This is a genomic window from Amycolatopsis sp. La24 (genome assembly GCF_029087445.1).
In the GTDB taxonomy this organism is placed as follows: Bacteria; Actinomycetota; Actinomycetes; order Mycobacteriales; family Pseudonocardiaceae; genus Amycolatopsis; species Amycolatopsis nivea.
On the sequence record NZ_JARACH010000033.1, the window covers coordinates 1 to 55122 of the forward strand.

The window sequence follows — 55122 nt, forward strand, 5'->3', positions numbered from 1 at the left end:
GGCTGGGTGGAAGGGCGGTGGGTGCGCGAGAGGGCAGGGCGGGGTGGGGTTGGTGCGGGAGAGCGGTGGGCGTGCGACGGGGTAACGCGCGGGGACGGTGGGCGCGCGGGCAGTGCGCGGGGCGGCGATTGGTGCGCGGTCGCGAGAGTGGTGAGCGTGCGATGTGGGGGCGGCGGAGCGGGATGTTGATGGGCGCGCGATGGCAGTGCGCGAGCGGCGGTTGGGGCGGCGGAGCGCGAAGGTGATGGACCCACGACACGGCAGCGCGACGGCAGCCGGGCCCCCGGAGCGGAAGAGCGCTGGCCGTGAAGATGCGCGACCACCAGCGGAAGCAGCCCGAGAGAGCCGCGCAAGCGAAGCGTCCAGGCTCAGTCGGTGATCCGGTCCAACCACTCACCCATCAATGCCTTCTCCGCCGCACTCAACCCCGACACCTGCGGCAACACCGCCCGCAAAGCCGTAGCCGCCGCGGCGGGACCAGGTGCACGGGACACCGGCCGGTCAGTGCTGATCGCTGCGATCACCGCTTCCCGGGCCGCGGCCGAGACCGCGAGGTCGCGAGAGTCCGCAGGCGTCGAGATCAGGCTCAACGTCGCCCCCGAACCGGCGGCGTGGATCAAGGCCGCCGCAAGCGGCTCTGGCACCCGGAGTCGTCCGGCTGCAGCGATGCGGCTGACGCGCGTCGCGAGGATCTCCAGGGACTTCTCCAGCGCGGGTGAACGGCCGGGACGGGTGGTCATCAGCCGGTACAGCGCGGGGTTGGCCAGGCCGAACTCCAGGTGCTGATCCCAGCCCCGCCGCAGGTCGTCCAGTGGGTCCTCGGCGGGCGGCTCGGCGGTTTTCGCCTCCAGGTAATCCTCGTAGCCCTGGACGGTGATGGCGTCGAGCAGGCCGTCCTTGTCTCCGAACAGTCGATAAATCGTCGGAGGCTGGACGCCTGCCGCCGAGCTCACGGCACGGGTCGACACCGCGTCCGGGCCGCCGCTGGTCAGCAGGTCCAGTGCGGCCGTGATGATGCGAGCGCGCGCGTCTTCGGACATGTTATCGACGATAACAGCCCGTTGATTCCAGCGAAAAACTCAGACGCGTCCGGCGATCCGGCGACGGCGGGCGACCTCGGCCAGCAGCACCCCGGCGGCGACCGAGGCGTTCAGCGATTCCACGCCGGCCGCCATCGGGATTGAGACGGTCGCGTCGCACGTTTCGCGGACCAGTCGGGACAGGCCGCGGCCTTCCGAGCCCAGGACGACGACCAGCGGGTCCGCGGCCAGTTCGAGGGCGTCGATGTCGACCGTGCCGTCGGCGTCGAGGCCGACGATCATCAGACCCTTCGAAGCCCACGCACGCAGCTGGCGAGTGAGGTTCGTGGCGACCGCGATCGGCAGCTTCGCCGCGGTACCAGCACTCGTGCGCCACGCGACCGCGGTCATTCCGGCGCTGCGGCGTTCCGGCAGCAGCACGCCCTGCGCGCCGAACGCGGCGGCGGACCGGATCACCGCGCCGAGGTTGCGCGGGTCGGTGACGCCGTCGAGCGCGACGAACAGCGGGGTGTTGCCCGAGTCGCGCGCGGCCTGCATGAGGTCGTCCGGGTGCGCGTACTCGAACGGCGGCACCTGCAGGCCGAGGCCCTGGTGCATGGCCCGGTTGGTCTTGCGGTCCAGTTCCTCGCGCGGGATCTCCAGAATGGAGATGCCCTTGTCGCCGGCCAGCCGGACGGCCTCGTTGACCCGGTCGTCGATGTCGATGTTGAGCGCGACGTACAGCGCCGTGCCCGGCACGTCCGCGCGCAGCGCCTCGACGACCGGGTTGCGGCCGGCGATCAGCTCCGGCCGGTCGGCCTTCTTCTGCCGGGCCTGGTCGCGCTTGTTGGCGGCGTTGGCAGCGCGGTACGCCTTGTGCCCGGGCCGGTCCTCAGCCCTCGGCGTCGGGCCCTTGCCCTCGAGCGCCTTGCGCCGCTGGCCGCCCGAACCGACGACGGCGCCCTTCTTGGTGCCGGTCTTGCGGATGGCACCTTTGCGCTGTGAGTTGCCTGCCATGAATCCTCAATCTCTGCTGCCGCGAGGAGGTCAGGAGTTCCTGACCGTCCATTGCGGACCGTTCGGGGTGTCTTCCACCGCGATCCCCGCCGCCACGAGACGGTCGCGGGCGGCGTCCGCGCGGGCGAAGTCCTTCGCCGCACGGGCCTCCTGGCGTTCGGCCAGCAGGGCTTCCACGAGCGTGCCCAGCGCCTCGCGGACGGGAGTGTCCGAGCCGCCGTCCGCCCAGTCCGGCGACAGCGGGTCGATGCCGAGCACGGCGGTCATCCCGCGGGCCGTGCCGGCCAATTCGAGCGCCTTGGTGGTGTCGCCCCCGTCGAGGGCGGCGTTACCGTCGCGGACCGTGTTGTGCACCACGGCGAACGCGGCGGGCGTCGCCAGGTCGTCGTCCATCGCCGCGGCGAATTCCGGGGAGACCGGGCCGACGTCCACCGCACCGGCCGACTCCGCGCGGCGCAGGAACGCCTCGATCCGCCGGTAACCCTGCGCGGCTTCGGTCACCGCGCCTTCGGAGTACTCGACGGTGGACCGGTAGTGCGGCTGCACCAGGTAGTAGCGCAGTTCGGGCGCGCGGTAGCGCTCCAGCATCGCCGGGATCGCGACCGTGTTGCCCAGCGACTTCGACATCTTCTCGCCGGACATGGTCACCCACGCGTTGTGCAGCCAGTAGCGGGCGAACCCGTCGCCCGCCGCGTTCGACTGCGCGCGTTCGTTCTCGTGGTGCGGGAACACCAGGTCGACGCCGCCGCCGTGGATGTCGAACTCGGCGCCGAGGTAGTTGGTCGCCATCGCCGAGCACTCCAGGTGCCAGCCGGGACGCCCCTCGCCCCACGGCGTCGGCCACGACGGCTCGCCCGGCTTCGCGCTCTTCCACAGCGTGAAGTCGCGCGAATCACGCTTGCCGCGGGTCGGCGTCTCGCCCTGCTGGACCTCGTCGAGCTGCTGTCCCGACAGCGTGCCGTACTCGGGGAACGACTTCACCGAGAAGTACACGTCGCCGTCGACGGCGTACGCGTGCCCGGCTTCGATCAGCCGCTCCATCAGCTGGACCATCTGCGTGACGTGCCCGGTCGCGCGCGGCGTGACCGACGGCGGGAGGCAGCCGAGATCCTCGTACGCCTTCTCGAACGCCCGCTCGTGCGTCGCCGCCCATTCCCACCACGGCCGTCCGGCGTCGGCGGCCTTGGCGAGGATCTTGTCGTCGATGTCGGTGACGTTGCGGACCAGCAGCACGTCCAGTCCACTGTGGAGCAGCCAGCGCCGGAGCACGTCGTAGTTCAGCATGCCGCGGACGTGTCCGATATGCGGTACTCCCTGCACGGTGGCACCACACACGTAGATCGACGCCGTTCCGCTGCGGACGGGAGAGAACTCCCGGGGGGCACGGGTCGCGGTGTCGTACAGGTGCAAAGCCACGAGGTAAAGGGTACCGGGGGCACTGTGGGAGACGTCGCAGGACGTCAGAGCACGCCGTGCTCCCGCAGCACGCCCAGCAGCGCGTCCGGCCGCTGCGCCGTGGGCAGCGGGTCGACCAGGGCGAACCGGCAGCCCAGCGCACGGGCGCCGCCGTCGGCCTCCTCGCTGTCGCCGACCATCAGCGTCTCCTCGGCACGCACGCCGAGCCGCTCGATCGCCGACTGGAAGATCTCCGGCTCCGGCTTCACCGCTCCGACCTCGAAGGACAGGGTGAATTCGGCGACGTGCGCGTCCCAGCCGCGCTGGCCGAACGCGGGCCGGATGTCGAACGCGATGTTGCTCAGCACGCCCGCCTTGCGCCCGCTGCTCGCGACCGCCTTGAGCGCGGCCTCGGTGTCCGGGTAGGGCGTCCACTGGTCCGGGGCGATGAGCTGGGCGTACAGCGCCTCGGCCTGGTCGCGCCGGGGCACGCCGGACAGCCGCAGCACCTCCAGGTACACCTTCCGGTGCAGCTCCGGGTCGCGGTCGCGGTTGTGCCAGGCGTACAGGTGCTCCTCGTCGAGCTCGACGGACTGCTCGACCGGCGCGGTCATCCGCCGCATCAGCTCGGTCTGCGCTTCGACGTCGAGCGCCTCGCCGTCGTCGTCGCGCACGTCCTCGAGCCAGCCGTCCTGCTGCTCAAGCCGGAAAAGAGTGCCGGAGAAGTCGAACAACACCGCGTTGATGGCCACGCACCAACCCTATCGGGCGATCCGGGTGCGCCGCCGCCCGTTTGTGGTGCCCGGCTCACGCCGCCGGGACGTAAAGCTCCACGAACTCCGGCGTCGCGTCGAGCAGGACGCGCAGGATCGGCACCGCCTTGTTCACCGGGTCGCCGCGGTCGTCGAACGAGATCATGCCGCTCGCTCCCGGGACCGCGGACTGTCCGTGCAGCCGGTTCCTCGCCTGCAGCACGTCCTGCGCGGTGACCTGCTCCGGAGACACCCGCGGGATGCCGCGGATGGCCCAGATCACGGTCAGCACCGCGTCGTGCGCCAGGATCGCGATCCCGTCGTCCAGCCGTTCCCGCGGGAAGACCGCGGTGAAGCAACCGGAGCATCCGGGTTCCTCGAAGCTCGCGACGGCCGCCTTGTTGAACGACTCCGGATGGTCGCGCCAGGCCTGCGGATGCGCGAGCCCCGGCGCGAGCACGGTGACGTTCGCCTGGAGGCCGCGGCGCATCTCCGGGCCGGGCGGCCCGACCTGGGCGAGGTCGCCGGTCAGCACGGTGAGGTGTTTCTCGAGGCAGGGCCGCTGGGCGAGCTGCGCGACGAACGACTTCAGGTGGTCCTCGCGGCCGGCGAAGTACACGACGTCCGGGTTGTCGCCGCAGATGTTCGGCATCATCTGCAGGAAGGTGTTCTCGATCCCGGGCAGGCTGGAGTCGTAGGACTCGGTGCGCCCGACGATCCGGTGCGTGGCGTCGGCGAACGTCTTGGTGAACGCCGTGGCCAGCGTCTTCGGGTACAGGTCGCCGGGGTTCTGGTCCTGCACGACGGTCGCGGTGTGCGCGGTCGGCTTCACGTAGCCCGCCATCGAACTGCCGTAGGTCGAGCTGGTCGGGGACACCCGCAGGAAGCCCGGGATCTGCGAAAACTCATCGGCGGCCAGGTGCGAGGCGACGACCGGGACGCGGTGGTCGGACAGCTTCTGGATGGCGCTGCGCGCGGTGTCGAGGCTCAGCCCGATGCCGGTCACGCCCACGATCCGGTCGGCTCCGGTCCGGCCGATCAGGTCGTCGACCACCGGCTCCCACTGTTTGAGCTGGCTGCCGGGGTTGGCCAGCAGCAGCCGGATGAGCGGCACGCTGCCCCACGACTGCGTTTTGTTGGCTCGGTGCTGGGCGACATACGCCCCTTCGAGCTGATGGCGCACCCATTCGCGGGAAAGAATGTCGTGGTCGGTGAGCGTCATCGGCAGGAGCACCGCGATGGTCACGTACGGCTTCCCGGAACCGACGGTTTCGGTATTTTCCTGATAAATTCTGTTTTCCACATCGGCGAGGTCGGGAGAAAACACGAATTCGCCGTCAGTCGTGCCGATGCATTCGGAATTCTCACCGCGTTCCTCGACGCCGGCGCCGCACGTGCGGTTCGCCTCGCTGATCGCCGGGACGACGACGAACGCGGCGACGACGATGACCACGACCAGCAGCACCGCGCCGCCGCCCCAGAGCCACTTCGCCCACGCCGGCCGCGGCGGTTTGATCCGTTGCGTCATCGGTAGCGCTCCGCTCGCTCGTGCAACAGCATCGATCCTCGTCCCCGGCCTTGGGCCAGATGGTGGAATCCGCTCTCGATGGTGGCGTTGAGGGTGCCGCCCGGGTCGCCGAGCGGATCGCGCGCCAGCCACAGCGAAACGACCAGCCACGCCACGGTCGTCTCCAGTTCGCCTTCCCACTCGCCGACGCGCTGCTGCACCTGGGTGTAGGGATCCGCGTTCTCCACCAGCCGGTTGGGCGCGGCGGTGATCGTGTCCAGTTCGGCCAGCCACGCTTCGGCGGTCGGCACGTCGAACTCGGCGTGCGGCGCGCTGAGCGGTTTGCACAGGTGCGTCACCACCGCGTCGACGTTCTCGAGCGCCAGGTCGTGGTAGCGAGCGGCGGCGACGCGGCCGTTCTTCTCGTAGAAATCGCGGCAGCGCGTGTGCACCTTTTCCCAGCTCAACGGGTGATCGTCGGCGCGCGTCGCCAGCTTCCGCAGCAGCAACCGGCGCAGCCACGGGTGCAGGACGTAGCGCGACGGGTCGTCCGGATCCGCGCGCAGCCACAGCTGATCGGCGAGCTGCTTGAACAGCGGTCCCTCGCCCATCGGATTGCGCAGATCGAGAATTTCCTTGTGGAACAGCATTTCCACGTCGACCGCGGCGCTCGCGGTGACGAGTTCCTGGCGGCTCGCGGTGGAAAAGTCCTGCAGCAGGTAGTCGCACATCTGCGCGAGCAAAGTGGACTCGCTGCCGTCGTCCAGGGTTACCTTGGTGTACAAGGATTCCCGCAGCGTGTTCGGATTGCCCGGCTCGTAGCGCGCGGCGAGCGTCTGCAGCACCTCGCGCACCGCGCCGGGGTGTCCGTCGGTGAGCCGGGACAGGAACCGCGGCAGCCGCGACGTCGGGTGCACGTCGTGCGCGGCGGCGACATCGACGACGTCGCCGCTGGAAAGCGTGCCGAGTTCCAGCAGGTACCAGGGGGACCAGCGGTTGTCGGGCTGACCGGGGATCCAATCGGTTTCCACGTGCGCGGGCAGCCGCGGCACCGGCCAGTCGAGCCCGCTGGTCCGGTGCTCCGGGTTGCGCCGGATCTCCCGGTCGCTTCCCGGATGCGCGGTGACCATCGACCAGCTTTCGCTCCAGTCCGGATTCCACGTCCGGCTCGTCGCGATCACCACCAGCGGATCGGCCCCGTCCGGCGTGTGCCTGCGCGCCTCGGCGAGCGCGCGCAGGAAGTCCTGTCCGCCCTTCGTGTGCGCGTTGTCCAGCAATACCAGGCAATTCATCGTCCGGCGGGTGCCGGAGATGCCGGAGTAGGCGCGGCGCAGGTCGGCGAGGAACGCATCGCAGATGATCGCGTCGACCGCGGCCCGGTCCTCGTCGTCGCCGTGCGCGTGCTTGGCGATTTCGATCAGGAAGTCCTGGTGGTTGCCGTACCCGGTCGGCATGGCTTTGACCTTGCCCATCAGCCGTCGCCGGTCGTACCAGCTGAGCCCGCGCAGCAGCAGTTCGGTCGCCTCGTTCCAGCCGGGAAGACTGTTGCCCGAAGTGACGCCGCCGACGAGCTTCACGACGTCCACGATCGCGTCGCGATTGCGTTCCAGCGGCTGGTTTTGCGCGATCAGATCCCGGAGTTTGCGCAGTGCGGCCCGGCGGTCGCCGAGTTCGACCGGGGCGCTGAGCACGAGCATGCACAGCCACAACCGGGGAAACGCGATACGGCCGAATTGCCGCCATTGCCGACCGAGATCAAACGCCAAGTGGCCCAGCAGTTCCCGCGGCTGGATCTGCTCCCAGTCGCGCCGCTCGAAATCGACGAGCGCGTGCGGGATGTCCTCGCACCGGGTCCGCAATTCCTCCAGCAGCGCCGACTTCCCCGCGCCGCGCACGCCGAGCGCGACCGCGATCGGCAGCGGTCTGCTCTGCCCTCCCGGACGGGACAGCAATTCCTCGACCAGCCTCCCGGTGATCGAACGTACTCCGGACAATCGATGCGCATCGACGGGCATCGTCCCCCTTTGGCCGGGCGGCCCCGCTCCCTGCCGCCGCAAACGTCGCGGAATAACTATAATGAGCCGCGGGTACCCGCGCAGAAGTTAGCGGAGATCGGCGAAGATCGTTTTCCGATGACCGGGTGGTTAGCGCTGGTCAGGTATCGCGAAGAATGGAATATTACGATTCCGGGTGAGCGAATTTAACTCAGCCGCGGATCAGCAGCGCGGTCGCGACCGCCGCGATGCCCTCGCCGCGTCCGGTGAGCCCGAGCCCGTCCGACGTGGTCCCGGAAACGCTCACCGGTCCGCCGATCGCGTCCCTCAGCACCTGCTGCGCCTCGTCGCGCCGCTTCCCGATCCGCGGGTGGTTGCCGATGACCTGCACGGTCGCGTTGGAGACCTGCCAGCCTTCCGCCTGCAGCAGGGCACGCACCTCGACGAGCATGTCGGTGCCGTGCGCGCCGTCCATGCGCGGGTCTCCGGTCCCGAAGACCGCGCCGAGATCGCCGAGGCCCGCGGCGGACAGCAGTGCGTCACACAGCGCGTGTGCCGCGACGTCGCCGTCCGAGTGGCCCGCGCAGCCGTCGACGCCCGGCCACCGCAGACCGGCCATCCAGCATTCGCGGCCCGGCTCGACCGGATGGACGTCGACGCCGTTGCCTACCCGCAGATCGGTCACAGGGGATCCTCCCGGTCCCCGCCGGCGACGAGCGCCTCGGCGAGGGTGAGTTCGAAGGCGCTCGCGACGCGCATCGCGTCCGGATCGCCGGGGACGGTGGCCGCGCCCGCGGTGTCGGCGAGACCGGGGTCAGCGGAATCGGCGAGTGCGGAACGGAAAGCGGAAAGGGAAAAACCAACCGGGGTTTGCGCACTGCGAAGACCGTCGCGATCGACAGTGGCGGTGACAATTCCGGATTCGTCGGTGGTTTTCACCGTGTCGGACATCGGCAGCACCGGAACCGCGACGGGCGCGCCGTCCCGGACCGCGGCCAGCACGCGCTGGACCGTCCGTTGTGGAGTGAACGCCCGCAGCGCGTCGTGCACCAGCACGACGGCACCGGAGGAAAGCAGCGGCTCGACGGCGGCGAACGCCTGCCGGAGCGAGGAGCCGGGAACGACCCGGCATTCGAGGCCGCGCAATGCCTCGGAAAACGACTTCGCACACCGCTCGGGGGCTGCGGCGACCACCAGATCGATTTCCGGTGTGCCGAGCAGCCCCCGCACGGTGTGCGTGAGTAGTGCTGCACCGCCGACCGCCGCGAGCGCGAGCTCAGGATCGGCCGGACGGTGCGCGACAGTCACGAACGCGACGCTGTGCACCTGTGGGTTCATCAGGTCGTGATCGTAGGGAACCGGTTGCCTCGGCGGCTAACCGGAGGACCCGGGGTCAGACCGTCGCGGTCTCTAGCACCTCGTCGAGGAGCGTTTCCGCCTTGCCCTCGTCGGTGCCCTCCGCGAGCGCGAGCTCGCTGACCAGGATTTGCCGTGCTTTCGCCAGCATGCGTTTCTCGCCGGCTGAAAGTCCGCGGTCCTTTTCTCGCCGCCAGAGGTCGCGCACCACTTCGGCCACCTTGTTCACATCGCCGGAGGCGAGCTTCTCCAGGTTGGCCTTGTACCGACGAGACCAGTTCGTGGGCTCTTCGGTGTGCGGAGCACGCAGAACATCGAAGACCTTGTCCAGTCCTTCTTGCCCGACGACATCGCGCACGCCGACGATCTCGGCGTTGTCCGCGGGCACGCGAACCGTAAGATCCCCTTGCGCGACTTTGAGGACGAGGTACTTCTTTTCCTCGCCCTTGATCACGCGGGTCTCGATCGCTTCGATGAGTGCGGCACCGTGGTGCGGGTAGACGACGGTCTCTCCGACCTTGAAAACCATGTGTCCTCTGCCCCTTTCGCTGACTCCATCCTATCACGGCCCGTCGGCGGCCACCTAGCGGCCCGGGATCGTCGTCGCAGGTCAGCGGCCTGAGCAGGGCTTGACAAACCGGTTTTCGCCGTGCTCATGCAGGTGAGCCGACAGCGCCCCGACCGGCGCTGTGGGATCCTTTGTGGACAGTCGATCGGCCGGGAACGCACACCGGTTCCGCGCGCGGAGAACCGCCCGGCTAGTCTTCGGGAAGGACGAGGCCGTGAAAGGGAAGGACTCTGACGTGAGGCTGCAGAATCGCCGCGTGCTCGGCGCAGGCGTGTCGGCGCTCGGCGCCGCACTCGTGCTCGCCGGTTGCGGAGCCGGTCAGATCACTCAGACCGACACCCAGCAGCCCGCCGTCAACGGCACCTACGCCCAGGTGAAGACGATCGTGCTGCGCAACGCCGCGGTGCAGTACCCGGCGCAGGGCCCCGGCTACGCGGCCGGTTCGCCCGCCCCGCTCACGCTCACCGTGATCAACCAGGGCCAGAAGGACGACAAGCTCGTCTCGGTGACCTCCGAGGGCGCTTCCGGCCCCGCGCAGATCTCCGGGGACACGGCGATCGTCGCCGGCCACTCGCTCGTGATCGGCCCGGCCGACGCGGTCGAGCAGGGCGCCCCGCCGCAGTCGGAGTCGGCGAACAGCACGCCCGCCTCCGAGCTGAACCAGCCGGCCAGCGGCGCGCCCAGCTCCGCCCCGAGCAGCTCGGCCCCCAACTCGGCGTCGAACGCGCCGCAGACGGGCGAGAGCGGCGGCGCGGCGAGCCAGCTCGGCTCCGGCAAGGTCGTGCTGCCGGGCCTCAAGCAGCCGCTGTGGCCGGGCGCGACGATCAAGGTCACCTTCACCTTCCAGAACGCCGGCCCGATCGTGGTCGAGCTGCCGGTCGCGGCACCCGCGCACGCGGGCTCCTGACCGCGTCGCCGCGAGTTTTGTCGGTGTCCGCCGATAGCCTCGCGGAGTGGTGAAGAAGACCAGCACCGTCCACCGGTGCGCGGAATGCGGGTACGAAACGGCGAAGTGGGTCGGTCGCTGCCCGGAATGCCAGGCGTGGGGCACGCTCGAGGAGCGCGGCTCCGCGAAACCGGCGATCGCGCGGGTGGCCGCCGGGGCGCCGAGCGCGCCCGCGAGGCCGATCGCCGAGGTCGACGTCGAGGCGGCCAGGGCGAAGGCCACCGGCGTGCCGGAGCTGGACCGGGTGCTCGGCGGCGGGCTCGTGCCCGGTGCGGTCGCGCTGCTGGCCGGCGAACCCGGGGTCGGCAAATCCACGCTGCTGCTCGAAGTCGCGTATCAATGGGCGGTCACGGCGGGGCGTTCGCTGTACGTCACCGGCGAGGAATCCGCGGGACAGGTCCGGCTGCGTGCCGAGCGCACCGGCAACGTGCACGGTGAGATGTTCCTCGCGGCGGAGAGCGACCTGTCCGCGATCCTCGGGCACGTCGACGCGGTGAAGCCGGGCGTGCTGATCGTCGATTCGGTCCAGACCATGGCATCGCCGCAGGTCGAGGGCTCGCCGGGCGGCGTGACGCAGGTCCGCGCGGTCACCTCCGGGCTCGTCGCGCTCGCCAAGGAACGCGGGCTGCCGGTCTTGCTCGTGGGACATGTCACGAAGGACGGTTCGGTCGCCGGTCCGCGCGTGCTGGAGCACCTGGTGGACGTGGTGCTGCAATTCGAGGGCGACAAGCATTCCACGCTGCGGATGGTGCGCGGCATCAAGAACCGGTTCGGCGCGGCGGACGAGATCGGCTGTTTCGAGCTCACCGAGGGCGGCATTGTCGGGGTGCCGGACCCGTCCGGCCTGTTCCTGAGCCGGACCGCGGAAGCGGTGCCGGGCACCGCGGTCACGGTCGCGGTCGAGGGGAAGCGGCCGCTGCTGGGCGAGGTGCAGGCGCTGGTGTCGAGCAGCGGCATGCCGCAGCCGCGACGTGCCGTGAGCGGCCTCGATTCGGCACGGGTCGCCATGGTGCTCGCCGTGATGGAGAAGCGCGGCCGGCTGAAGCTGGGCGACAAGGACGTCTACGTCGCGACGGTCGGCGGCATGAAGATCACCGAGCCCGCCATCGACCTGGCGCTGGTGCTCGCGCTGACCTCGTCGCTGCACGACGTGGCCCTGTCCCCCCGGCTGGTCGCGGTGGGCGAGGTCGGGCTGGCGGGCGAGATCCGGCGGGTGCCGAACGTCGGGCGCCGGCTGGCCGAGGCGGCCCGGCTCGGCTTCACGCACGCGTTGGTGCCGCCGGATTCCGGCAAGCTCCCGGACGGCATCCGGGTGCTGGAGGTGCCCGACGTGGCGAGCGCGCTCAACGCGGCGAACCACGCGAAATGATCAGTCTCCCGCCCGGTCGGTGGTCTCGGAGGAGAACTGCGCGGAGCTGACCAGAGTGCCGGGCGCGAACCTGGTGACGGAGCTCGCGGAGAGCACCTGGAGGTCGGTCAGCTGAAGCCGGGTCCGGTTGAGCGAGACGAGCACTCGGTACGGGCCGGCGAGCACCGCGTATTGCACGAAGTCCGGAGCGTCCTGCACCAACTGGAATCCGAGCACCGGGTTGTCCATCGCTTTCAGGAAGGCGCCCCGCAGCTCGCGCGACGCGTACCCGGAAGCGAGGACGTTCAGGACCATCCCGGTCGCCGACGGATAGGTGATGGGGCTGGGGTCCTTCGGAGCGCCGTAGTTCAACGGCTGCGGCAGCGGCCCGTCGCCCGCCGGCGACAACTCCGGAGGGATGCGGTCCTTCAGGAGGCGATTGGTCAGCTGGTTCGGGTCGGTCGGCAGGCCCGCGACGAAGTCCGGGGTCGGCTGGGACCAGCCCAGCTGAGTGCTGGCGGCCGCGTCTCCGGGGAAGCGGGCGTCGCGCGTGAACCGCCCGCCGGGCGCGGACTCCTCGGCCTGGGACGGCCCGGGCAGTTTCGCGCTGTCGTGGGGATCCCCGCCGAGCAGCGTCGGCGGTTCGGCCCGGGTCCAGCGTCGTTTCCAGACTCCGGACGGATCGGCCGGGATCCACAGGTCCACCTGTTCCGGGACCCTGAACACGCTGCTCCCGCTCACCAGCACAGTGCGGCTGTACTTGGTCACGACGTGGGTGAACGGCGCGCCCGCTTCGCGCCGGTCCGCCGGGGCGGCCGGGCCGGCGGGAGCCAGCGTCGTCGGCGCGGTGGCGAGTTCCCGGACCACGACCACGCCGCCGGTGACGAGCGCGACCGCCGCGGCCACGGCGATCCACCGCCACGCGCCGGAGCGCTTTTTCCGTTGCGGGGCAACCGGTTCGGCCGATTCGCTCACTGCCGCGGCGGCCCGCATCATGCTCGCGCGGGCCCGGTCGAGTTCGGTGCGGTCGGTGGCCGTCTCGTGCGGGTGCAGCGCGGCGAGGGCCTCGTCGAGTTCGGCATCGGACCACAGATGCCGCACGGTGTCGTCGTTCACTGGTCTTTCGCCTCCTCGCGGGTCGACGCGCCTGCGTTGGTGCGCAGCCATCTGCGGATCCGGTGCAGCCTCGAACGGACGGTGCCCGGCGGGATGCCGAGCGCTTCGGCGACTTCGACCGGTTCCAGCCCGGCCCACGAGACCAGCAGCAGCGTGTCGCGGTCGGCGACGCTCAGCTTCGCGAGCGCGCCCGCCAGCTGTGCCGCGCGGACCTGTGCGTCCACCTGCTCGGCGACCCTGGTGTCGTGTCCGCCGTGGCCGCGGTCGCCGGAATTCGCGAGCCGCGCGGTGGCTCGCAACGCCCGGGTTTCGCTGCGGACGTGGTGGCGCAGCAGGTTCGTCGCGATCCCGTACAGCCACGAGCGCGCGGTGCCCAGCTCCGGCTGGTACGACTCCCGGCGGCGCAGCGCGACGAGGAACGTCTCGGCGACGAGATCGTGCGCGGCATCCGGGCCGACGCGGCGCGCGAGGTAGCGGTGCATGGTCGCCGCGTGCGCGTCGAACAGCCGCCCGAAGGCCGGGGCGGGATCGGGTCCGCCCAGGTCGGGGCGGTCCTGCGGGCCGGTCGACACCGGCTCGGGACCGTCGTGGGTCACCTGCATACCCACTCTTGCCCGCGGCGCGGGCGAGCGTTCACGGCCTCACCAGATGGGATGGTCGCTGAACTTCTCCAGTGTGCTCACCGACGGCCGGACGAACCAAAGCCCGGCGCTGTAGCCGATCAGGCCGATGGCGAAATTCGCGAAGGTCGCGAGCAGTTCGGGCAGGCCGAGCTTGCCGTGGTTGCCCCAGAGATCCACCAGCGCGGACACCCCGAGCGCGATCAGGCAGCTGATCGACAGCACGGTGAAACAGGCGGTCAGCGTCGCGCGCGTGCCGCGGGCCCTGGCGGTCACCAGGTAGTCGCCCTGCAGGCAGCGGCGTGCGGACAGGACGACCACGGCGATAGCGAGCACGGACAACATCGGCAGCAGCAGCGCGGCGAGACCGAGCAGCCCGCGCGGCAGGCTGTGCCCGTGCAGCGGACGGTTCACGAGCGCGGTGATGCCGAAAACGAGCAGCGTGCCGATCGCCAGCGAAACCCCGATGACCACGGACGCGACGCGCACCCGGGCGGCGAACAACGGCGGCAGCGGGGCGTACTCCGCGGACTGCTGCCCGTAGTACTGCTTCACCGCATCACCTCCGCGCCGGCAACCCGAACGAACGTGCAAATGCTCGTGAAGACCACCTTAACGGAATGCGATTCCGGCAAGGCGGCCTTCACGGCACTTGTCACCGAGGCGTGCTAACGGGCTTGCCTGATCAAGCCTTCTCGGCAAGGAGATTCGCGCACCGGATGAGGCCGATGTGCGAGTACGCCTGCGGGTGGTTGCCGAGCGAGCGCTCCGCGACCGGGTCGAACTGCTCGGGCAGCAGCCCGGTCGGGCCCGCTGCGTCGACGATCTGCGCGAACAGCTCCTCGGCCTCGTTGCGCCGTCCGGTGCACAGGTACGCCTCGATCAGCCAGGCCGCGCAGATGTGGAAGCCGCCCTCGCCGCCGGGAAGGCCGTCGTCGCGCCGGTAGCGGTACACCGTGGAACCGCTGCGCAGTTCGGCTTCGATCGCCGTCACGGTCTTCTGGAACCGGTCGTCCGCCGGGTCGATGAGCCCGGTGAGGCCCACGAACAGGGACGCCGCGTCGAGGTCGGTGCCGTCGTAGGCGGTGGTGAAAGCCTGCACCTCTTCGTTCCAGCCGTGCTCGAGCACGTCGGCCTTGATCTGGTCGCGCAGCGTGGGCCAGGCACCGGGGACGTCGCGGCCGTACTCGTCGCCGAGCCGCACCGCGCGGTCGATGGTCACCCAGCACATCACCCGCGAGTACACCCGGTGCCGCGGCACGTGCCGCTCTTCCCAGATCCCGTGGTCCGGCTCGTTCCAGCGCCGCGTGACGGCCTCGGCCATCGCGCGCACCATCTGCCAGTCCTCGTCGCGCAGTTCGCCGCGCACCTCCGCCAGCGTCGCGACCAGTTCCACGACCGGGCCGAACACGTCGAGCTGCACCTGGTGGTTGGCGAGGTTGCCGACGCGCACCGGCCGCGAACCGGCGTACCCGGGCAGCGACTCGATGACCGCCTCCGCGCCGATGACGCTTCCGGCCAGCGTGTACAGCGGGTGCAGCCGCTCCGGGCCGGCCAGCGTGGCGAGCACGCCGTGCAGCCACTTCAGGTAGCCCTCGGCCTCCTCGTGCGAACCGAGGTGCACCAGTTCGCGGACTGTCATCGCGGCGTCGCGGATCCAGCAGTAGCGGTAGTCCCAGTTGCGGACCCCGCCGATCTCCTCCGGCAGCGACGACGTCGCGGCGGCCAGCACGCCGCCGGTGTCGGTGTTGACCAGACCGCGCAGGGTCAGCGCGGAGCGGCGCACCAGTTCGGTCTGCACAGTCGGCAGCTTGAGCTTCGCCGCCCAGTCGCTCCAGTACCGGCCCGCCCGGTCCCGGCGGTCCACTTCGGACAGTTCGTGCGCGGCGAGATCCGTGGTGCCGCAGCGCAATTCGAGCACCACCGGCTGCTCCGGCGTCGGCTGGACGAGCGCGGTCGCGGTGTCCTGCAGGCCGTCGGAGGCGATCGACCATTCGACGCCCGGCGAGCGCAGCACGAAAGGCTCCGACGTGCCCAGCACGCGCAGGCCCTCGGCCTCGGCGACCAGCCGCACCGGCACGCCGCCGAATTCCGGCCGCGGCGCGAACACGACCTGCGCCACCGCCTCGCCGGAGATCACGCGCACGAGGTCGGTGCGGTGCCCGGGGCTTTCCGGTTCGAGATAGTCCGTGACGAGCAGCCGCGACCAGCGCGTCTCGACCGTCATCGTGTTCGGCAGGTACCGCTGGCCGAGCGGGAGCCCGTTGCGGTGCGGTTTGATCGAGAAGTGCCCGGCCCCGGGACCGCCGAGCAGGTCGGCGAACACCGCGGGGGCGTCCGGGCCGGGGTGGCACAGCCAGGTCAGCTTCGCGTCCGGCGTCACCAGCGCGACCGAGCGCTCGTTGGCGAGCAGCGACAGCCGCTCGATCGGCGGCGCGGACTCTCCGTAGAGCCAGTTGCGCCGCTCTTCCAGGAGGAACGCGAGCACCATCGCGACATCGACGGTGTCGGGCACGTGGTACTCGGCGAGCGATTCGCCGTCGCCGACCTTGATGCCGAGGTCCGGACCGGCCAGCCGGGCGAACGCCTTCTCGTCGGTGACGTCGTCGCCGAGGAACACCGCCGCGGTGGCCCCGACCTGGTGGCGCAGGGTGTCCAGCGCGTTGCCCTTGTCGGTCTTCACGACCGCCAGCTCGACGACTTCCTTGCCGTCGGTGGTCGTGACGCCTTCCCACTTCGACGGGCCTTCGTGCACGGCCGAGAGGACGCGCCGGCCCGCGTTGTGCTCGGCGCGGCGCACGTGCACCGCGATGCTCGCCGGCTTGACCTCGAGCGACACCCCGGGCACGTCGAGCACCAGCTGTTCCAGCTCGTGTTCGAGCCGCCGGTGCAACGCCTTCGCGTCCTCGTCGAGCGCGTGGATGAAGCCGATGTCGAACTCGGACCCGTGGCTGCCGACCAGGTTGACCTCGGACGGCAGCCGCGACAGCGTCGCGAGATCCCGAAGAGCCCGGCCGGAGATCACGGCGGTGGTCGTTTCGTGCAGGCCGGCGAGCGATCTCAACGCGCCGACGGACTCGGGCAGCGGCCGCGCCTCGTCCGGGTTCGCGGTGATGGGGGCCAACGTGCCGTCGTAGTCGCAGGCGACCAGCAGGCGCGGGGTACGGGCGATCTGCACGATCGCGCGCCGTAGCTCCGCGGGCAACGCCTCGGCGGTCAACACTCCTCCTCAGGAGGTCCAGCGCGGTACGGGGGAGGGGGTCAGTCGGCCGGTTCGGCACCCAGCGCCTGGAGGAACGAACGCGCCCACCGGTCGACGTCGTGGGTGAGGACCTGGCGACGCATGGCGCGCATCCTGCGTCGGCCCTCGGCGGGGTCGAGCGTAATGGCAGCCTCCAACGCGTTCTTCACCCCGTCCAGATCGTGCGGGTTGACGAGGAAAGCGCTGGTCAATTCGGCCGCGGCGCCGGCGAACTCGCTGAGCACCAGCGCGCCGCCGAGATCGGGGCGGCACGCGACGTACTCCTTGCAGACGAGATTCATCCCGTCGCGCAGCGGAGTCACCACCATGACGTCGGCCGCGGAGAAGAAGGCGGCCAGCTCGGTGCGGTTCACGGATTGGTGCAAATAGTGCACGACCGGGTGGCCGACGCGGGCGAACTCGCCGTTGATCCGGCCGACCATCTGCTCGATCTCGCCGCGCATCCGCTGGTAGTGCTCGACGCGTTCGCGGCTCGGGGTGGCCAGCTGCACGAACGTGACGTCGCCGGGTTCGAGACGGCCCTCGTGCAGCAGCTCGTGCAGGGCCTGCAGCCGCAGGTCGATGCCCTTGGTGTAGTCGAGCCGGTCGACGCCGAGCAGCACCGTCTTCGGGTTGCCGAGGTCGCGGCGGATCTGCTTGGTCCGCTCGACGACGCCCTTGCTGCGGGCGAGCGAGTCGAGGCCGGCCGCGTCGATGGAGATCGGGAACGCGCCGACGCGCACCGTGCGGTCGCCGACCTGCACCATGCCCGGCCGGGACCGGACGCCGACCGCGCCGCGGGTGGGTTCGAGGCCGACCAGCTGCCGGGCCAGCCACAGGAAGTTCTGCGCGCCGCCGGGCCGGTGGAAGCCGATCAGGTCCGCGCCGATCAGGCCGCGCACGATCTCCGCGCGCCACGGCAGCTGCATGAACAGCTCGACCGGCGGGAACGGGATGTGCAGGAAGAAGCCGATGCGCAGGTCGGGCCGCAGCTCGCGGAGCATCCGGGGCACCAGTTGCAGCTGGTAGTCCTGGATCCACACGGTCGCCCCCTGCGCGGCGACGGCGGCGCTGGCCTCGGCGAAGCGGCGGTTGACCTTCACGTAGCTGTCCCACCACGACCGGTCGAAGACCGGCCGTTCGACGACGTCGTGGTACAGCGGCCAGAGCGTGGCGTTGGAGAAGCCCTCGTAGTAGTCGCGGACCTCGGCCGAGCTGAGCGACACCGGGTGCAGGACGAGCCCGTCGTCGTCGAATTCGTCCACGTCGACGTCCGGCACCCCCGGCCAGCCGACCCACGCGCCCTTGCGGGAGCGAAGGAACGGTTCGAGTGCCGAAACGAGTCCGCCCGGGCTGGCGGTCCAGCGTTGTTCCCCGTCCGCGGTCCGTTCGAGGTCGACGGGCAGCCGGTTGGCCACCACGACGAAATCCGCGGACGGTCCGCTGTTCCGGTCGGCAATCGCGTCAGTCACTCCAGCTGCTCCCTCGTCCTCGGCGGGTCGCGGCCCCAAGAGAAACCCTAGCGCGCGAGGAGTGACCGGCCGGTGACCAACTGGTTACTCCAAACGCCGTTCGGTCGGTTCCATCGGCCCGGCGAGCCGGGGTCCGGAGAGCTTCCGCTCGAGCCTGCCGAGGCCGGTGCGGACCGGCTGGGCGAGGTATTCGCCCAGTACAACGCCCGCCGCGAGGGCGAGCCCGATGGCGACCGCGGTCATCAGGGTCGAGATGTTCCCGCCTGGCGAAACCGCTAATTGGTATAGACCACGATAGGTGGAGAGACCGGGGAGCAGCGGAGTGATCCCGGACACGGCGACCACGAGCGGAGTAACTTTCAGCCGCCGCGCCATCACGCCGCCGCAAAACCCGACGAGCGTCGCCGCGACCGCCGAAGCGCTCACCGCGTCGAGCGTCGCGATGATCAACGCGCCGTACACGAGCGCACCGATCGCACCCGCCGCGGCGGCGACGAGCATCGCGCGCAGCTTCGAGTACGAGGCGAGCGCGAAGCAGGCGGCCGCGCCGGCCCCGCCGACGACGATGATCGGCAAGTGCTGCGCGGTCGAGGCGGGGACGTCGGGCAGCGGCGTGCGCGGCAGTTCGAGCATCACCGCGAGCCGCAGCGCGAGCACGACGCCCGCGATCAGCCCGGCACTCATCAACGCGGTTTCCATCGTGCGGCCGGACGCGGTGACGTAGTACCCGGTGATCCCGTCCTGCACCGCGGAAACCGTGGAGAGCCCGGACAGCAGCACGGTGACCGCCGCCGCGACCACCAGCGTCGGCCGGTCGGTGGTCAGGATGTTGCTGCTGACTATGACCATCGCCGACAGCGTCGCGAACAGCCCGCCGACCACCTGCTGGAAGAAGAAGGGCAGGTTGACCTTGTTGAGCAGCCTGCCGATCCGGTCGACCGCGGCGGAGATGACCATCGCGACGAGCGCGATGTCGAGGCCCCCGCCGAGCAGCAGCGTGATGAACCCGGCCAGCCCGCCCCAGGCGGCGGTCGCGGTCCAGCGCGCGTACGGGTGCGGCGCGGAGGTGATCCGGTCCAGTTCGGTGACCGCTTCCTCCGCCCCGGTGTTGCCGCGGACGATCTGGCGCACGAGCGCCTCGGTCTCGGTCAGCCGGGTGTAGTCGAGACTGCGCGAACGGACCACTCGCAACGCGGTCACCGGCGCGAGGTCGGTCCCCCGGTGACAGGTGACGGTGATCGACGTGAAGATGACGTCGACCTCGCAGTGCGGCAGCCCGAGCGCGGAGGTGAGCGCGAGAATGGTCGCGGTGACGTCGGAAGCCCCGGCGCCGCTGGCCATCTGCACTTCGCCGATCCGCAGCGTGAGATCCAGGACGAAGTTGACGGTCGCGTCGTCCGGCGGCTTGGGACCGATCGCCTCCTCGGACTCGACCGCGGGCTGTTCGGCGGTCGGAGCCTCGAGAATGTGCCAAGCGCGCCGGCGCAGCAGATTCGGCCGATGCCGCTGGCTGGAGCGCGGGTGCGGAGGCTCGAGAATCGGCCACCGTCTGCGCGCAGCCCCCTGGCCGGCACGCTCGTTGATCTTCATGATCGATCCCCACCTCCTCGTTCGTTCCCGGGGACCATCGGCCGTACCGCCCCAGCTGTTGCAGTGGTGTCCGACACACCTGCCACCGATCGTGCCGCATGGGGTTGGATCTTGCCGATTTCCGGTGCTGACCTGGGAGTTAGGGCGGGTTGTCCGGCTGCGGCGGAAGCGGCCCGATATACTTTTGGCGCGCCCGTCGCCGGGTGCGTGCCGGTATAGCTCAGTTGGTAGAGCATCTGTCTTGTAAACAGAAGGTCAGGGGTTCGAACCCCCTTGCCGGCTCCAGGAAAGCAGCCTTCGGGCCGCCCGAGTTGATCTTAACGCGCTGAGGCAAGCCCGAGCGGGCGCGACGAAGCGATTCGCGCCGTCCGTCTCGGGCGGGCCGGAATGGCCGCCGGTGCGGCAGTCTTGCCGACGACCGGAATCAGGCATCGCGCCTTGGTTGAGCCGGTTTCCTTCACCCGGCCCCAGGTTCGCGAAGACCCATTTGCGTCGAGGCTGCTGGTTCAGGCAGCGGACCGCGGGATGTCCGTCGCAGGCAAATCGATCGCGGCTCGACCGGCCTCGGTGAGGAGGGCCGGAACGCGCTCGCCGCGGCGGCCTGCGCGCAGGGGGACCACCAAGGCGAACCGGGCGAGGCGGTGGGCGGTGAATTGGTCGCAGCAGGGGACGCCGTCGATGTAGAGGTCGGGTTCGCAGCTGCAGGTCATTTCGGCGCGGCCGAGGCCGACGGCGGTGAGAGTGGCTCGCTCGCGGTGGTTCAGCGGGAGGATCTGGGCCGACATGACTGCCTCGCTGGGGTGGGTTCGCTTAGTGCTTCCTCCCACTGTGCGAGATCCATCTGGTGCCAGCCAGAGCCAGTTTCGAGCCCATTTCGCGGTACCAGATCCTGGATCAGGCCGGATCCGCCGAGGAGAGGGATTGTTCCAGGAGTCCCAGCAGTCTCGACAACGCAGTCCGTTCCGCGCTGCCCACTTGGCCGAGAAGTTCGTTCTCCCGCGGGAAATGCTCGCGCGCCACGCGGTCGATCAGTGCCCGGCCGGATTCGGTCAGGCGGAGGTGGACGACCCGGCGGTCCTTGCCGTCTCGTTCGCGGACTACCAGGCCTGCCTCCTCCAGCTTGTCTGCGCGCAGGGTCACGCCGCTCGGACTCACGAGCGCCGATTCCGCGATCTCACCCACGGTGCGGCGATACGGCGCGCCTGCCCGTCGCAGTGCGGTCAGGACGTCGAACGCCGCCATGGTGATCCCGTGTTCCTCCGCGATCCGGCTCACCGAAGCCCGGTACAGCGCTGAACATCGGTGCAGCCTGCCGAAAACGGCGAACGCGGACACGTCCTGTCCGGGGGTTTCGGTCCGCCATTCGTCCGGGAGGCGGTCGACGGTGTCCGCGGCCGGCGGGTGCGCGCTGTCCAGGGCCGCGGACATCGCTTCGGCGAAGTAAGGCGCGAATGTCGCGCTCGGCACCGAGTGGGCTGGCTCGTGTGCGAACAGGTATCGCTCCATGACCACGCCGAACAGCACGCTGCGGACAAGCGCGATTCGCTCTCGTGCGTCTGGCGCGTCGGCCAGCAGTTCGGCCAGCGGTTCGGTGACTTGTTCGTCGAGGATCGCGCGCAATTGCTCAGCGCTCGCTTCGTGGGTGACTGCCGAGCGGATCAGCGCGGCCCAGGGGGGTTCGGCCGGCGTGCGGTCCCAGCGTTCGAGGTAGGCGTTGGCCAGCGCGTGCGACAGCCGGGCCGGGCCGTCCGCGGCTGCCGCGACGATGTCGACGGTGATGCCCGTGCTCCCGCCGACGATTTCGCGGAACAAGCCGTCCTTCGAGCCGAAGTACGCCATCACCGAGCCCGCTGTCACCCCGGCTTCGCCCGCGACCTCTCGGATCGACGTTCCCTCGTAGCCGCGTGCGGCGAACAGCCTGCGCGCGGCGTCCAGCACCGCGCGACGGTTGCCTTCCGGATCTTGGGGGCGACCGCGGCGGCCCGCGGTCTCGCCCTGGGGCGGCGGGGCGTCGTCGGCGCTCATGCGGTCATCTTAATCGGTGGAGTTTGAACGACTGTTCATGATCACGGGGAGAGTGTTCGGGCAGCGGTAGGGGTGGATATATGGCAGGTGGGGGCGAATATTGCAGTGGTCTGCGGCGATCTGGCACGGCGGCTGCGGCAAGGAAATCTGCGGATGATCCTTGCGGTAGTAAATCTTTGGTGTAACTATCTTAGAGCTCAACGAACTGGACCGGAGAGGGTCAGCATGAAACCGAGCCCCTTCGATTACGCCGCTCCTGCCACCGTCGCGGAGGCCGTCGCGCTTCTGGCCGACGGGGACCGCGAGGCCAAGGTGCTCGCCGGGGGCCAATCGCTCGTGCCCATGCTGTCGATGCGGCTGGCCCGGCCCGAGGTGCTGGTGGACATCACCCGGATCGCCGGTCTCGCCCGGTGCGCGGTCGGCGGCGAAGGGGAGCTGCGGATCGGTGCCGCGGCCCGGCAGTCGGCGGTCGCGGCCGACCCGGTCGTCCGGCGTGGCTGGCCGTTGCTCGCAACCGCGATCGACCGCATCGGGCATCCGCAGATCCGTCAGCGCGGGACGGTGTGCGGCAGTCTGGCCCACCACGATCCGGCCGCGGAACTCCCGGCCGTCGCGATCGCGCTGGACGCGTCGTTCGTGCTCGCCGGGCCATCCGGGACCCGCACGGTGCCCGCGGCCGAGTTTTTCGTCGCCACGTTTCAGACCGCGCTCGCCGACGACGAATTGCTCACCGAGGTCGTTTTTCCCGCGCAACCTCCCGGACGAGGCTGGGCGTTCGAGGAACTGGCGCGGCGGCACGGTGATTTCGCCACCATCGGTGTGGGTGTCGTGCTCGATCGCGCCGCCGATTCTGTCGCCGGAGCACGGGTTGTGTTTTGTGGTGCGGGACCGGTGCCGGTCCGGCTGCTGCCCGCCGAAGCCGCCTTCACCGGAACTGCGCTCGACGCCGATGACCTGGCAGCGGCCGCGCGTGTCGTCCACAGCCAGCTGGAACCGGCCGGAGATGTGCACGCGAGCGCCGAGTACCGCCGTGAAGCCGCCGCCCACTTGCTGACCCGCGCCACCACCATCGCTTGGGAGCGCACCCGATGAACACACCTGCCAACCCGCCGCTGACCGAACCGTCCGCATGGCACGCCGTCCGCCTGACCGTGAACGGGGAAGTCGTTGCCGCGCAAGTGGAATCCAGGCTTCTGCTTTCCGACTTCCTGCGCGATCGGCTGGGCCTGACCGGTACCCACGCCGGCTGCGAACACGGGGTCTGCGGCTCGTGCACTGTCCTCGTCGACGGCGCACCAGTGCGCGCGTGCCTGACGTTCGCCGTGCAGTGCGAAGGTGCGGACATCCGGACTGTCGAAAGTCTCGCGCCGGGCGACGCGCCGCTCACGGCCGTGCAGCGCGCCTATCACGAATGCCACGGAATGCAGTGCGGTTACTGCACTTCCGGACTCCTCATGACCACGACCGCACTCGCGTCGGCCGAGCACCGGCCCACCGAAGCCGAGGTCGCCGACGCGCTCAGCGGGCATCTGTGCCGATGCACCGGCTACCGCAACATCCGTCGTGCCGTGGCGCAGGCGCTTGACGCGCAATTCGGAGAGGAATCCGCCTGATGACGGGAAAATCCGGCTGGATCGGCCGCCCGATGGCTCGCGTCGAGGACGACCGGCTGCTGCGCGGGCAAGGCCGATACGTCGACGATCTCGCCCTGCCGCACGCGTTGGAGGCGGCGTTCCTCCGCAGCCCCGAAGCGCACGCGCGCCTGGTTTCCGTGGATGTGTCGGCCGCGCTCGCGGCACCTGGCGTCACCGCCGTCTGGACCGGAGAAGACCTGGCGGACCTCGCCCCCTTGCTCAACCGCGAAGAATTGCGCATCCCGGCCGGTCTCGCGGAGACCGTCGATCCGACAGTGCGGATAACGCCGATGCCGCTGCTCGCCCGCGAGAAGGTCGCTTACGTAGGTCAGCCGGTCGCCGTCGTCTTCGCCGAAAACCGTTACCTGGCAGAGGACGCGCTCGAGTTGATCGACGTGCGATACGCATCGCTGCCGGTGGTAGTCGATCCGGAAGAGGCGTTGAAACCCGAGGCGCCGTTGATCCACGAAGACCTTCAGGACAACACCGCGGTCGCTGTGACGGCCCGCGTCGGCGAACCGGACGCGGCGTTTCGTGACGCTCACACCGTGATCAGCGAGGAATTCCACGCACACCGGTACGTTGCCTCTCCGATCGAGACCCGTGCCGTCGCCGCGAACGTGGACCCGTATCGCGGTGAGCTGACCGTCTGGTCCGGAACCCAGACACCGCACCGGCTTCGCGATTCGATCGCGCGCACGCTCGGGCTCGACGCCGAAGCCGTCCGAGTGCTCGCCGTCGACGTCGGCGGCGGGTTCGGGCAGAAAGGAATCCTGTATGTCGAAGAGCTGATCGTCCCGCACGCCGCGCGATGCCTCGGCAGGCCGGTGCGCTGGCGCGAGGACCGCACGGAGAACCTCGTCGCGTCGTCGCACGCCCGCGAGCAGATCCATCGCATCGAACTGGCGGCCGACGCGGACGGACGGCTCCTCGGCGTGCGCGACCGGATCACGGTCAATTTCGGCGCTTACAACATGACCGGCCTCGTGGTGCCGTACAACTCGCTGTGCCACCTGCTCGGCCCGTACCGCGTGCCGAACGTCGCGATCGACGTGACCGGGGTGCTCACGAACACGACGTTCTCGACGCCGTACCGCGGGGCCGGGAGGCCCGAAGCGGTGTTCGCGATGGAGCGCGCGATGGACCGGCTCGCCGCCGCGCTCGGACTCGAACCCGCTGAGCTGCGCGCGCGGAACCTCGTAAGGCCCGGCGAAATGCCGTACCGGACCGGGCTGGTCGACCGGTCCGGCCAGCCGCAGGTCTACGACTCCGGGGACTTCCCCGAGTTGCTTCGCCGCGCTGTGGCGAGGGTCGATCTGCCCGCGATCCGGGCCCGGCAGGAATCGGGTGCGGTGGAAGGGAAACGCGTCGGCGTCGGATTCGCGCTCTACATCGAGGCCACCGGCCTCGGCCCGTTCGAGACCGCCCGGATCGACCTCGCGCCCAGTGGCCGGGTGAAGCTGGCGATCGGCACCCCGTCGCAGGGCCAGGGCCACCGCACGGCCATGGCGCAGATCGCCGCGGACGCGCTCGGAGTCTCGCCGCGGCAGGTCGACGTCGTCGGCGGCGACACCGCCGCTACGGCGTTCGGGGTCGGCACTATCGCCAGCCGTGCGCTGGTCAACGCGGGCAACGCCACGCACCGTGCCGGACTGCTCGTGCGGGGGAAGGCAATCGCCGCCGCGGCCCGCAGGCTGGAGGTCGACGCGGCTGATCTCGACCTGGCAGACGGCGTGTTCACCGTGCGAGGGACCCCCTCCGGACCGTCGCTGACGCTCGCCGAACTGGTCTCGGGCGCCCCGCTGTCCGACGACGGCCCCGGTGCCGAGCTGTCCGAAACCGTGCACTTCCGCCCGCCGGGATTCGCCGTGTCCAGCGGGGCGCACGCGGCCGTCGTCGAGGTCGACGAGCGCACCGGCGTGGTGGAGATCCGGAAGTACGTCGTCGTGCACGACGCCGGTGTCATCGTGAACCCGCTGATCGCCGCGGGCCAGGTGACCGGCGGGATCGCGCAGGGCATCGCGGGCGCGCTCTACGAGGAGATGATCTACGGGCCGGACGGCCAGCCGCGCACCGCCACGTACCTGGACTACCTCGTCCCGACGTCGTCCGAGATCCCGGATCTCGACCTCGACGAACTGCACACCCCGAGCCCGATGAACGACCTCGGCGTCAAAGGACTGGGCGAGGGCGGTGCGATCGCGCCGCAAGCGGTTCTCGCGAACGCGATCGAGGACGCCCTGCGCCCGCACGGCGTGGTGGTCCGCCGCGGCCCGCTCTCGCCGAGCCGGGTCCGCGACCTGCTGCGGTCCGTCTGAACCCGCACTCACGAAACGGAAAGAACGCGATGCGCCTCGACCACTCTTTCACCGTTCCCGCTGCCCCGGACGCGGCGTGGGAGCTGTTCCTCGACCTCGAGCGGGTCGCGCCGTGCCTGCCCGGCGCGGTCCTCGACCGGCTGGACGGGGAGTCGTTCTCCGGACGGGTCAAGGTCAAGGTCGGTGCGGTCCAGATGAGCTATCAGGGCTCGGGCACCGTCAACCGCGACGAAGCCGCCCGGACCGTGGTGCTCGACCGCGAGGGCCGCGAAAGCCGGGGCACCGGCACCGCCGCCGCGACGGTCACGGCCGTGCTCGCCGCGGATCCGGCCGGGACCCTGGTGCGGGTGCGCACCGAACTCGCGCTCACCGGCCGTCCCGCGCAGTTCGGCCGCGGGATCCTCGCCGAAGTGAGCGACCGGATCGTCCAGCAGTTCACCGCCCGGCTCGCGGAAGCTTTGGCCGACCCGGGTTCCTCCCCGGACGAACCGGAAGCCGTCGACCTCGGGGCCGCGGTCGTGCCGGTGCTGCTGAAGAAAGCCGCCTTGCCAGCCGCGGCGCTCGTGGCTGTGGCGATTGTGGTTCGCCTGTTGCGTCGTCGATAGCTGCTGGTGCGGAGAAGGGCCCGACGAGCCCTTCTCCGCGCCGATCAGAAGCCGTCGCAGGTGGCGGTCGCGAAGTTGCCCGATGCCTTTGCCGTCTTGGCTTCCTTGCCGTCCACGACGACCTTGCAGGCCACCTCTCCGCCCTCGGCGCCGGTGGTCACCGACAGGCTGCCGCCCTTGAACAGGCCCTTCGTGGTGATGTCTTTCGACCACGGCAGGGTCTGCGGCTGGTCCTGGTTGGAGGACGCGTTGCCGTCGCCGATGGTGGTGTAGGTGATCGAGGCTTCCTTCGCGGTGCCGGTGACCTCGTAGTGGATCGTCACCACGCGGTTCGCTTCGTTGTTGACCTCGTTGACCACCTTGGCGGCCGTCACGGTCCACACGATGCAGATCGCCAGGCCGATCACCGACAGCACGAGACCGGCGATCGAGAGGCCCTTGTTCGTGGCCTTTCCGGACCGCGTCCGGACGAAGCCGAGTGCCGAGAAAATGATCCCGAGGATCACCAGCGGCCACGCCACGAGCCCGACGACCGGGACGAACGAGAAGATCAGGCCGATCAGTCCGAGCACGAACCCGGCGGTGCCGAGCCCATTCTTCGGCTGGGCGGGCGGGGCCGGGTAGGGAGCGGGCGGCGGAGGATAATCAGGGGCGGACATGAGAGCCTTTCGTGATCGAACGTGCACAACCAGGTCGCACTGATCGCCCCGAGTGTTACGTGATGTCTGATATCAATTCATGCGCGGCTCCACATGCACTCGCTCGCCTTGGAGTCCGAAGAGGATCAGCAGCTCGACCGCGCCTCCGTCGGCGGAGCCGAGCCAATGGGGTTCCGTCGTGTCGAACTCCGCTGCCTCGCCGGGCGGGACGGTCAGGTCCTTCGCGCCCACGATCAGGCGGAGATGCCCGTTGAGGACGTACAGCCATTCGTAACCGCTGTGTGTTTTCAGCGCGGGTTCGGCGGAGCGGCCGGGGATGAGCATTTTGTACGCGTGCACGCCGCCCGGTCGCCGGGTCAGCGGTACGTAGGTCATCCCGTGCTGGTGGATCGGGCGCAGGTGGACACGCGGGTCGCCGGCGCGGGGCGCGCCCACCAGGTCGTCGATCGGCACGTCGTAGGCGCGCGAGAGCGGCAGCAGCAGTTCCAGGTTCGCCCGGCGCTGGCCGTTTTCCAGGCGGGACAGGGTGCTTTCCGAGATGCCGGTCTCCGCTGACAGGTCGGCCAGGGTGATGCCGCGCCGGGTGCGCAGGGTGCGCAACCGCGGGCCGACCGCGTCCAGGACTTCGTCGATCTCACGCATGACCCCAGTCTCGCGGAAGTGGCGAGACTGGGGCGCGTTCAGGTCAGCCGACCAATTCGGGAGCCGGTTTCGCGGCACGCCGCGCGGGGGCGGTTTCCGGGAGGATCAGCAGGCAGACCAGGCTCAGCACGAGCAGCGCGGCCAGGTAATAGCCGACCGCGAGGGCGTCGCCGGTCGCCGCGACGATGCGGTTGGCGATCATCGGGGAGAGACCGCCGCCCAGCACCGCGCCGACGTGGTAGCCCACGCCGAGGCCGGACTGGCGCTGCTCGCGCGGGAACAGTTCGGCGAACCACGTGTACATCGGTCCGAAAAGGATTCCGGTGGCGGCGAAACCCAAGAGCAGCGCGACGAATACCGAACTGATGGTGCCCGCCGACGCGATCGGGAACATCACGAGAGCGGCGATGATCGACAGGACCGCGCCGGTCACCATCACCGGTTTGCGGCCGATCCGGTCGGACAGCCAGGCGGATCCGACATTCGCGGCGGCGTGGCACAGCAGCGTGATCGTCGAAATGGTGACGATCGGCGCACGCGGGAGGCCGAGACCTTCCGGGGCGGCGGCGGTCGCGTAGGACAGCATGAACGTGACGAGCGCGAAAGTGCAGGCGGTGAGACCGAGGTTCGCGCCGGCGATCAGCAGCAGTCGCCGCCAATTCGAGCGGAGGACGTCGGCGAGCGGCTTTTTCGCACGCGTTTCCGCGGCGGCCATTTTCTCGAATTCCGGGCTTTCCGAAACGCCGCGGCGGACCCAGATGCCAATCGCCAGCACGATGCCGCCGGCGAGGAACGGGAGACGCCAGCCCCAGTTCATGATGTCGTCGTTGGGAAGCAGGAGAACCAGCGCGAAGGCCAGGTTCGCCAGCACGACACCGATCGGTGAGCCCAGTGCGACGAAGGAACCGTAGAGGCCGCGCCGTTTTTCGGGCGCGTGCTCAACGGCGAATACGGCCGCACCGGCGCTTTCCCCGCCGCGGGCGGCGCCGTGCAGCAGGCGCAGTCCGACGAGCAGCAGCGGTGCGGCGATGCCGATCACCGCGTACGGCGGGAGAACGCCCATGCCCAGCGTCGCGATACCCATCAGCAGAAACGCGGCGTACAGCGCGGTGCGACGGCCTCGGCGGTCGCCGATCCAGCCGAAAAGCGCCGCGCCGAGCGGGGCCATCACGAAACCGATGGCGAAGGTCGCGAGGCTCATGAAGGTGCCGAACCAGGCGTTGCCGGTTTTGAAGAACACCGATCCGAACACCAGTGCCGCCGCGGTGCCGTAGATCGAGAAGTCGTACATTTCCAGGGAAGTGCCGACGCCGGCGGCGAATCCGAGCCGCAGCACGCCGGGAGAGTGCGCTTCGTCGCGCTTGGCCATAGCAGGCCTTTCGTCGTCTCGCGCGGAATGCGCGGAGTGTCCGGTGGTGGGGAAACGGTGGACACAGCTTAGGGAAAGCGTGACGAAGGAGGCAAAGTCCGATTTGCGGCGGATTGATAAATAAAATCGATCAATTAATAGACAAGACGGCCGGAATCGCGAGGATTCCGGCCGCTCGGCTCAGTACAGTTCGATCACCAGTTTTTCGGAGCGCGCCCGCGACACGCACAGCGCCATCTGGTCGCCGGAAGCCTTGTCGCTGGCCGAAAGACACTGGTCGCGGTGCTCCGGCGTGCCTTCCAGCACCCCGGAAACGCACGAACCGCAGATGCCTTCCTCGCACGATTTGAACACCTCGATCCCGTTGTCGGTCAGCACCGACAGGATCGACCGGTCGGCCGGGATCTCGAATACCTCGCCGGTGTCGAGTTCGACGGTGAACGGCTGGTCGCCGCTCGTGTCGACCTCGGCCGCGGTGAAATGTTCGACGTGTACCTGCGTTTCGCCGACCACCGGCGCGAACACGCCGGTGACCTGCTCCATGAACCCTTCCGGGCCGCAGGTGTACACGTGCCCAGCGGAACCAAGCCCGGAGGCCACTTCGGTAAGCACGGCGGGCTGTTCGTCGCGCGGTACCCCGAAATACAGCAGCACCCGGTCCCGGAATTCAGCCTGTTCCTCAAGCAGGGAAACAAAAGCCGCTGACTCCCGGCTGCGCGCGAAGTAGTGCAGTTCGAATTCCGCACCGTCCGCGTGCAGCTGATAAGCCAGGCTCAGCAACGGAGTGATGCCGATGCCGCCCGCGATCAGCACGTGCCGCTCGGCGTCCGGAGCCAGCGAGAGCAGGTTCCGGGTTTCGCCGATCTCGAGCTTGTCGTTCTCCGCGACGGTGTGCAGCGCCTCGGAACCACCGCGCGAATCCGGCTCCCGCTTCACCGCGATCAGCAGCGAGGACGTGTCGTCCGGCCGCCCGCACAGCGAATACTGGCGCAGGATCCCGGTCGGACCGGTGACGTCGACGTGCGCACCGGCGGGATGCGGGTCGAACGGCAGACCGTCGGCGCGCACGAGGCGGAGCGCCCGGATTCCAGGCGCTTCCTCGACGACCTCGGCCACGCGGACCACGGTGTTCGGCATCGGCTCTCCGTTTCAAGCGGTTCAGCGCAGGTAAAGGCCGCCGTTGGCGTCCCAGCAGGCCCCGGTGACCGAGGCCGCGCCGGGCGAGGCGAGCAGCGACACCATCCGTGCGATGAACGCCGGGTCGCCGAGCCGTCCGACGGGGATGTTCTTCGTGAAGGCCTCGAGGTTGTCCTCGCCGACGATCGAATGCACCATCGGGCTGTCCAGCGGCCCCGGGGACACGGAGTTCACGGTGACCCCGCGCGAGGCGAGTTCGCGCGCGAACACCTTCGTCGCGGACATGATCGCGCCCTTGGACGACGCGTAGTGCCCGCCGGTCGCGGTGCCGCCGTTCTGGCCTGCCAGCGACGCCATGTTCACGATCCGCCCGTAACCCTGCTCGGCGAAGTACGCGCCGAAGATCTGGCAGGCGGTGAACGTGCCGGTGAAGTTGACCGCGAGGACCGCGTCGAGGTCTTCCGGCGTGATCTCCATCAGCGGGGCTGCCTGGGTGCGGGCCGCGTTGTTGACCAGCACCTGCACGCTGCCGAAATCGCGGACGACGTCGTCCTTCAGCTGCGCGAGCGCCGCTCGATCCCGTACGTCGACCTCGTAGCCGCGGCAGTTGCCAAGGGACGCGGCCAGCTTTTCGGCCGCTTCACCGTTGATGTCCACGATCGCGACGCGGTAGCCCTCGGCGTGCAACTGCCGCACGATCGCTTCGCCGAGGCCGTTCGCGCCACCCGTGACTACCGCGACGTGCGGCTCCGTTTGCGCGCTCACAGCAGGAATCCCGCGGCCGGAACGGCTTCGTCGCTGTTGACCAGCCGGACGACCTTCAATGCGATCCGGTCGCCTTCGGGACCGTCTGGCGAGAACCGGATGCGGTGCACCAGATCCGCCGCCCACAGGTCGTGGTTGCCGCGCTTGTAGGCGACCAGGATCTGGGCTGAACGCAGCACGACTTCTTCGTCCGAAACAGATTCCGGCACGAAACGCGACACCGTGCGCACGGTGCGGGCGGAGTCGACGGCGGCGAGCGCGTAGCCCTCGGTCATCCGCGCGACGCGCATCTGCCGCATCCGCGCGTCGTCGTAGACCATGTTCAGCGAACCGGCGAAATCATCGGTTTCCCGGTCGATCGGGATGACGTAAATCCCGTCTTCGGCGAACAGCTTTTCCCACTCGTGGTATTCGGTGCGGTCCAGCAGTTCCGCTTCGCGGTTGACCAGCTCGACGGCGCGCGCGACCCGCGTGTCGGTGGTGGGGATGGTCTCAGTCATCGCCCATCATCTCCTTCCACTGGGCGTACGCGGCGCGCATGCCGGTTTCGTCGGTGACGTGCGAGGTCGGCCAGCCTTCGGGGCTCGCCTTTTCCCGCGCGAGCCCGCGGTTGACCAGGATCGGCAGGTCCGGGCCGCCGTGCGCCCCGCGCTGCACGCGGTCCCAGCCCTCGGCGTCGTCGGGCGTGCCGAACCCGAACGGGCCCTGGAAGTGTTCGTGGATGCGCAGCCGTTCGCGGTTGACCACGTCCAGCTCCGGCGGTCCGTCGGGACCGATCGCGACGTGCTCGATCAGCGTCTCGTTGACCGAAATCGGCCGCAGCACGCGGAAAAACGCCGCGGACATCGAGACGTTCGGGAACAGGTTGAGGTTGAACCCGGTGCCGTGCATGGCCCGGACCACCTTGCGCACCTGCGCCTCGTCCAGCGTCTTCGACAGTTCGGACACGACGTGGTCGAACCGGCCCTGCAGCGGCTCGGTGCCGTCGTCGACGTCCAGATCGGAGTGCTCCGGCACCATCTGCATGACGCTGTGCCCGTTGCCGAGCGAATGCGTGATCGCCGACGGATCGGTCATGAACGACATCATGTCGGCGGTTTCCGCGTCCACCGAAGCCATCCACGACCGGTGCACGATCGGGAAGTGGTAACCGTCGGTGGTGTTTTCCAGCTGGATCTTCCAGTTGCCGCGGAACTTGAACTGGTGCTTGCCCAGCACCTTGATCGGGTAGCCGCCGCCCTGCTTCATGAACCGGTCGATCCACAGTTTCGCGTCGCCCAGGAAGTCCTCAAGGGACTCGCCGTCCTCGGCGAAGGTCGCGAAAACCATGCCGCCGTAGGATTCGGTGCGCAGTTTCTTCAGCGACAGTTCGCCCTTTTCCAGCACGCCTTCGTAGCCGTCCGGGTAGGGGATGCCGCGCAGCTTGCCGTCGAGGCCGTAGCTCCAGGCGTGGTACGGGCAGGTGAAGCCGTTGGCCTTGCCGCTCGGCTTCTCGCACAGGCTCGCGCCGCGGTGGCGGCAGCGGTTGAGCATCGTGTGCAGGGTGCCCTTGCGATCCCGCGTCACGATGACCGGCTGACGGCCGACGTAAGTGGATTTGAAGTTCCCCGGCTGCGCCAATTCGCTTTCGTGCGCGACCCACACCCACGAACGTTCGAAGATCTGCGTCATCTCGCGTTCGAAGATTTCCGGGTCCGTGTAAAGCCGGGCGGCTACGCGGTCGCTCTCCGCGAAATCGGCGGGAACAACGGTGTTCTCAGTCATGAGGTCTCCGATTTCAGTCGGGCAGGTCGACGTCTTCGCGGACGGTCAGCGGACGGCCGATCCGGGCTTCGATCTTGGCGAAGCGCCACAGCTTGACGCCATTGCTGCCGACCTCCGTGGTGCGCAGCAGGTTGCAGCCGGCCTTGACGGTTTCCTGGCTGTCGGCGTCGGCGAGGATGTAGCAGGTCCACGGCCAGCCGTCAGACGGGCCGACCATGTGCGCGTCGTCGTCGATGTCGCCGATGAACGTGATGCCCGGCAACGCTTTCAGCTGGTCCATCATGGACACGAAGGACTGCCAGACGTCGCCGATGGTGATGCCGTCGGCGGGCAGGTCGAAGAAGTTCTGGTTGATGCCGATGCAGAAAAGCACCCGCAGGGGCTGCGTGCTCACAGTCGGAGACTCCTCGTCGTGGTGGTGGCTGGTCAGCGGAATCCGGGGCTGGTCGGCGGCTGTCCCATGAGAACCGCGCCGGCGGCGTCGTGGATGGCCGGGCCCAGGAACGCATGCTGCTTGGGTACCAGTGCGTCGCCCTGAAGTCCACGCAGCGGGTGCGTCGAGTAGATCGGCGCGGTGCCGGAAATCTCGACGAGCTTCGATACCACCTCGGACGCCGTCTTCGCCAAGTGCGCGGACGAAAGCCGCAACTGGGCGTTCTGTTCGTCGGTGGCCTCGTCGCCGGAAACGACGGTGTCCCAGACCTCGTGGCTGACCTCGTAGAACCAGGCGCGGGCGGACCGCAGCGCGGCCTCGGCGTCGGCGTACCCGGTGCGGTAGTAGCCGCGGTCGGCGAGCTTCGGCGCGCCGGTGACGCCGGTGTATCCAGCGCCGACCTCACGGGCGTGGTCGAGCGCGGCCCGTGCGACGCCCGCGCCGACGATGGCGAGAACCTGCGCGGCGTAAGCGATTGTGGGGTACCGGTAGAGCGGCTCGTCGACGGTGGGCGCGCCGCCGCGGATGAACGTCCACTCGCGCGGGACCTCGACGTCGCGCACGACCAGGTCGAACGAACCGGTGCCGCGCATGCCGACGACGTCCCATTCCTGCACGATCTCGACCTGGTCGGGCCGCAGCAGCGCGGTGCGCGGTTTCCCGCCGGTCGATTCGTCGCCGGGGATGCCGACGCCGAGGATGTCCGCGCCCATGCAGCCGCTGGCGAACTTCCACCGGCCGTCCACGCGGAAGCCGGTTTCGGTCGCCGGGGCGGGCTGGACCGGGAAAAGCCCGCCGGCGAACGCGACGTCCGGACCGTTTTTGTACAGCTCGGCCTGGGTGTCGAGCGGGAGCGCGGCGAGGTAGATCAGCGACGAGCCGAAGCTGGCGACCCAGCCGGTCGAACCGTCCACTGTGGAAATCCGCTCGATCAGGCGGAGGAATTCGGCGGGCGGGAGCGGGTTGCCGCCGAACTTCGCGGGCGTGCTGGCCCGGTAGACGCCGACCTGCTTGAGCCGGTCGATGAAGTCGCGCGACACGTAGCGCTGCTGCTGGAACTCGTCCTTGCGCGTGGCGAGCTCGGCGAGCACCTCCTCCATGGTGACTTCGCTCATCGCTGCTCCTCAGAATGCCGGTGCGGTCGGTCCGACGGTACGAAGGACGCCGCCGCGCGGGAATTGGTAGTGCCTGAGCGGGCGTAGGGGATTTCTTCAGTGCGAGCCGCCAGCCAGGGGCTTTACCCTGAGCCGATGGAAGCGGACCCGCGCGCGCCCGAGCTGACGACGCACGATTTCGTCGCGATGCTCAACGCCAGCCGCACGTGCGTGCTCGTGCACGACGGCGCGACGAAGAACATCCTGTGGGCCAATCCGGCTGCCTGCGAGATGCTCGAATGGAGCGTCACCGAGCTGCGGCCGCTGAAGGCGAACCACATGAGCAGCTCCGCGCAGCAATACGACCGGGTGATCGGGCGGGCGTGGCTGCAGGAGGCGGTCGAGAAGGGCGTCAGCCGGATCGAATGGCACTACCGCACGAAATCCGGCCGGGTGATCCCGACGGACGCGGTGGCCACGCGGGTCGAGCTGGCCCAGGGGCCGGCGGTGATGGTGCAGTTCCGCGACATCGAACGCGAGCAGGAAATCGAGCGTGAGCTGCGGTTGACCACGTCCTGGGTGGACGCGCTGGCCCGGCAGACGTCGGCGGTCGCGCTGATGCTCGACGGCTCGGGCGAACTGCGGTTCGCGACGGACTCCGCGGTCGCGCTGTTCGGGGCGACGCCGGATGAGCCGCTGGGCCGGTTGACCGACTACGCCGCTCTGCGTCTCGACGACCGTCCGGCCACTTGGGACGAGGTCCGCGAACGCGCCGTGCCAGCCACTCAAGTTCGGCTGGAAATTCAGGGCCGCGTGTGGCTGGAGGGCAGCGTCGAACGGCTTCGGGAGCCTGGTGGAGACGCGTTTCTGCTGCTGCTCCACGACGTGTCCGAGCGCATCCGCGGCGAGGTTCAGCGCGAGCGTGACCTGCACCGGGAGAACTACCTCGCGCGCTACACCGCGATGGGCGACATGGCGATGGCGATCGCGCACGAGCTGAGCCAGCCGCTCGCCGCCGCGGGCAACTTCCTGGCCGGTGTCCGATCGCGGACGCTCGATGCCGCGCCGGTTGTGTACGGCATCGACAGCGCGGTCCGGCAGATCGAGCGGGCGAGCCAGATCGTGTCGTCCGTGCGCGCGTTCGTCGGGCATCTGGAGCACGTCGAGCAGGTCGCCGACCTCAACGAGATCGTCGAGGAATGCCTGTACTTCGTGCGGTTGCGAGCCGAACCGGCCGCGATCGAGGTGACCTTCGACCGGTCGGCCGAAGCGGTGCCCGTGCACTGCGAACGCGTGCTGACCGGCCAGGTCGTGCTGAACCTGTGCTTCAACGCGATCGAAGAAATGGCTCAGTGCCCGGCGCAGCGGCGCAGCCTGGTGCTCACCACGCGCCGCGACGGCGACACCGGCGTGGTCACCGTGGACGACCGCGGCCGCGGCTTCCCGCGCAATCCGTTCGACGAGTCGTTCACCGCGAAGGAGCGCGGCAGCGGCATCGGACTGGCGCTGAGCCACCGCATCATCACCCGCCAGCACGGGACGATCTGGGCCGAACACCGCGCGGGCGGCGGTTCGCGCTTCGGCTTCGCACTGCCCGCGACCGGCCCGGGTTAGGAATTCTTCAGCTACGCCGGGGAAGTTCTCGATATCCCGGGACCGGTGCGGCTTTGTACGGTCAGAGAAGTCCCGGCCCCAGTCCTAGGAGGCACCGTGTCCGAGCTGACCCGGACCCAGCGCGAATTCCGCACCGCGATGGCCAACCTCTCCGCGGCCGTCAACGTCGTGACCACCGCCGGCCCGCACGGCCTCGCCGGGATGACGGTGAGCGCGGCCTGCTCGGTCACCGACAGCCCGCCGACCGTGCTCGTCTGCGTGAACCGGTCCAGCCGGTCGCACGCGATCCTGGTCGGCAACGGCCAGGTCTGCGTCAACGTCCTCGGCCCCGGCCAGGAAGACCTGGCCATGCACTTCGCCGGCGCGACCAAGGTGCCGACCTCCGAACGCTTCGACCAGGACTGCTGGGACCTCGACAGCGAGGACGCCCCGGTCCTGCGCGGCGCGGCGGCCTCGCTGGTCGGCCGGATCGTCGGCGAACAGGAGCACGGATCGCATTCGGTGCTGTTCGTCGAGATCGAGAAGGTGCTGACCGCGCCGGACAGCGGTGCTTTGGTGTACTTCCAGCGCCGCTTCCACCGGCTTGCCGCACTCAGCGCCTGATCGAGGAGAACCCGTGGACCGGATGACCCTGACCTGCTACAACGACACGCACGGCTACGGCTGGCGGCACGTCGACCTCTTCGTGCACGACGAGCACGGCCGCGAGCTGGACTGGGTGCACTGGCAGGTCCCGGCCGACGGCCCGGACGCCGCCGACGAGGCCACCGCCCGCGTCGAACCGCTGCTGCGCCGGACGTCCGACTGGCGGCACGCGGTCAGCGCGAGCGGCATGGACTACTGGACCGCCGACGCCGCCTGGACCCAGCCGTGACCGGCCCGTGGTCGCTGCGCGCGCTGGTCGCCGATCTGACCGCTGGCCGGACGACACCGGAAGCCGCGGTGGCGGAGGCCCGCTCGCGGATCGCGGCGGCTTCCTACGACGCTTGGGTTTCGTCGGCTTACGTGCCTGCTTCGCCGGGGCCGCTGGGCGGAGTTCCGTTGGGCGTCAAGGACATCATCGACCTGGCCGGACTTCCGACCCGCTGCGGCTCCGTACTGCGCGCGGAGGCTCCACCGGCCACTGTGGACGCTTCGATCGTCAGCGAATGGCGTCGGGCAGGCGCGGTGCCGATCGGCAAGACGGTCACCACGGAATTCGCTTTCTTCGCACCCGGCCCCACGGATAATCCCGCGGCACCTGGCCACACCCCTGGCGGTTCCTCGAGCGGTTCCGCCGCTGCAGTTGCTGCTGGACACGTCCCGCTCGCTCTGGGCTCGCAGACCGCTGGCTCGGTTACGCGACCGGCCGCGTTCTGCGGAGTCGCGTCGCTGGTCATGACCCGGGGCCGGTTCCCGGTCGACGGAGTCACCGGGCTGAGCCCGAGCCTGGACAGCCACGGCATGTTCACCGCGACGGTTTCCGACCTGGCCCTGGCCTGGTCAGCGCTGTCGGGGGAGCCGGAGGTCACTGCTTCTTCGGCACCGCGATTGCTGGTGTGGTCCCCGGCTGACGCGAGCCCAGCAATGCAGACCGCGCTTGGCACTGCGGTCTCTCTGCTGCGCGCTGCCGGTGCCGTGGTCGATGAGTTCCCGGACCCTGCTCTGGTGCTTGGGTTGACCGCCGCACACCCCGTCGTGATGGCCTACGAAGCCGCGCGGGAACGTTCTGTCGAGCTCGCTTCTTCGGACCGCCTCAGCGCCCCTCTCGCGCAACTGCTGCGTACCGGCGAGGAGATGCCGCGCGCGGAGTACGAGGCCGCGCTGGACGTCGTCGCTTCCGGCGCTGCCCGGCTGGCGGAGCTCGTGGCCGGTTACGACGCCGTCCTCACCCCAGCCGCGCTCGGCTCGGCCCCCGCGGGCCTGGCGGCGACCGGCGACCCAGTGCTCAGCCGCCCGTGGCAGGCGCTGGGTCTGCCGGTCATCGCCGTCCCGGGCCTGCGCGACGAGGCCGGTTTGCCGCTGGGATTGCAGCTGGTCGGCAGTGCTTCCGGCGAGGCCGCGCTGCTGGGTACGGGCTGCTGGGCGGAGACCGCGCTCAAACGGTGACGCGATGGGTGAGGATGTCGCGGACCAGCGTCCCGAGGCTGTCCGCCGACGTCTTCGCCTTGATCCGCGCCCGATGCACGTCGACGGTTTTGACGCTGGTGCCCAGCCGGTGCGCGATCGCCTGGCTGGGCATCCCGTCGACCACCAGCCGCAGCACCTCGCGCTCGCGCTGGGTCAGCGTGTCGAGCCGGGCCCGGACCGCCTGCCGCTCCGCGTGCTCCGCGAACCGGCGGCGGGCCTCGATGAGCTGGGTCTGAACCACCTCGACCATGCGCTGGGCCTGGTAAGGCTTCTCGAGGAAATCGACCGCCCCCGCGGTGAGCGCACGGACCGACATCGGAATGTCGCCGTGCGCGGAACAGAAGATCAGCGGAGCCGGACAGTCGATTTCCGCGAGCTTTTCCTGCAGCTGAAAACCGCTGATCGCGGGCATGCGCACGTCGACGATCACGACCGCGGGCTCGGCCGGGTCGAATTCGTCGAGGAAGGTCTGGGCGTCCGGATAGGTCAACGCCTGTACGCCGACGCTCTCCAGCAGGAACACCAGGGACTGCCGGAGGTCTTCGTCGTCGTCCACCACGTGCACGACCGGGTCGTCGCTCATGGCTTCATCAGCACCGAGGCCGAGGGATAGTCGCTGGCCCAGCCTTCCGGCAACGGGGCGATGAAGACGTTTTCGGTCCGCGTGCGGGTGATCCGCCAGGTGTCGCCTTCGCGGCGGAACGCGTTGTTCAACCGGCTGGACCGCAGGAGCGCTTTCCCGTCGGAGAACAGCCACGGTTGCATGTGGATCCATTGTCCGGTGGCCTCGTCGCCGTCCACGTGGATCTGCTCGGAAGTGAGATAATGGGCGTTCAGGAGAAGTTCGGGGTCTTTCTTCTCGCCCCAGAACCGCTGGAAATGCGCCCGGATAGCCGCGGCGCCCTCGGCCCGCCCGAACTGCCCGTCGTAGTACTCGCCGACGCCCTCCCAGACCGCGTCCTCGGTGTAGAGCTCCATGATGAGATCGATCCGCTCGTCGTCGCCGCCGACGCCGAACTCGGGGCAAGGCGTGTCGCAGAGGAACATGTAGCGCGCCTGCACCCGGCGGATCTCCGCCTCGGCCTCTAGCACCCCGACCCGCCGAACCAGCCCCGCGACAGTCTCCTCCAACGCGGCCACCCGCCGGTCCTGGCTGGCGTCGGACAGTGCGGAGTGCTCGAGAGACATCGTTTTCCTCACTAGGAAGTCGTCGACCGGTTGGCGCTTCGTGCCGGGGTTGGCCTTTCGGTGCGGTTTTCGGCTCGTTGACAGGGTAACCGGACCGCACCGGGCATTGGCAGCTTGTGACCAGCCTCTGCCGGGGTCGGAAGGGTTGTCAATCGAATCGGTGAGTTATGCGTGGCGTGTTTCAACCCGGTGGTGGGGGTTATCAATGGGTTGGCGGACAACGTCTTGGGTGGGTGTCCTGTTCGGAGCGGCGTGGTGGGATGGCGAGGCCGGGGGTTCTTCGTTGTTGCTGGGCGGGGCTGTTTCCTTGCGGGTGGGGTCGATGCTGCTCGCGGTCCTTGGGAGTGCTGGTGTTCCCTGGGTGCGCTCGGCCATCGACCGATGGGGGCGCTGTCCTTCCCAACGGAGCGTTTGGCCCGCAGATTATGCAGCTCTCGCAGGGTCCGCGATAACGTTGCGGTATGTGCGTTTCCACAGGTACCGGTCGCAGGCGATGAGCGCGGCTCAGCGGGCCGACGCCCGGGAGAACCGGGAGCGGATCGTCGAGATCGCCCGCGAGGCGATCGCCTCCACGGGAGAGTTGCGCCTGAACGCGGTCGCCAAGTCGGCCGGAGTCGGGCAGGGAACGCTCTACCGGCACTTCCCCACACGCGAGGACCTGCTCGCCGAGGTGTACCGGCAGGAAGTGGAGGACCTGGTCGCGCTGGCTCCGGAACTGCTGGCCGCGTGTGAACCGGTCGAGGCGCTGTCCCGCTGGTTCGACCGGATCGCCGAATACGCGCGAGTCAAACGCGGCGTCTTCGCGGCACTGGAAACCGCGGTGTGGAAAGGCCTGTCCGAAGAAAGCCACGGCCCGCTCGGCGACGCCATCACCCTCCTGCTCGACGCCGGAAAAGCCGAAGGAACCATCCGCCCCGACATCGACGCCCGGGACCTGTTCATCTTGTCGGGCTATCTGACGCGCCTGGACGAGGACGAGTGGGATTCCCGTGCTCGGCATCTCTTGGATGTCCTGCTGCAAGGAGTTCTTTCCCGCTGACCCTGGCCTTGGCTGATCGCGTCGAGCGGAGGTCGGCGGGCGGCTTTCCGGTTGGCCGGGCAACGCGGTGGTGCTTGCTTTTCACGCATAATCGGCGAGCGACGCGGGTGAGTTCTGCTTGCAAGGCAACGGGTTCCCGCGCTACGGCACCGATCGCGGCGTGGTTGTTGAGCTGCGGCAGGCGCGGTGCAGCGCCGAGACAGCGATCGCCGCGGCCGTGGCGAGGCGGATATGCGTGCAGCAAATACGCGGCGTGAGCGGAGCACGTCGTGCCGTGGACAGCACGACGTGAGCACAGCAGCAAGCTCTGCCGAAAAGTTCAGGAAATTCAGCGTGAGATCCGGCCGAAAGCCGGAGCGTCGGACGTGGTGTCCATATTGGACGGGCCGCTCGCGGATGCGGCCGGCCCGGTCCCCCAGATTCCCCAGTGGTGATGCTGTTGGTGTTGTGGCTCAGGAGGCGACGGCCAGGCGGACCCGGCGGTCGCGAGCGTACGAGACCAGTTCCCGGACCTCGTCGGTGGTGATGATGCGGACTGCGTCTTCCAGGATCTCGGCCGTGGCCACCTGCAGCGGCCAGGAACGCAGGCCGGGAGCGGGTTCGTGCCAGAACCACTGGCCTTGGGCGAGATCTTCGGCGGCGACGGTGGGTTCGTCGGTGTTCATGCCTGCAGCCTAACTTGCACCACCGACAGAAAATCGCTCTACCGGACATCCCGGGACAACCCTGGAGGAAGCGCAAGAAGTGAATGCGGATTCCGGGATAATTCCTGCTGGTCGGGAGGATGCGCGCGGGCCGACGGGTGGCGTGGGTCACGCGGTCTGCCGGGCTGGCGGGTGGGTTGCGGGCCGGGTGCGAAAGTAAGGGGCGGTGACCTGGTCCCGCTCCGCGGCGGGTTCGGGTGGATTTTGCACGGTCGGGCGGCCTGCCCTAGGCTTCGCCGGTCACCGCGCACACACCGGGGGTTTCCGGGACGAGAGGAACGGTGCGAATGGCTTTGCGCGACCCCGAGGCGTACCGCGACATCGATCTGCCGACGATTCTCCGGATGGAGCGGCGGCTTCCCTGGTACGGCTGGCCGCACCTGCCGTTGGGGCTGCTGGTTTGCGTGGCCGCGATCCTCGCCGCCTACCGGGTTCCGGTTTCGTATCACCTGACTACCGCGCTGGTCGCGGGCGGCGGCGTGGTCGGCGGGTTTTCCGGGTACGGCTGCGGGCTGGTCATGGTCAGCACGCCGGGGTTGGTCCAGACCGGCTACCTGAACTGGCGGCGCACGCGGGTGCTGCGGGTGTTGCTCATCGTGCTGGGCGGGTTGTCCGCGGCGTCGATGGTGGTCGTGGTCGCGTGCCACATTTCGTTGCTGGCCGGGGCTTCCGACCAGCATCCGTTCCGGCTTTCGGTGCAGGCCGGGTTGTATTTGGTGCTCGTCGTCGCCAACACCGTTCTCGCCGGCCTCGAGGCGTGGCAGTTGTCGAAGGTGCTGCGCGAGCCGGTCGCCGAGGTTGCCGCGGAACCTGCCGGGCCGGTGCGCGTTCGGCTTGGCTGAACTGTCTACATCGGACTGAGTCAGCGCCTGCGCAGCAGCACTTCCTGGGTCACTGAGGCAACGAGCCGTCCGTCGGTGGTGAAGAATTCGCCGTGGGTCAGGCCTCGGGTGTTCGCGTAGCTGGGGCTTTCCATGTCGAACAGCAGCCATTCGTCCGCGCGGAACGGGCGGTGGAACCACACCGCGTGGTCCAGCGACGTCAGCTGCGGCTCGCCCGGGTCGTCGCGGTGGGGCAGCAGCGCGGTGCCTGCCAAGCGGATGTCGGAGATGTAGGTGAGCGCGCAGACGTGCGCCAGCGGGGCGTCCGGCAGCGCGTCTTTCGCCCGGACCCAGATTTGCTGACGCGGGCCGCGGCCGGTGTCGGGGAGGCCGGTTTCCGGGCTGCTGACGAAGCGGACCTCGATGGCGGACAGGACGATCGGCGAGCGGTCCTGCTCGACGACGCCCGCCTCGTCCGGGGCGGGGACGTCCGGCATCCGCGCCTGGTGCGCACTGCTGTCCGCCTCGGTCTGGAACGACGCGGACAGGCTGAAAATGCTCTCGCCGTTCTGGATCGCGACGACCCGGCGCGTGGTGAACGAACCGCCGTCACGAGTCCGCTCGACCTCGTAGATGATCGGCATGTCGGTGCGCCCGCCGCGGATGAAATAGCCGTGCAGCGAGTGCACGTGCCGCGCCGCGGGCACGGTCGCGCCGGCCGCGGTGAGCGCCTGCGCCGCGACCTGACCGCCGAACGCCCGCTGCGGCGAACCCTGGTGGCACCAGCCGCGGAACAGGTTCAGCTCGAGCGGTTCGAGCTTCAGCAGCTGGTCTAGCCCGGTCCGGGTCGGATCGATCGTCGTCACCCGGCCAGTCTAAGCGCCTGCTCAGTCGCTTCGCGGGGTGAGCAGCGCCGCCACCGCGGCCGGGTCCTCGACGTGCGCGTTGTGCCCGAGCCCGGACAGGACCACTGCCTCGGGAACAAGGGCCCGCAGCTGCTCGGGACGGCACATCGGATCGTTCTCCCCGGTGGCGAGCGCCACAGGGCAGCGCGCGTCCGCCAGCAGCCTCGGCATGTCCGGACGGCCGACGCCGAACGCGGGCGAGTCCAGGGCCAGCCGCCAGCCGTCCGCGGTCTCGGTGACGCCGTCCGGGTCTGCCGAGGCCAGCCCGGTCAGCCCGGAGATCTTCAGATAGGCGGTTTCAGCCTCCTCTCGAGTGGTGAACAGCCGCGGCGGACGGGTCGCCATCGCGGCGGCACGGGCCAGGTCGTCTTCGCTCCATTCCACCTTGATGCCCACCGCCAGCACGCTGCTGACGTCGAGCCCGTAGCGGCCGCTCGCCAGCTCCAGCGCGACGACCCCGCCGAGCGAATGGCCGAGGACGGCGACCGGGCCGGGCTCGTCCAGCGCGTCGGCGACCGCGGCCGCGAGCGCCTCGAACGTGTACTCGGGCAGTCGCGGCGAGCCGCCGTGGCCGGGCAGGTCCGGTGCGAGCAGCCGCTGGTCGAGCAGACCGGTGAGGCTGTCCCAGACCGCGCCGGTGGCGCCGAGCCCGTGCAGGAGCAGGACCGGCGGTTCGCCTTGTCCGGTGACGCGCAGCTTCAGCTTTTCCACCGGACGGATCTTTCCGCAGGCGGCGGTCTCGGGGCTAGGGTCGGAACGTGTCGAGTGCTGTCATCGCCGACCCGGACACCTACGTCACGGGCGTGCCATACGACCTGCTTGCCCGTCTGCGCCGGGAAACGCCGGTGACGCGGATCGGCGACTTCTGGGCGGTGCTGCGCCACGCCGACGTGCGGCACGTGCTCCGCACCCCGGCGGTGTTTTCGTCGCAGCTCGGCGGCACGCAGATCCGCGACCCGGCCAGCGCCGAGGATCTGCGGTACGTGCGCCGGATGATGCTCAACATGGACCCGCCCGAGCACGGCAGGCTGCGCGGGCTGCTCACAAAGGCGTTCACCCCGCGCGCGGTCGGCCGGATCACGGAGCGGATCGAAGGCTGGGCACAGGATCTCGTCGCGGCGGTGGCCGATCGCGGCGCATGCGATTTCGCCAAGGACATCGCCGCCGATCTGCCGTTGCTCACGCTCGCCGAGGTGTTCGGCGTGCCTGAACAGGATCGCCGGCTGATGTTCGACTGGAGCAACCGCGTGATCGGCTTCCAGGACGCCGAATACGCGGTGAGCGCGACCGTCAACGCCGACGACGTCACCGACCTCGCCCGTGCCGCACTGGCCGTGCGTCCGGAACCCGGCCCGGACGGCCAGATGCCGGATCCGCGCAGCCGCGCCGGAATGCCGGATCTTTACGCCTACGCGCACGCGCTTGGCGAGCACAAACGCGAGCACCCCGGCGACGACGTGATGAGCAACCTGATGCATTACGTGGACGACGACGGCGGCCGCGTGTCGATCGAGGAGTTCGAGAACCTTTTCTGGCTGTTTTCCGTAGCGGGCAACGAAACCCTGCGCAACGGCCTGCCCGGCGGGATGGCCGCGTTGCTCGCGCATCCCGAGCAGTACCGCAAGCTTCTCGACGACCGCAGCCTGCTTCCCGGTGCGGTCGAAGAGATGCTGCGCTGGCACACGCCGGTGATGCACTTCCGCCGCACCGCGACCCAGGACACTCGACTGTCCGATGTGGACATCAAGGCCGGGGACAAGGTCGTCGTGTGGTTCTCCTCGGCCAACCGCGACGAGACGGTCTTTCCCGATCCGGACGCGTTCGACGTGACGCGCGCGCCGAGCGAGCACCTGACGTTCGGCCACGGCCCGCATTTCTGCCTCGGTTCGCACCTCGCGCGGATGCAGATGCGCGCGTTGTTCGCGGCGGTGTTCGACCAGCTCGGCGAGGTCCGTCTCGCGGGCGAACCCCGCCGGCTGCGGTCGAACTTCCAGAACGGGATCAAGAGCCTCCCGATCCGCTGGGACTGACCGGCTCAGCCGAACCCGACGAGCGAAAGCCAGCGGTCCAGGTATTCCGTGTCGCCGGTGCGGTGCGCGATTTCCGGCGACAGCCTGCCGTAGACCATCAGCAGCAGGTCGCCCAGCGGTGCGGACGCCGTGGCCGCCGCGTGCGCCGGCGGACCCGGATGCCAGGCCAGCTGATCGCCGGTGAGGTCGACCGTCCAGGACGCCGCGTGGTCGATCGGCGCGAGGTGGATCGTGCGGTCCGGGCCGAGCAGCTCGCGGAGTTCGGGAACGTGCTCCAGCAATTGCGGCAGCGACCCGAGCTCCAGCCATTCCTCCATCGCATCGTGCGCGACTTCCGGCGCGACAGTGAATTCCCCGTCCGCGGCGAACGTCGCGTCGGCGCGGTGGATCAGCGTCTCGTTCATGAACCGGCGCGCGTAGAACGCCGCCCGCGGCGGTCCGTTCGGGACCGGCGTGAACACCTCCGCGTCCGGCCCCGCTTCGCTCAGGGCCGCCACCAGCGCCTTCGCCCCGTCCATGAGCCACGACGCCGGTCGCGGGGTGCTCACCGGGTTCTGGAGCCGGTCCTCCGGCAGCCAGTGGCCGGCCCGCGTCCGCACGGTCTCTTCCGCCCACCGGTGCCCGGTGCTGACGTGATCGAGCAACTGTCCGAGATCCCACTCCGGGCACGCCGCGACCGGCACCGTCCGGTCCGCGCCTTCGACGGCCGCGGCGAGCAGTTCCGTCTGCCGCTGGATCTCGGCGCAACGCTCGTGGAAGTCCATGTGGTGTCCTCTCCGGTTCAGATCCGCTGACACCAGACAGTCGGAGCCGACTCAGCCATCCGGACACCGCAGCCGGAGAACCCGGGTTACTCCACGCTCCAGGCGTCTCCCCATTCCGCGTCGCGAGCGGCGCGGTACCGCACGCCGTGCCGCTTCGACACGACGGTGCCGGGTGCGAGCCCGTCGGCGGTGCAGAGGTCGAGTTGCACGAACCCCTTGTGCTTGCGCGGATGCCGGATGATCCGGGCCGACGGACGGTCGGCCGGTCCCGACGTGGCCGCCACGTACGAGAACTTCTCGTCCTCGAATCCCAGAGTGCCGGATTTGATCCGCCGGTGCACCCCGCTTCGGGGAAGCCGTGCGGAGAAATGGCACCAGTCCTCGCCCGGTTTGATCGGGCAGGCGTCATCGTGCGGGCACGGTGCCACCACGCCGCGGCCCATCTCGCGCAGGACTTCGCGAGCCTCGCGGATCCGCGCGAACCCCGCTGGCGTGCCGGGCTCGATGAGCACGACCGTGCCAGCCTTCGCGGCGAGCCATTGGACGACGTCGGCACGGCCGCGTTCGGGAAGCTCGCCGAGGACGTACGAGAGCGTGACCAGATCAGCCTCCGGCGCCGCGGACGCGGAATCGACCAGCCCGCGCTGCCAGACCGCGGTGCGGACGGCCGGCTCATCGGCGTTCGCCGCCAGCTTGCGTCCCAGCGCCAGCGCGGCCGCCACCTGCTCCAGGACAGTGCACTTCTCCAGCGACGGCCAGACGTCGGCCGCGGCCCACACTGCTGCTCCGGTGCCGCCGCCGATGTCGACGTGCGTCTTCGGGACGAAGCCGGGCGCGGCGGCAGCCACCTCGCCCAGCACCGCGCTGACCGCTGCGTACGTCGCCGGCATCCGGTACCCGGCGTACGCGGCGACATCCAGCTCCGAGGAGAGGATCGGCGACGTCGCCGAGTCGCCTTGTCGATAACGCTTGCTGAGCCGGTCCACGGCCTGTGCGAGCCGGGATTCGGGGAACCGGGCCAGCTCGTCGTCGAGCGCGGCGCGGAGAGCTTCGGGGAGTACTGCCACGGACAACGATTCTCCCACGCCCGATTTGTCCCCCGAGGTTCGCCTGACCTGCTAGTTTCGCGATCAGAAAAAAAGTTCGCGGACCTTGTCGATCCGGACGCGGCCCGTTCGACGCAGTGGTGGAAGCAAGCTGAGAGCGAAGGGGAACCGAAGATGCGATTCATGGTGATCATGAAGGCCAGCGAAGAGAGCGAAGCGGGCCAGATGCCCAGCACCGAGCTGCTCGCCGAGATGGGCAAGTTCAACGAGGAACTCGTGAAGGCCGGCGTGATGCTTGCGGGCGAGGGGCTGGCGCCGAGCTCCGAGGGCGCCCGGGTGAAGTTCTCCGGAGACAGCGAGCCCAGCGTGGTGGACGGTCCGTTCGCCGAGACCAAGGAGCTGATCGCGGGGTTCTGGATCCTCCAGGTCCGTTCGCTCGAGGAAGCCGTGGAGTGGATCAAGCGGGTGCCCAACACCGACGGCGCGCACCACGAGATCGAGATCCGGCGGATCTTCGACGCCGAGGACTTCGGCGACAACCTCACGCCGGAACTGCGCGAGGCCGAGGAGAAACTGCGCGAGCAGGCCGCGAAGAACTGATGCGGTTCATGGTGCTGGTGAAGGCCAGCGAGGAATCCGAAGCGGGAGCCGCGCCCAGCGCCGAATTGATCGAGCAGATGGGCCGGTTCAACGAGGAACTCGCCGAATCCGGTCACCTCGTGCAGGCGGCCGGGCTGACGCCCAGCGCGGAAGGCGCCCGGCTGCTGTGGTTCGACGGCGAGGCGGAGCCGAGCGTGGTCGACGGCCCGTTCGCCGAGACCAAGGAACTCGTCGCGGGCGTGTGGATTCTGGAGGGGGAGTCGCTCGCCGAAATCGTCGAGTTGATGAAGCGGGCGCCCAATCCGGACCGGCAGGCAGGCACCGTCGAGATCCGTCCGATGTCCGGCGAGCTGTGACGCCGTGCCCGCCCTAGGGTTGCCTCGGGCGGGCCGGGCCGGTCTGATGGGCCGGTGGACACGCGAAGTGCGGTAGAGGCCGTTTGGCGGATCGAGTCGGCGAGGGTGATCGCCGGTCTCGCGCGGATGACCCGCGACGTGGGCCTCGCCGAGGAGCTGGCGCAGGACGCGCTCGTCGCCGCGCTCGAGCAGTGGCCGGAAACCGGGGTGCCGCGCAACCCGGGCGCCTGGCTGATGACGATCGCGAAGCGGCGGGCCGTCGACCTGTTCCGGCGGAACGAAACCCTCGGCCGCAAGCTGGACGAGATCGGCCGGGAAGCCGAACAGCTCGGCGAGGGCGTGCTGCCGGACTTCGACGCCGTGCTCGACGACGAGCAGATCGAGGACGACCTGCTGCGGCTGGTGTTCACCGCGTGCCATCCGGTGCTGTCCACCCAGGCGCGGGTGGCGCTCACGCTGCGCATGCTCGGCGGGCTCAGCACCGACGAGATCGCCCGCGCGTTCCTGGTGAAGGAATCCACTGTCGCGCAACGCATCGTGCGGGCGAAGAAGACGCTCGCCGAGGCCAAGGTGCCGTTCGAAACGCCGGTCGGCGACGAACGCGTGGCGCGGGTACCGGCCGTGCTCGAAGTGATCTACCTGATCTTCAACGAGGGCTACTCCGCCACGCGCGGCGACGACTGGATGCGGCCCGCGCTGTGCGAGGACGCGTTGCGGCTCGGCCGGGTGCTGGCCGGACTGATGCCCGGCGAACCGGAAGTGCACGGACTGGTCGCGCTGATGGAAATCCAGGCGTCGCGCTCGGCGGCGCGCACCGGCCCGAACGGCGAACCGGTGCTGCTGATGGACCAGGACCGCAGCCGCTGGGACCGCCTGCTGATCCAGCGCGGCCTCACCGCGCTGGCCCGGTCCGAACGGCTCGCGGACGGCACGTACGGGCCGTATTCCGCGCAGGCCGCGATCGCCGCGTGCCACGCCGTCGCGGTCGCGCCGGAAGAGACCGACTGGGCGCGGATCGCGGCCCTGTACGCGGGCCTTGCGCAGCTCACGCCGTCTCCGGTGATCGAGCTGAACCGGGCCGTCGCGGTCTCGATGGCCGAGGGGCCGGAAGCCGGGCTCGCGCTGGTGGACAAATTGCTGACTGAGCCCGCGCTGAAGAACTACCACCTGCTGCCGAGCGTGCGCGGCGATTTTCTGTACAAACTGGGCCGCCGGGAGGAGGCGCGCGCCGAGTTCGAGCGCGCGGCGAAGATGACCGGCAACGAACGGGAGCGCGTGCTGCTGCTGGGACGGGCCGAGTCGTGCAGCAAGCTGGAAGCGGGAACGAGGTAGCGGGGCACCGTGCGGTGCGGCAGTGATCGACATGCCCGCAACGGTCCACCACCACGCCGACAATTCCCGCCGTCGCCACCAGCCATCCCCAGGGTTGTCCACAAGTCGACACGCCTGTGGATAACCTGTTTCCGCAGGTAGCGAAGACGGAAACCGGCCGCCCGACCCGATCCGGTGAAAGGCGGCATGCCTCGGCCGTCCGGGGCGCTCATCCGACGTCTCAGCTCCGATGGAAATGAGACGACTCGTACTGCCGCCGCGAGGATCCGCGACTAGCCGGTCTCCGCGGCTAAAACCGAAAGCCTCAGCGGTTCCGGACGTACCCCAGCCGCATCGACAACGCGGCCGCGGTCCCGGCGACCGTCGCGCCCAGCTCGTCCGCCCGGCGCATCACCCGGGGAGCCGGCCCGGCGACGCTGATCGCCGCGATCGGACGGCCCGAGTGGTCCCGTACGGCCGCCGCGACGCAGCCGACGTCGGGCTCGTTCTCCAGGTCGTCGACGGCCCAGCCACGCCGCCGGGTGCGCGCCAGTTCGTCCAGCAACCGGACCGGGTCGTTGATGGTCTTGAGGGTGAGGCTGTCCAGCTTCATCCGGCGCACGCGCTCCACCCGGTCGGCCTCCGGCAACGCGGCCAGCCAGGCCTTGCCCAGCGACGTCGCGTGCTGCGGCCGTCGAGTGCCGAGGCGGCAGGACAGCGTGACCGCACTGGCGCTGCGTTCGGTCGCGACGTAGACCATCGCGTCGTTGTCCGGCACCGCGAGGTACGTCGTCTCCCCGGACCGCTCGGCCAGCGCGGTGAGATACCGCGGCGCGCAGCGGTGCAGGTCGGTCGCCGCCATCGCGCGGGCGCCCAGTTCGACCAGCCGGGTGCCGAGCCGCACGCGGCCGGTGACGGTGTCCGCCTCCAGGTACTCCAGCCGCTTCAGCGTGCCGACGATCCGGTAGGCGGCGCTGCGGGACAAACCCAGTTGCCGGGCGAGCGCGTTCGTGGAAATTTCCTGGTGCTGCCCGACGTGTTCGAGCACCGCCAGCCCGCGCTCCAGGGTGCCGCTTTGGTCCAGCCCGCGTGCTGCTGCGTCCACGTTCGCCCTCCGCCTGTCGCTCTGCGTTCCCGGTCACCGGTGCGTGGTGCCATCAAGCGGGGTTGGACGCTAACACCTCCGATGTATGGACGGAAGATCTTGACCGAACTCTGTCATTGTGCAAGGTCAAGGTTGCGCCGAATGGTTCAACCTCCGATCGGTAAGAGTGCTTACAAAGGGTAACGGAGACTGGAGTCACCCTCTCAGGAAAATCACAGCGCCCGTGCCGCACGGTTTGGGTGATGTCCACACGTCTGCGCACCCGGGCGTCGGTCGCCGCCGGGCGGCTGACCGCGTGGTTTTCCCGTACCGCCCGGCTGGGCCGCGGCGGGGTGATCGGCGGCCGCGTCACGCTGCGGCTCGACCCCAAGGCGTTGCGCAGGCTCGGCCGCGACCGCACGGTCGTGATCGTCACCGGCACGAACGGCAAAACCACCACGTCGCTGATGCTGACCCGCGCGCTCGAAGCCCTCGCCGAAGTCGCGCACAATGGCGACGGCGCGAACATGCCCGACGGTCTGGTGGCCGCGCTCGCCGCCAGTCCGGACGCGCCGTACGCGGTGCTGGAGGTGGACGAAACCTACGTTCCGTGGGTGGCCGAACAGGTGCAGCCCGCGGCGCTCGTGCTGCTCAACCTCAGCCGTGACCAGCTCGACCGCGTCGGCGAAGTCCGGATGATGGAGCGCGATCTCCGCGCCGCCTTCGCCGGTCTGTCGCGCACGGTCGTGGTCGCGAACTGCGACGACGTGCTGGTCACGTCGGCGGCCGCCGCGGCGGCGCGCCCGGTGTGGGTCGGCACCGGACGGCGCTGGTCGGGCGATTCCGTCTCCTGTCCGCGCTGCGGCGGCGCGATCACGCACACCGATCGCGAATGGCGTTGCGCGGTGTGCGCTTTCGCTCGCCCGGAGCCGACCTGGACCCTCGACGGCGACCTGGTCCACACGCCCGGCGGCCGGCAAGTCGACCTCGACCTGCGGCTGCCCGGCGAGGCAAACCGGGCGAACGCCGCTCTCGCGCTCGCCGCCGCGCACTGCGTAGGCGTGCCGCCGCACACCGCCGCGGCGCGGCTGCGCACAATCACCGACATCGGCGGCCGCTACCGCACGATTCGCCGCACCCGGCATTCGGTTCGGCTCATGCTTGCGAAAAATCCGGCTGGCTGGGCCGAAACGTTGCGCGTGCTCGACGAGGACACTCCGGTCGTCGTCGCGGTCAACGCACACGAGGCGGACGGCCGCGACCTGTCGTGGCTCTGGGACGTGCACTTCGAGCGGCTGCGCGGCCGTCAGGTCGTCGTGGCCGGCGAGCGGTCGGCGGACCTCGCGGTGCGGCTTTGCTACGCCGAGGTGCCGCATTGGTCGGCCCCGGATCCGGTCAGCGCGATCGACACGCTGCCGCCGGGCGGGGTCGAACTCGTCGCGAACTACACCGCCTTCCGCGACCTGGTGGACCGGTTGCCCGATGTCTGATTCGACCGTCGGCATCGGCCTTTTGCTCCCCGAGGTGCTGGGGACCTACGGCGATTCCGGCAACGCACAGGTGCTCTGCAAACGCTTGCAGTGGCGCGGTTACGACGCCGAGGTGGTGCCGGTTTCGCTGGACTCCGAGGTACCGTCCACTTTGGACCTCTATCTGCTCGGCGGCGGCGAGGACATGGCGCAGGTGCTGGCCGCGGACTTCCTGCGCAACTCGGCGGGGCTGCGCAGCGCGGCGAATGCGGGACGCCCGGTGTTCGGGGTGTGCGCGGGTCTGCAGATTCTCGGCAAGCGTTTCCGCGGCGTCGACGGCATCGAACACGCTGGGCTGGGGCTGCTCGACCTCGTCACCGAGCCGGCGGAGCAGCGTGCGGTGGCTGAGCTGATCGTCGAACCGAACCTGCTCGAGACGCCGTTGACCGGCTTCGAGAACCATCAGGGCGCGAGTGTGCTCGGCCCGGGCAGCGCACCGCTGGGCCGCGTCGTCCGGGGCACGGGCAACGGCGACGGCACCGAGGGCGCGGTCACCGATCACGTGCTCGGCACCTACCTCCACGGCCCGGCGCTGGCGCGCAATCCCGAGCTGGCTGACCTGCTGTTGTCGTGGGTGCTCGGCCATGCGCTGAAGCCGTTGGACCTGACTGAGGTGGACACGCTGCGCTCGGAACGGCTGGCCGCACGCCGCGCCCGATGACGTCCCTTCGCGCTCGTTACGCTGCGTGCGTGAGACTTCTCGCTGCCGCAGGTGTCCGGATGCGGACAACCGGGGTTGCCGTGCTCGCGCTCGCGTTGGCCATCGCGACCGCGTGCGTCGTCGTGGTGCTGTTGCTGCAACAGTCCCTCGACCGAAGCGTCACCGAGAGCGCGCGAAGTACCGCTCGGCAGGTTGCTGTCCAACTCGTGCGCGCGGGCGCGCGAGACCTGTCCCCGAGCGACGTCGCGAGCACTGGGGACACTGAAGCCGTGACGCAGGTCCTCGGGCCGCGAAGCACCCCTATCGCGAGCGACCCGGCGATTGTCGGCCGTCCGGCCATCACCGCCGCGCGCCCGGCTCCGGGACAGGAGACCGTCGAGACGCTGCCGCTCGGCTTAGACGGCGACGGCAGCGACTACCGCTTGGTTTCGGAAGGCGTCAACGGGCCGGGCGGACCGTTCACCGTCATCTCCGCACGGTCGCTTGAGCCGGTCACGGAAGCCTCAGCTCGGCTTACGCTGTTGCTAGGGCTGATCTCGCTGCCGCTGCTCGGTATCGCTGGCTTCGCGGTGTACCGCTCTGTCGGCTCTGCGCTGCGCCCAGTGGAGCGGATGCGGCGCACTGTCGCCGAGATTTCGACGCGTGACCTCGCGTTGCGCGTACCGCTGCCGCCTGGTGGCGACGAGGTGCACCGGCTCGCTGTCACGCTCAACGAGATGCTTGAGCGGCTTGGGTCCGCGCAGGCCGCGCAACGCCGCTTCGTCGCCGACGCGAGTCACGAGCTGCGCTCGCCGCTGTCGACCATCAGCACCGCGCTCGACGTTTCAAACCAGCACCCGGAGACCACCGACGAATTGGTGCCGGTGATTACCCGCGAGACCGCGCGCCTGCGAGAGCTGGTCGACGACCTCCTGATGCTCGCGCGCACCGACGACGCCACCGACCGGCCCGCGCGTACCGAAGTCGATCTGGACGACATCGTTCGTGCGGAAGCTGAACGCGTACGCGGCGAAGCGGCTGTCGAAATCGAAGTGCGCGCGGGACCGGCGAAGGTGCGTGGCAGTGAGGCGCAGTTGCGTCGCGCCGTACGCAACCTCGTCGACAACGCATGCGGGCACGCGCGCGAGCGGATCCGGATTGCGAGTTCGGTGCAAGATGAGATGGTCGTCGTGGAGGTGAGCGACGACGGCCCGGGCGTCGCCGAGGGCGACCGGGAGCGGGTGTTCGAGCGGTTCGTGCGGCTGGACGCTTCGCGGCGGCGCGGCGGGACCGGACTGGGCCTTTCGATCGTGGCCGGCATCGCGGCCCGGCACGGCGGCCGCGCGCGGTACGTCGACGTCGCCGACCCGAGTTACCCGGGCGCGCATTTCGTGATCGAACTGCCGAGCATCGAACTGCCCCGGATCGAGGAGGACTGAGCATGCGGTTGCTGATCGTGGAGGACGAGCTGGAGTTCGCCGAAACCCTTCGCCGCGGCCTGGTCGCCGAGGGGTTCACGGTGAACGTGGCGCACACCGGCCGGGACGGGCTCTGGTCGGCGATGGAGCACGATTACGACGCCGTGGTGCTCGACATCATGCTTCCCGAGCTTTCCGGCTACGAAGTGCTGAAACGCTTGCGGGCAGCGGAGAATTGGACGCCGGTGCTGATGCTCACGGCGAAGGACGGCGAATACGACGAGGCCGACGCTTTCGACCTCGGCGCGGACGATTATCTCTCGAAACCGTTCTCGTTCGTCGTTTTGCTGGCTCGTCTCCGGGCGTTGCTCCGCCGGGGCGCACCGGCTCGCCCGGCGGTGTTGACCGCTGGTGATCTGCAGCTCGACCCGGCTGCGCGCACTGTCCACAGGGGAGAGACGCGGATCGAGCTGACCGCGCGGGAGTTCGGGTTGCTGGAGTTTCTGCTGCGGCGACAGGGCGCGGCGTTGACGAAGAACGAGATCCTCGGCCACGTTTGGGACGCGCATTACGAGGGGGACGAGAACGTGGTCGAGGTTTATGTGGGGTATTTGCGGCGGAAGATCGACGCGCCGTTCGGGACGCGGACGATCGAGACGGTGCGCGGGGTGGGCTACCGGCTCGTCGGATGAGCGGGCACGTCATTTTCCTCAACGGCGCGTCCAGTTCCGGCAAGTCGAGCATCGCGGCGGAACTGCTGGATTTGCTGCCGGGTCCCTATTTCTACCTGCCCCGAGACGCGGTCAACAGCATGCGGTCGCGGACGCGGACCCCCGAATTCGGTACGCCGGAGTTCGATGCGGTTTTCGAACGGACAGTGCGCGGCTACCACCGCATGCTGGCCGGGCTCGCGGCGGCGGGTAACGGCGTGATCGCCGACCACGTACTCCGGCCGCACTGGCTTGCCGACTGTCTGGAAGTGTTGCGGGAACAGGAAGTTACCTTCGTGGGTGTGCATTGCCCGCTGCCAGAACTAAAACGGCGCGAGCAGGCACGAGGCGACCGTCCCGCCGGTCTGGCGGAGCGGCAGTATCCGATCGTGCACGCCCACGGCGGTTATGACCTCGAATGCGACACGTCAGTGCACAGTCCAAAAGAATGCGCACAAACAATCGCGAACTTCATCGCGAAACCAGGGCGTTCCCAAGCGTTCGCCAGGTTAATTCAGTGAAATCCCCGCCACCGCCCGTACCACGGCAGTGCACCGGTCCTCGACATACTCCAGCCCGGCCTCCGAAGCGATCTTCCGCGCCTCCGCCGACACGATCCCCTGCTGCAGCCACAACGCCTTAGCCCCGATCGCCACCGCGGAACGGGCGATGTCCGGTGCTTCCTCTGCCGGGCGGAACACGTCCACCAGATCCACCGGCTCCGGAATCTCCTCCAGCGACCGGTAAGCCTTCTCCCCGAGCAGTTCAGTCGCCGACGGATGCACCGGGATGATCCGGAAACCGTGCGCTTGCAGCGAAGCCGGTACGCCGTGCGCGGCCTTGCCCGGGTCACGGCTCAGGCCGACCA

Annotated in this window: 56 protein-coding genes and 1 tRNA gene (1 of these 57 only partly in view); 22 read left to right on the forward strand and 35 right to left on the reverse strand. The window is 69.4% G+C overall.

Annotated features, from left to right (window positions below; translation table 11 throughout):
• Window positions 1-368 precede the first annotated feature (368 nt).
• The 9 genes from PUT80_RS27385 to PUT80_RS27425 all read right to left on the reverse strand — a co-directional run bounded on the left by PUT80_RS27385 (window position 369) and on the right by PUT80_RS27425 (window position 9569).
• Window positions 369-1040: a TetR/AcrR family transcriptional regulator gene (locus PUT80_RS27385; RefSeq protein ID WP_275293963.1), complete on the reverse strand. Its 672-nt coding sequence runs from the start codon at window positions 1038-1040 to the stop codon at window positions 369-371.
• A 39-nt stretch (window positions 1041-1079) separates the two neighbouring features.
• On the reverse strand, window positions 1080-2036 hold the full coding sequence (rlmB, locus tag PUT80_RS27390; protein ID WP_134661958.1) for a 23S rRNA (guanosine(2251)-2'-O)-methyltransferase RlmB: 957 nt from the start codon (window positions 2034-2036) through the stop codon (window positions 1080-1082).
• A gap of 30 nt (window positions 2037-2066) precedes the next feature.
• A complete protein-coding gene (cysS, locus tag PUT80_RS27395) occupies window positions 2067-3452 on the reverse strand; it encodes a cysteine--tRNA ligase (RefSeq protein WP_275293964.1) in 1386 nt (461 codons plus the stop codon).
• A 44-nt stretch (window positions 3453-3496) separates the two neighbouring features.
• A complete protein-coding gene (locus tag PUT80_RS27400) occupies window positions 3497-4183 on the reverse strand; it encodes an HAD family hydrolase (protein ID WP_043827186.1) in 687 nt (228 codons plus the stop codon).
• Window positions 4184-4238: 55 nt separating this feature from the next.
• On the reverse strand, window positions 4239-5711 hold the full coding sequence (locus PUT80_RS27405; RefSeq protein WP_275293965.1) for a hypothetical protein: 1473 nt from the start codon (window positions 5709-5711) through the stop codon (window positions 4239-4241).
• Entirely contained in the window at window positions 5708-7705 is a 1998-nt protein-coding gene (locus tag PUT80_RS27410) for a hypothetical protein (RefSeq protein WP_275293966.1), read from the reverse strand. Before PUT80_RS27410 ends, PUT80_RS27405 begins: the two co-directional genes overlap by 4 nt.
• Window positions 7706-7895: 190 nt before the next feature.
• Window positions 7896-8360 (reverse strand): 2-C-methyl-D-erythritol 2,4-cyclodiphosphate synthase, encoded by a 465-nt coding sequence (ispF, locus tag PUT80_RS27415; protein ID WP_037809313.1) that lies wholly within the window; start codon window positions 8358-8360, stop codon window positions 7896-7898.
• A 5-nt stretch (window positions 8361-8365) separates the two neighbouring features.
• Entirely contained in the window at window positions 8366-9010 is a 645-nt protein-coding gene (locus tag PUT80_RS27420) for a 2-C-methyl-D-erythritol 4-phosphate cytidylyltransferase (RefSeq protein ID WP_037808139.1), read from the reverse strand.
• 67 nt (window positions 9011-9077) lie between these two features.
• The gene (locus PUT80_RS27425; RefSeq protein ID WP_009084200.1) at window positions 9078-9569 is read right to left on the reverse strand and encodes a CarD family transcriptional regulator; all 492 of its coding nucleotides are present in this window, start codon (window positions 9567-9569) and stop codon (window positions 9078-9080) included.
• Between the two features lie 274 nt (window positions 9570-9843).
• Between PUT80_RS27425 and PUT80_RS27430 the strand changes: the two genes are divergently transcribed.
• Both PUT80_RS27430 and radA read left to right on the forward strand, forming a co-directional pair.
• Complete coding sequence (locus tag PUT80_RS27430; RefSeq protein WP_037808136.1) at window positions 9844-10515, forward strand: hypothetical protein; 672 nt, start codon at window positions 9844-9846, stop codon at window positions 10513-10515.
• Window positions 10516-10561: 46 nt separating this feature from the next.
• A complete protein-coding gene (gene radA / locus PUT80_RS27435; protein WP_037808135.1) occupies window positions 10562-11923 on the forward strand; it encodes a DNA repair protein RadA in 1362 nt (453 codons plus the stop codon).
• Here the strand turns inward: radA and PUT80_RS27440 are convergent, their stop codons facing one another.
• The 6 genes from PUT80_RS27440 to PUT80_RS27465 form a co-directional block, all read right to left on the reverse strand.
• Entirely contained in the window at window positions 11924-13018 is a 1095-nt protein-coding gene (locus PUT80_RS27440; RefSeq protein ID WP_037808132.1) for a hypothetical protein, read from the reverse strand.
• Window positions 13015-13620, reverse strand: a complete 606-nt coding sequence (locus tag PUT80_RS27445) for a sigma-70 family RNA polymerase sigma factor (protein WP_037808130.1) — start codon at window positions 13618-13620, stop codon at window positions 13015-13017. Before PUT80_RS27445 ends, PUT80_RS27440 begins: the two co-directional genes overlap by 4 nt.
• Before the next feature lie 39 nt (window positions 13621-13659).
• The gene (locus tag PUT80_RS27450; protein WP_037808127.1) at window positions 13660-14193 is read right to left on the reverse strand and encodes a hypothetical protein; all 534 of its coding nucleotides are present in this window, start codon (window positions 14191-14193) and stop codon (window positions 13660-13662) included.
• 130 nt (window positions 14194-14323) lie between these two features.
• Window positions 14324-16858: a trehalose-phosphatase gene (gene otsB, locus PUT80_RS27455; RefSeq protein ID WP_275293967.1), complete on the reverse strand. Its 2535-nt coding sequence runs from the start codon at window positions 16856-16858 to the stop codon at window positions 14324-14326.
• Window positions 16859-16899: 41 nt separating this feature from the next.
• Window positions 16900-18351, reverse strand: a complete 1452-nt coding sequence (locus PUT80_RS27460) for a trehalose-6-phosphate synthase (protein ID WP_037808125.1) — start codon at window positions 18349-18351, stop codon at window positions 16900-16902.
• An 84-nt stretch (window positions 18352-18435) separates the two neighbouring features.
• A complete protein-coding gene (locus PUT80_RS27465; RefSeq protein ID WP_134661950.1) occupies window positions 18436-19941 on the reverse strand; it encodes a threonine/serine exporter family protein in 1506 nt (501 codons plus the stop codon).
• A gap of 209 nt (window positions 19942-20150) precedes the next feature.
• Between PUT80_RS27465 and PUT80_RS27470 the strand changes: the two genes are divergently transcribed.
• Window positions 20151-20226, forward strand: a tRNA-Thr gene (locus PUT80_RS27470).
• 221 nt (window positions 20227-20447) lie between these two features.
• On the opposite strand, the gene PUT80_RS27475 is transcribed toward PUT80_RS27470, so the two are convergent.
• Together PUT80_RS27475 and PUT80_RS27480 are read right to left on the reverse strand one after the other, a co-directional pair.
• Window positions 20448-20726 (reverse strand): hypothetical protein, encoded by a 279-nt coding sequence (locus PUT80_RS27475; RefSeq protein ID WP_037808121.1) that lies wholly within the window; start codon window positions 20724-20726, stop codon window positions 20448-20450.
• A 109-nt stretch (window positions 20727-20835) separates the two neighbouring features.
• Window positions 20836-21966: a TetR family transcriptional regulator gene (locus PUT80_RS27480; RefSeq protein ID WP_275293968.1), complete on the reverse strand. Its 1131-nt coding sequence runs from the start codon at window positions 21964-21966 to the stop codon at window positions 20836-20838.
• A gap of 225 nt (window positions 21967-22191) precedes the next feature.
• Here PUT80_RS27480 and PUT80_RS27485 point away from each other — a divergent pair, with 225 nt between their 5' ends.
• Genes PUT80_RS27485 through PUT80_RS27500 form a run of 4 tightly spaced genes read left to right on the forward strand, consistent with a single transcriptional unit; the run spans window position 22192 to window position 26523 of the window.
• Complete coding sequence (locus PUT80_RS27485) at window positions 22192-23058, forward strand: xanthine dehydrogenase family protein subunit M (RefSeq protein WP_275293969.1); 867 nt, start codon at window positions 22192-22194, stop codon at window positions 23056-23058.
• Entirely contained in the window at window positions 23055-23579 is a 525-nt protein-coding gene (locus PUT80_RS27490; protein ID WP_275293970.1) for a (2Fe-2S)-binding protein, read from the forward strand. The genes PUT80_RS27485 and PUT80_RS27490 overlap by 4 nt, the downstream gene beginning before the upstream one ends.
• Window positions 23579-25918, forward strand: a complete 2340-nt coding sequence (locus PUT80_RS27495; protein ID WP_275293971.1) for a xanthine dehydrogenase family protein molybdopterin-binding subunit — start codon at window positions 23579-23581, stop codon at window positions 25916-25918. Before PUT80_RS27490 ends, PUT80_RS27495 begins: the two co-directional genes overlap by 1 nt.
• A gap of 29 nt (window positions 25919-25947) precedes the next feature.
• Window positions 25948-26523, forward strand: coding sequence for an SRPBCC family protein (locus PUT80_RS27500; RefSeq protein WP_275293972.1), 576 nt, complete (start codon window positions 25948-25950; stop codon window positions 26521-26523).
• A 44-nt stretch (window positions 26524-26567) separates the two neighbouring features.
• On the opposite strand, the gene PUT80_RS27505 is transcribed toward PUT80_RS27500, so the two are convergent.
• The 9 genes from PUT80_RS27505 to PUT80_RS27545 form a co-directional block, all read right to left on the reverse strand.
• Window positions 26568-27182, reverse strand: coding sequence for a DUF4190 domain-containing protein (locus PUT80_RS27505; RefSeq protein ID WP_037808111.1), 615 nt, complete (start codon window positions 27180-27182; stop codon window positions 26568-26570).
• A 72-nt stretch (window positions 27183-27254) separates the two neighbouring features.
• Window positions 27255-27824 carry an XRE family transcriptional regulator gene (locus PUT80_RS27510; RefSeq protein ID WP_037808109.1) on the reverse strand — a complete coding sequence of 190 codons (570 nt, stop codon included), beginning with the start codon at window positions 27822-27824 and terminating at the stop codon, window positions 27255-27257.
• A 43-nt stretch (window positions 27825-27867) separates the two neighbouring features.
• Window positions 27868-29193 carry an MFS transporter gene (locus PUT80_RS27515; RefSeq protein ID WP_037808106.1) on the reverse strand — a complete coding sequence of 442 codons (1326 nt, stop codon included), beginning with the start codon at window positions 29191-29193 and terminating at the stop codon, window positions 27868-27870.
• 180 nt (window positions 29194-29373) lie between these two features.
• Window positions 29374-30330, reverse strand: coding sequence for a PDR/VanB family oxidoreductase (locus PUT80_RS27520; RefSeq protein ID WP_037808104.1), 957 nt, complete (start codon window positions 30328-30330; stop codon window positions 29374-29376).
• A gap of 21 nt (window positions 30331-30351) precedes the next feature.
• Complete coding sequence (locus tag PUT80_RS27525) at window positions 30352-31095, reverse strand: SDR family NAD(P)-dependent oxidoreductase (protein ID WP_037808102.1); 744 nt, start codon at window positions 31093-31095, stop codon at window positions 30352-30354.
• Window positions 31092-31595 (reverse strand): aromatic-ring-hydroxylating dioxygenase subunit beta, encoded by a 504-nt coding sequence (locus PUT80_RS27530; RefSeq protein ID WP_037808101.1) that lies wholly within the window; start codon window positions 31593-31595, stop codon window positions 31092-31094. Before PUT80_RS27530 ends, PUT80_RS27525 begins: the two co-directional genes overlap by 4 nt.
• Window positions 31588-32859, reverse strand: coding sequence for an aromatic ring-hydroxylating dioxygenase subunit alpha (locus PUT80_RS27535; RefSeq protein WP_037808099.1), 1272 nt, complete (start codon window positions 32857-32859; stop codon window positions 31588-31590). The genes PUT80_RS27530 and PUT80_RS27535 overlap by 8 nt, the downstream gene beginning before the upstream one ends.
• A gap of 13 nt (window positions 32860-32872) precedes the next feature.
• Window positions 32873-33253: a hypothetical protein gene (locus PUT80_RS27540; RefSeq protein WP_037808097.1), complete on the reverse strand. Its 381-nt coding sequence runs from the start codon at window positions 33251-33253 to the stop codon at window positions 32873-32875.
• A 32-nt stretch (window positions 33254-33285) separates the two neighbouring features.
• Entirely contained in the window at window positions 33286-34407 is a 1122-nt protein-coding gene (locus tag PUT80_RS27545; protein WP_037808095.1) for an acyl-CoA dehydrogenase family protein, read from the reverse strand.
• Window positions 34408-34542: 135 nt separating this feature from the next.
• On the opposite strand from PUT80_RS27545, the gene PUT80_RS27550 reads away from it, so the two are divergent.
• The 4 genes from PUT80_RS27550 to PUT80_RS27565 all read left to right on the forward strand — a co-directional run bounded on the left by PUT80_RS27550 (window position 34543) and on the right by PUT80_RS27565 (window position 38088).
• Window positions 34543-36000, forward strand: a complete 1458-nt coding sequence (locus PUT80_RS27550; RefSeq protein ID WP_037808094.1) for a PAS domain-containing sensor histidine kinase — start codon at window positions 34543-34545, stop codon at window positions 35998-36000.
• 96 nt (window positions 36001-36096) lie between these two features.
• The gene (locus PUT80_RS27555; protein ID WP_037808091.1) at window positions 36097-36603 is read left to right on the forward strand and encodes a flavin reductase; all 507 of its coding nucleotides are present in this window, start codon (window positions 36097-36099) and stop codon (window positions 36601-36603) included.
• A gap of 22 nt (window positions 36604-36625) precedes the next feature.
• Entirely contained in the window at window positions 36626-36874 is a 249-nt protein-coding gene (locus PUT80_RS27560; RefSeq protein WP_051171481.1) for a hypothetical protein, read from the forward strand.
• Window positions 36871-38088, forward strand: a complete 1218-nt coding sequence (locus PUT80_RS27565; protein ID WP_037808086.1) for an amidase — start codon at window positions 36871-36873, stop codon at window positions 38086-38088. The genes PUT80_RS27560 and PUT80_RS27565 overlap by 4 nt, the downstream gene beginning before the upstream one ends.
• On the opposite strand, the gene PUT80_RS27570 is transcribed toward PUT80_RS27565, so the two are convergent.
• Window positions 38078-38692: a response regulator gene (locus PUT80_RS27570; protein ID WP_009084166.1), complete on the reverse strand. Its 615-nt coding sequence runs from the start codon at window positions 38690-38692 to the stop codon at window positions 38078-38080. The two genes, PUT80_RS27565 and PUT80_RS27570, sit on opposite strands and share 11 nt — an antisense overlap.
• The gene (locus PUT80_RS27575; protein WP_240691265.1) at window positions 38689-39297 is read right to left on the reverse strand and encodes a nuclear transport factor 2 family protein; all 609 of its coding nucleotides are present in this window, start codon (window positions 39295-39297) and stop codon (window positions 38689-38691) included. The genes PUT80_RS27570 and PUT80_RS27575 overlap by 4 nt, the downstream gene beginning before the upstream one ends.
• Window positions 39298-39790: 493 nt before the next feature.
• On the opposite strand from PUT80_RS27575, the gene PUT80_RS27580 reads away from it, so the two are divergent.
• Entirely contained in the window at window positions 39791-40336 is a 546-nt protein-coding gene (locus PUT80_RS27580) for a TetR/AcrR family transcriptional regulator (protein WP_037808084.1), read from the forward strand.
• 452 nt (window positions 40337-40788) lie between these two features.
• On the opposite strand, the gene PUT80_RS27585 is transcribed toward PUT80_RS27580, so the two are convergent.
• Window positions 40789-41001, reverse strand: coding sequence for a hypothetical protein (locus PUT80_RS27585; protein ID WP_037354589.1), 213 nt, complete (start codon window positions 40999-41001; stop codon window positions 40789-40791).
• Between the two features lie 326 nt (window positions 41002-41327).
• Here PUT80_RS27585 and PUT80_RS27590 point away from each other — a divergent pair, with 326 nt between their 5' ends.
• Window positions 41328-41882: a hypothetical protein gene (locus PUT80_RS27590; protein WP_037808082.1), complete on the forward strand. Its 555-nt coding sequence runs from the start codon at window positions 41328-41330 to the stop codon at window positions 41880-41882.
• 20 nt (window positions 41883-41902) lie between these two features.
• Here the strand turns inward: PUT80_RS27590 and PUT80_RS27595 are convergent, their stop codons facing one another.
• Window positions 41903-42727 carry an acyl-CoA thioesterase II gene (locus PUT80_RS27595; protein ID WP_043827210.1) on the reverse strand — a complete coding sequence of 275 codons (825 nt, stop codon included), beginning with the start codon at window positions 42725-42727 and terminating at the stop codon, window positions 41903-41905.
• Between the two features lie 21 nt (window positions 42728-42748).
• The gene (locus tag PUT80_RS27600; protein WP_275293973.1) at window positions 42749-43477 is read right to left on the reverse strand and encodes an alpha/beta hydrolase; all 729 of its coding nucleotides are present in this window, start codon (window positions 43475-43477) and stop codon (window positions 42749-42751) included.
• A gap of 47 nt (window positions 43478-43524) precedes the next feature.
• Here PUT80_RS27600 and PUT80_RS27605 point away from each other — a divergent pair, with 47 nt between their 5' ends.
• Complete coding sequence (locus PUT80_RS27605; RefSeq protein WP_275293974.1) at window positions 43525-44796, forward strand: cytochrome P450; 1272 nt, start codon at window positions 43525-43527, stop codon at window positions 44794-44796.
• A 5-nt stretch (window positions 44797-44801) separates the two neighbouring features.
• Here the strand turns inward: PUT80_RS27605 and PUT80_RS27610 are convergent, their stop codons facing one another.
• Together PUT80_RS27610 and PUT80_RS27615 are read right to left on the reverse strand one after the other, a co-directional pair.
• Window positions 44802-45560 (reverse strand): maleylpyruvate isomerase family mycothiol-dependent enzyme, encoded by a 759-nt coding sequence (locus PUT80_RS27610; RefSeq protein ID WP_275293975.1) that lies wholly within the window; start codon window positions 45558-45560, stop codon window positions 44802-44804.
• An 86-nt stretch (window positions 45561-45646) separates the two neighbouring features.
• Window positions 45647-46627 carry a small ribosomal subunit Rsm22 family protein gene (locus PUT80_RS27615; protein WP_275293976.1) on the reverse strand — a complete coding sequence of 327 codons (981 nt, stop codon included), beginning with the start codon at window positions 46625-46627 and terminating at the stop codon, window positions 45647-45649.
• Between the two features lie 153 nt (window positions 46628-46780).
• Between PUT80_RS27615 and PUT80_RS27620 the strand changes: the two genes are divergently transcribed.
• Genes PUT80_RS27620 through PUT80_RS27630 form a run of 3 tightly spaced genes read left to right on the forward strand, consistent with a single transcriptional unit; the run spans window position 46781 to window position 48894 of the window.
• Window positions 46781-47206, forward strand: coding sequence for a YciI family protein (locus tag PUT80_RS27620; protein ID WP_037808070.1), 426 nt, complete (start codon window positions 46781-46783; stop codon window positions 47204-47206).
• Window positions 47206-47562 (forward strand): YciI family protein, encoded by a 357-nt coding sequence (locus tag PUT80_RS27625; RefSeq protein WP_037808068.1) that lies wholly within the window; start codon window positions 47206-47208, stop codon window positions 47560-47562. The genes PUT80_RS27620 and PUT80_RS27625 overlap by 1 nt, the downstream gene beginning before the upstream one ends.
• Before the next feature lie 54 nt (window positions 47563-47616).
• Window positions 47617-48894, forward strand: coding sequence for an RNA polymerase sigma factor (locus PUT80_RS27630; RefSeq protein ID WP_275293977.1), 1278 nt, complete (start codon window positions 47617-47619; stop codon window positions 48892-48894).
• A 304-nt stretch (window positions 48895-49198) separates the two neighbouring features.
• Here PUT80_RS27630 and PUT80_RS27635 read toward each other — a convergent pair whose 3' ends face one another.
• Entirely contained in the window at window positions 49199-49978 is a 780-nt protein-coding gene (locus PUT80_RS27635) for an IclR family transcriptional regulator (protein WP_081684630.1), read from the reverse strand.
• Window positions 49979-50220: 242 nt separating this feature from the next.
• On the opposite strand from PUT80_RS27635, the gene PUT80_RS27640 reads away from it, so the two are divergent.
• Genes PUT80_RS27640 through PUT80_RS27660 form a run of 5 tightly spaced genes read left to right on the forward strand, consistent with a single transcriptional unit; the run spans window position 50221 to window position 54775 of the window.
• Window positions 50221-51447 carry a MurT ligase domain-containing protein gene (locus tag PUT80_RS27640; protein ID WP_037808061.1) on the forward strand — a complete coding sequence of 409 codons (1227 nt, stop codon included), beginning with the start codon at window positions 50221-50223 and terminating at the stop codon, window positions 51445-51447.
• Window positions 51440-52147, forward strand: a complete 708-nt coding sequence (locus PUT80_RS27645) for a glutamine amidotransferase (RefSeq protein ID WP_037808058.1) — start codon at window positions 51440-51442, stop codon at window positions 52145-52147. Before PUT80_RS27640 ends, PUT80_RS27645 begins: the two co-directional genes overlap by 8 nt.
• A gap of 59 nt (window positions 52148-52206) precedes the next feature.
• Entirely contained in the window at window positions 52207-53565 is a 1359-nt protein-coding gene (locus PUT80_RS27650; protein WP_037808055.1) for a HAMP domain-containing sensor histidine kinase, read from the forward strand.
• Window positions 53566-53567: 2 nt separating this feature from the next.
• Complete coding sequence (locus tag PUT80_RS27655) at window positions 53568-54236, forward strand: response regulator transcription factor (RefSeq protein ID WP_009084133.1); 669 nt, start codon at window positions 53568-53570, stop codon at window positions 54234-54236.
• Window positions 54233-54775, forward strand: coding sequence for an AAA family ATPase (locus tag PUT80_RS27660; protein WP_275293978.1), 543 nt, complete (start codon window positions 54233-54235; stop codon window positions 54773-54775). The genes PUT80_RS27655 and PUT80_RS27660 overlap by 4 nt, the downstream gene beginning before the upstream one ends.
• Here the strand turns inward: PUT80_RS27660 and PUT80_RS27665 are convergent.
• Window positions 54764-55122, reverse strand: partial view of a CoA-binding protein gene (locus PUT80_RS27665; protein WP_275293979.1) — the 3' portion only. Its footprint extends 43 nt past the window's final position; only the last 359 of its 402 coding nucleotides appear in the window; its start codon lies beyond the right edge, outside the window; its stop codon occupies window positions 54764-54766. The two genes, PUT80_RS27660 and PUT80_RS27665, sit on opposite strands and share 12 nt — an antisense overlap.

Coding starts and splice junctions, on each gene's coding strand:
- PUT80_RS27570 (WP_009084166.1), bottom strand. CDS start 38,692: ATGAGCGACGACCCGGTCGTGCACGTGGTGGACGACGACGAAGACCTC.
- PUT80_RS27385 (WP_275293963.1), bottom strand. CDS start 1,040: ATGTCCGAAGACGCGCGCGCTCGCATCATCACGGCCGCACTGGACCTG.
- PUT80_RS27585 (WP_037354589.1), bottom strand. CDS start 41,001: ATGAACACCGACGAACCCACCGTCGCCGCCGAAGATCTCGCCCAAGGC.
- PUT80_RS27510 (WP_037808109.1), bottom strand. CDS start 27,824: ATGCGTGAGATCGACGAAGTCCTGGACGCGGTCGGCCCGCGGTTGCGC.
- PUT80_RS27445 (WP_037808130.1), bottom strand. CDS start 13,620: ATGCAGGTGACCCACGACGGTCCCGAGCCGGTGTCGACCGGCCCGCAG.
- PUT80_RS27465 (WP_134661950.1), bottom strand. CDS start 19,941: ATGAAGATCAACGAGCGTGCCGGCCAGGGGGCTGCGCGCAGACGGTGG.
- PUT80_RS27545 (WP_037808095.1), bottom strand. CDS start 34,407: ATGAGCGAAGTCACCATGGAGGAGGTGCTCGCCGAGCTCGCCACGCGC.
- rlmB (WP_134661958.1), bottom strand. CDS start 2,036: ATGGCAGGCAACTCACAGCGCAAAGGTGCCATCCGCAAGACCGGCACC.
- PUT80_RS27625 (WP_037808068.1), top strand. CDS start 47,206: ATGCGGTTCATGGTGCTGGTGAAGGCCAGCGAGGAATCCGAAGCGGGA.
- PUT80_RS27660 (WP_275293978.1), top strand. CDS start 54,233: ATGAGCGGGCACGTCATTTTCCTCAACGGCGCGTCCAGTTCCGGCAAG.
- PUT80_RS27535 (WP_037808099.1), bottom strand. CDS start 32,859: ATGACTGAGAACACCGTTGTTCCCGCCGATTTCGCGGAGAGCGACCGC.
- PUT80_RS27590 (WP_037808082.1), top strand. CDS start 41,328: ATGGCTTTGCGCGACCCCGAGGCGTACCGCGACATCGATCTGCCGACG.
- PUT80_RS27620 (WP_037808070.1), top strand. CDS start 46,781: ATGCGATTCATGGTGATCATGAAGGCCAGCGAAGAGAGCGAAGCGGGC.
- PUT80_RS27575 (WP_240691265.1), bottom strand. CDS start 39,297: ATGTCTCTCGAGCACTCCGCACTGTCCGACGCCAGCCAGGACCGGCGG.
- PUT80_RS27580 (WP_037808084.1), top strand. CDS start 39,791: ATGAGCGCGGCTCAGCGGGCCGACGCCCGGGAGAACCGGGAGCGGATC.
- PUT80_RS27550 (WP_037808094.1), top strand. CDS start 34,543: ATGGAAGCGGACCCGCGCGCGCCCGAGCTGACGACGCACGATTTCGTC.
- PUT80_RS27520 (WP_037808104.1), bottom strand. CDS start 30,330: ATGCCGAACACCGTGGTCCGCGTGGCCGAGGTCGTCGAGGAAGCGCCT.
- PUT80_RS27405 (WP_275293965.1), bottom strand. CDS start 5,711: ATGACGCAACGGATCAAACCGCCGCGGCCGGCGTGGGCGAAGTGGCTC.
- PUT80_RS27475 (WP_037808121.1), bottom strand. CDS start 20,726: ATGTCGGCCCAGATCCTCCCGCTGAACCACCGCGAGCGAGCCACTCTC.
- PUT80_RS27500 (WP_275293972.1), top strand. CDS start 25,948: ATGCGCCTCGACCACTCTTTCACCGTTCCCGCTGCCCCGGACGCGGCG.
- PUT80_RS27640 (WP_037808061.1), top strand. CDS start 50,221: ATGTCCACACGTCTGCGCACCCGGGCGTCGGTCGCCGCCGGGCGGCTG.
- PUT80_RS27505 (WP_037808111.1), bottom strand. CDS start 27,182: ATGTCCGCCCCTGATTATCCTCCGCCGCCCGCTCCCTACCCGGCCCCG.
- PUT80_RS27480 (WP_275293968.1), bottom strand. CDS start 21,966: ATGAGCGCCGACGACGCCCCGCCGCCCCAGGGCGAGACCGCGGGCCGC.
- PUT80_RS27490 (WP_275293970.1), top strand. CDS start 23,055: ATGAACACACCTGCCAACCCGCCGCTGACCGAACCGTCCGCATGGCAC.
- PUT80_RS27645 (WP_037808058.1), top strand. CDS start 51,440: ATGTCTGATTCGACCGTCGGCATCGGCCTTTTGCTCCCCGAGGTGCTG.
- PUT80_RS27530 (WP_037808101.1), bottom strand. CDS start 31,595: ATGACTGAGACCATCCCCACCACCGACACGCGGGTCGCGCGCGCCGTC.
- PUT80_RS27410 (WP_275293966.1), bottom strand. CDS start 7,705: ATGCCCGTCGATGCGCATCGATTGTCCGGAGTACGTTCGATCACCGGG.
- PUT80_RS27495 (WP_275293971.1), top strand. CDS start 23,579: ATGACGGGAAAATCCGGCTGGATCGGCCGCCCGATGGCTCGCGTCGAG.
- PUT80_RS27515 (WP_037808106.1), bottom strand. CDS start 29,193: ATGGCCAAGCGCGACGAAGCGCACTCTCCCGGCGTGCTGCGGCTCGGA.
- PUT80_RS27425 (WP_009084200.1), bottom strand. CDS start 9,569: ATGGTTTTCAAGGTCGGAGAGACCGTCGTCTACCCGCACCACGGTGCC.
- PUT80_RS27560 (WP_051171481.1), top strand. CDS start 36,626: ATGACCCTGACCTGCTACAACGACACGCACGGCTACGGCTGGCGGCAC.
- PUT80_RS27610 (WP_275293975.1), bottom strand. CDS start 45,560: ATGGACTTCCACGAGCGTTGCGCCGAGATCCAGCGGCAGACGGAACTG.
- PUT80_RS27650 (WP_037808055.1), top strand. CDS start 52,207: ATGCGGACAACCGGGGTTGCCGTGCTCGCGCTCGCGTTGGCCATCGCG.
- PUT80_RS27655 (WP_009084133.1), top strand. CDS start 53,568: ATGCGGTTGCTGATCGTGGAGGACGAGCTGGAGTTCGCCGAAACCCTT.
- PUT80_RS27485 (WP_275293969.1), top strand. CDS start 22,192: ATGAAACCGAGCCCCTTCGATTACGCCGCTCCTGCCACCGTCGCGGAG.